The 57,276-nt window shown below is 62.4% G+C and carries 48 protein-coding genes, 1 tRNA gene and 3 pseudogenes (2 of these 52 cut by a window edge); 27 read left to right on the top strand and 25 right to left on the bottom strand.

From position 1 onward, the window contains the following. The 4 genes from V1286_RS15680 to V1286_RS15665 form a co-directional block, all read right to left on the bottom strand. Positions 1-876: the 5' portion of an ABC transporter ATP-binding protein gene (locus V1286_RS15680; protein ID WP_334480802.1), read on the bottom strand. Its footprint begins 225 nt before the window's first position; the window shows 876 of its 1,101 coding nt (coding positions 1-876); it begins with the start codon at positions 874-876; its stop codon lies beyond the left edge, outside the window. Between the two features lie 4 nt (positions 877-880). Continuing rightward, entirely contained in the window at positions 881-1,792 is a 912-nt protein-coding gene (locus V1286_RS15675; RefSeq protein ID WP_334480801.1) for a carbohydrate ABC transporter permease, read from the bottom strand. Continuing rightward, positions 1,792-2,730 carry a carbohydrate ABC transporter permease gene (locus V1286_RS15670; protein WP_334480800.1) on the bottom strand — a complete coding sequence of 313 codons (939 nt, stop codon included), beginning with the start codon at positions 2,728-2,730 and terminating at the stop codon, positions 1,792-1,794. The genes V1286_RS15675 and V1286_RS15670 overlap by 1 nt, the downstream gene beginning before the upstream one ends. A 157-nt stretch (positions 2,731-2,887) precedes the next feature. After that, complete coding sequence (locus V1286_RS15665) at positions 2,888-4,228, bottom strand: ABC transporter substrate-binding protein (RefSeq protein ID WP_334480799.1); 1,341 nt, start codon at positions 4,226-4,228, stop codon at positions 2,888-2,890. 491 nt (positions 4,229-4,719) lie between these two features. Between V1286_RS15665 and V1286_RS15660 the strand changes: the two genes are divergently transcribed. Beyond that, positions 4,720-5,517 carry a Spy/CpxP family protein refolding chaperone gene (locus V1286_RS15660; RefSeq protein ID WP_334480798.1) on the top strand — a complete coding sequence of 266 codons (798 nt, stop codon included), beginning with the start codon at positions 4,720-4,722 and terminating at the stop codon, positions 5,515-5,517. A 289-nt stretch (positions 5,518-5,806) separates the two neighbouring features. Here the strand turns inward: V1286_RS15660 and V1286_RS15655 are convergent, their stop codons facing one another. Both V1286_RS15655 and V1286_RS15650 read right to left on the bottom strand, forming a co-directional pair. Then, positions 5,807-6,208: a VOC family protein gene (locus V1286_RS15655; protein ID WP_334480797.1), complete on the bottom strand. Its 402-nt coding sequence runs from the start codon at positions 6,206-6,208 to the stop codon at positions 5,807-5,809. Positions 6,209-6,358: 150 nt separating this feature from the next. Next, positions 6,359-7,261, bottom strand: coding sequence for an acyl-CoA dehydrogenase family protein (locus V1286_RS15650; protein ID WP_334480796.1), 903 nt, complete (start codon positions 7,259-7,261; stop codon positions 6,359-6,361). Positions 7,262-7,819: 558 nt separating this feature from the next. On the opposite strand from V1286_RS15650, the gene V1286_RS15645 reads away from it, so the two are divergent. Continuing rightward, positions 7,820-8,098 (top strand): PilZ domain-containing protein, encoded by a 279-nt coding sequence (locus tag V1286_RS15645; protein ID WP_334480795.1) that lies wholly within the window; start codon positions 7,820-7,822, stop codon positions 8,096-8,098. Positions 8,099-8,115: 17 nt separating this feature from the next. On the opposite strand, the gene V1286_RS15640 is transcribed toward V1286_RS15645, so the two are convergent. Beyond that, positions 8,116-9,084 carry a Bug family tripartite tricarboxylate transporter substrate binding protein gene (locus V1286_RS15640; RefSeq protein ID WP_334480793.1) on the bottom strand — a complete coding sequence of 323 codons (969 nt, stop codon included), beginning with the start codon at positions 9,082-9,084 and terminating at the stop codon, positions 8,116-8,118. A gap of 85 nt (positions 9,085-9,169) precedes the next feature. Further along, positions 9,170-9,805: a DsbA family protein gene (locus V1286_RS15635; RefSeq protein ID WP_334480792.1), complete on the bottom strand. Its 636-nt coding sequence runs from the start codon at positions 9,803-9,805 to the stop codon at positions 9,170-9,172. Between the two features lie 180 nt (positions 9,806-9,985). On the opposite strand from V1286_RS15635, the gene V1286_RS15630 reads away from it, so the two are divergent. Next, the gene (locus tag V1286_RS15630; protein WP_334480790.1) at positions 9,986-11,248 is read left to right on the top strand and encodes an aminotransferase class III-fold pyridoxal phosphate-dependent enzyme; all 1,263 of its coding nucleotides are present in this window, start codon (positions 9,986-9,988) and stop codon (positions 11,246-11,248) included. A gap of 260 nt (positions 11,249-11,508) precedes the next feature. Here V1286_RS15630 and V1286_RS15625 read toward each other — a convergent pair whose 3' ends face one another. The 4 genes and pseudogenes from V1286_RS15625 to V1286_RS15610 all read right to left on the bottom strand — a co-directional run. Next, entirely contained in the window at positions 11,509-11,766 is a 258-nt protein-coding gene (locus V1286_RS15625) for a hypothetical protein (RefSeq protein ID WP_108522444.1), read from the bottom strand. Between the two features lie 45 nt (positions 11,767-11,811). Continuing rightward, on the bottom strand, positions 11,812-12,234 hold the full coding sequence (locus V1286_RS15620; protein WP_334480788.1) for a response regulator: 423 nt from the start codon (positions 12,232-12,234) through the stop codon (positions 11,812-11,814). A 43-nt stretch (positions 12,235-12,277) separates the two neighbouring features. Further along, positions 12,278-12,417: pseudogene (locus V1286_RS15615) on the bottom strand (LuxR C-terminal-related transcriptional regulator); the annotation flags it as partial. A 3-nt stretch (positions 12,418-12,420) separates the two neighbouring features. Next, positions 12,421-13,016 (bottom strand): annotated as a pseudogene (locus tag V1286_RS15610) (PAS domain-containing protein); the annotation flags it as partial. 447 nt (positions 13,017-13,463) lie between these two features. On the opposite strand from V1286_RS15610, the gene V1286_RS15605 reads away from it, so the two are divergent. From V1286_RS15605 to V1286_RS15570, 8 genes are all read left to right on the top strand, one after another. Then, positions 13,464-13,889, top strand: a complete 426-nt coding sequence (locus tag V1286_RS15605) for a CBS domain-containing protein (protein ID WP_334480787.1) — start codon at positions 13,464-13,466, stop codon at positions 13,887-13,889. A 204-nt stretch (positions 13,890-14,093) separates the two neighbouring features. Next, positions 14,094-15,077: a zinc-dependent alcohol dehydrogenase family protein gene (locus V1286_RS15600; RefSeq protein WP_334480786.1), complete on the top strand. Its 984-nt coding sequence runs from the start codon at positions 14,094-14,096 to the stop codon at positions 15,075-15,077. Further along, complete coding sequence (locus tag V1286_RS15595; protein ID WP_334480784.1) at positions 15,074-16,642, top strand: bifunctional aminoglycoside phosphotransferase/ATP-binding protein; 1,569 nt, start codon at positions 15,074-15,076, stop codon at positions 16,640-16,642. Before V1286_RS15600 ends, V1286_RS15595 begins: the two co-directional genes overlap by 4 nt. 86 nt (positions 16,643-16,728) lie before the next feature. Beyond that, positions 16,729-17,547 carry a CHAD domain-containing protein gene (locus V1286_RS15590; RefSeq protein ID WP_334480783.1) on the top strand — a complete coding sequence of 273 codons (819 nt, stop codon included), beginning with the start codon at positions 16,729-16,731 and terminating at the stop codon, positions 17,545-17,547. Between the two features lie 140 nt (positions 17,548-17,687). Beyond that, complete coding sequence (locus V1286_RS15585) at positions 17,688-18,521, top strand: universal stress protein (RefSeq protein ID WP_334480782.1); 834 nt, start codon at positions 17,688-17,690, stop codon at positions 18,519-18,521. A gap of 149 nt (positions 18,522-18,670) precedes the next feature. Further along, on the top strand, positions 18,671-19,039 hold the full coding sequence (locus tag V1286_RS15580; protein WP_334480780.1) for a hypothetical protein: 369 nt from the start codon (positions 18,671-18,673) through the stop codon (positions 19,037-19,039). Positions 19,040-19,165: 126 nt separating this feature from the next. Then, on the top strand, positions 19,166-21,859 hold the full coding sequence (locus V1286_RS15575; RefSeq protein ID WP_334480778.1) for a bifunctional acetate--CoA ligase family protein/GNAT family N-acetyltransferase: 2,694 nt from the start codon (positions 19,166-19,168) through the stop codon (positions 21,857-21,859). 580 nt (positions 21,860-22,439) lie between these two features. Next, complete coding sequence (locus tag V1286_RS15570; RefSeq protein WP_334480776.1) at positions 22,440-23,000, top strand: ATP-binding protein; 561 nt, start codon at positions 22,440-22,442, stop codon at positions 22,998-23,000. 184 nt (positions 23,001-23,184) lie between these two features. Here V1286_RS15570 and V1286_RS15565 read toward each other — a convergent pair. Then, positions 23,185-23,274: transfer RNA gene (locus tag V1286_RS15565), tRNA-Ser, on the bottom strand. 812 nt (positions 23,275-24,086) lie between these two features. On the opposite strand from V1286_RS15565, the gene V1286_RS15560 reads away from it, so the two are divergent. Then, positions 24,087-25,010, top strand: coding sequence for a septal ring lytic transglycosylase RlpA family protein (locus tag V1286_RS15560; RefSeq protein WP_334480775.1), 924 nt, complete (start codon positions 24,087-24,089; stop codon positions 25,008-25,010). Between the two features lie 91 nt (positions 25,011-25,101). Here the strand turns inward: V1286_RS15560 and V1286_RS15555 are convergent, their stop codons facing one another. Further along, positions 25,102-26,046, bottom strand: coding sequence for an alpha/beta fold hydrolase (locus V1286_RS15555; RefSeq protein WP_334480773.1), 945 nt, complete (start codon positions 26,044-26,046; stop codon positions 25,102-25,104). 177 nt (positions 26,047-26,223) lie between these two features. On the opposite strand from V1286_RS15555, the gene V1286_RS15550 reads away from it, so the two are divergent. The 7 genes and pseudogenes from V1286_RS15550 to V1286_RS15520 all read left to right on the top strand — a co-directional run bounded on the left by V1286_RS15550 (position 26,224) and on the right by V1286_RS15520 (position 33,477). Continuing rightward, positions 26,224-27,486: a D-alanyl-D-alanine carboxypeptidase family protein gene (locus V1286_RS15550; RefSeq protein WP_108519371.1), complete on the top strand. Its 1,263-nt coding sequence runs from the start codon at positions 26,224-26,226 to the stop codon at positions 27,484-27,486. Positions 27,487-27,488: 2 nt separating this feature from the next. Next, positions 27,489-28,176, top strand: a pseudogene (gene tmk, locus V1286_RS15545) (dTMP kinase). Next, complete coding sequence (locus V1286_RS15540) at positions 28,173-29,213, top strand: DNA polymerase III subunit delta' (protein WP_334480771.1); 1,041 nt, start codon at positions 28,173-28,175, stop codon at positions 29,211-29,213. Before tmk ends, V1286_RS15540 begins: the two are co-directional and overlap by 4 nt. 52 nt (positions 29,214-29,265) lie before the next feature. Beyond that, positions 29,266-31,194 (top strand): methionine--tRNA ligase, encoded by a 1,929-nt coding sequence (metG, locus tag V1286_RS15535; protein WP_334480769.1) that lies wholly within the window; start codon positions 29,266-29,268, stop codon positions 31,192-31,194. Positions 31,195-31,208: 14 nt separating this feature from the next. Then, a complete protein-coding gene (locus V1286_RS15530) occupies positions 31,209-32,000 on the top strand; it encodes a TatD family hydrolase (RefSeq protein ID WP_334480767.1) in 792 nt (263 codons plus the stop codon). Next, positions 31,997-32,803 carry an MBL fold metallo-hydrolase gene (locus tag V1286_RS15525; protein WP_334480766.1) on the top strand — a complete coding sequence of 269 codons (807 nt, stop codon included), beginning with the start codon at positions 31,997-31,999 and terminating at the stop codon, positions 32,801-32,803. Before V1286_RS15530 ends, V1286_RS15525 begins: the two co-directional genes overlap by 4 nt. Before the next feature lie 41 nt (positions 32,804-32,844). Then, positions 32,845-33,477: an antibiotic biosynthesis monooxygenase family protein gene (locus tag V1286_RS15520; RefSeq protein WP_334480765.1), complete on the top strand. Its 633-nt coding sequence runs from the start codon at positions 32,845-32,847 to the stop codon at positions 33,475-33,477. Between the two features lie 3 nt (positions 33,478-33,480). On the opposite strand, the gene V1286_RS15515 is transcribed toward V1286_RS15520, so the two are convergent. Genes V1286_RS15515 through V1286_RS15505 form a run of 3 tightly spaced genes read right to left on the bottom strand, consistent with a single transcriptional unit; the run spans position 33,481 to position 38,093 of the window. After that, on the bottom strand, positions 33,481-35,130 hold the full coding sequence (locus tag V1286_RS15515) for an acyl-CoA synthetase (RefSeq protein ID WP_334480763.1): 1,650 nt from the start codon (positions 35,128-35,130) through the stop codon (positions 33,481-33,483). Positions 35,131-35,158: 28 nt separating this feature from the next. Continuing rightward, a complete protein-coding gene (locus V1286_RS15510; protein ID WP_334480761.1) occupies positions 35,159-37,057 on the bottom strand; it encodes a TRAP transporter large permease in 1,899 nt (632 codons plus the stop codon). Positions 37,058-37,073: 16 nt separating this feature from the next. Then, complete coding sequence (locus V1286_RS15505) at positions 37,074-38,093, bottom strand: TRAP transporter substrate-binding protein (protein WP_334480759.1); 1,020 nt, start codon at positions 38,091-38,093, stop codon at positions 37,074-37,076. A 437-nt stretch (positions 38,094-38,530) separates the two neighbouring features. Here V1286_RS15505 and V1286_RS15500 point away from each other — a divergent pair, with 437 nt between their 5' ends. Further along, positions 38,531-38,896 carry a RidA family protein gene (locus tag V1286_RS15500; protein ID WP_334480758.1) on the top strand — a complete coding sequence of 122 codons (366 nt, stop codon included), beginning with the start codon at positions 38,531-38,533 and terminating at the stop codon, positions 38,894-38,896. 33 nt (positions 38,897-38,929) lie between these two features. Here the strand turns inward: V1286_RS15500 and V1286_RS15495 are convergent, their stop codons facing one another. Continuing rightward, on the bottom strand, positions 38,930-39,736 hold the full coding sequence (locus V1286_RS15495) for an enoyl-CoA hydratase/isomerase family protein (RefSeq protein WP_334480757.1): 807 nt from the start codon (positions 39,734-39,736) through the stop codon (positions 38,930-38,932). A gap of 148 nt (positions 39,737-39,884) precedes the next feature. On the opposite strand from V1286_RS15495, the gene V1286_RS15490 reads away from it, so the two are divergent. After that, positions 39,885-41,102 carry an MFS transporter gene (locus V1286_RS15490; protein WP_334480756.1) on the top strand — a complete coding sequence of 406 codons (1,218 nt, stop codon included), beginning with the start codon at positions 39,885-39,887 and terminating at the stop codon, positions 41,100-41,102. Between the two features lie 8 nt (positions 41,103-41,110). On the opposite strand, the gene V1286_RS15485 is transcribed toward V1286_RS15490, so the two are convergent. Next, positions 41,111-41,872 carry a hypothetical protein gene (locus V1286_RS15485; protein ID WP_334480755.1) on the bottom strand — a complete coding sequence of 254 codons (762 nt, stop codon included), beginning with the start codon at positions 41,870-41,872 and terminating at the stop codon, positions 41,111-41,113. 62 nt (positions 41,873-41,934) lie between these two features. Between V1286_RS15485 and nthA the strand changes: the two genes are divergently transcribed. From nthA to V1286_RS15470, 3 genes are read left to right on the top strand one after another with little or no spacing between them, the layout of a single operon-like run. After that, positions 41,935-42,576: a nitrile hydratase subunit alpha gene (gene nthA, locus V1286_RS15480; protein ID WP_334480753.1), complete on the top strand. Its 642-nt coding sequence runs from the start codon at positions 41,935-41,937 to the stop codon at positions 42,574-42,576. Then, positions 42,576-43,235 (top strand): nitrile hydratase subunit beta, encoded by a 660-nt coding sequence (gene nthB / locus V1286_RS15475; protein WP_334480751.1) that lies wholly within the window; start codon positions 42,576-42,578, stop codon positions 43,233-43,235. Before nthA ends, nthB begins: the two co-directional genes overlap by 1 nt. Next, on the top strand, positions 43,235-43,621 hold the full coding sequence (locus tag V1286_RS15470) for a nitrile hydratase accessory protein (protein ID WP_334480749.1): 387 nt from the start codon (positions 43,235-43,237) through the stop codon (positions 43,619-43,621). The genes nthB and V1286_RS15470 overlap by 1 nt, the downstream gene beginning before the upstream one ends. 151 nt (positions 43,622-43,772) lie before the next feature. On the opposite strand, the gene queC is transcribed toward V1286_RS15470, so the two are convergent. Next, positions 43,773-44,483: a 7-cyano-7-deazaguanine synthase QueC gene (queC, locus tag V1286_RS15465; protein ID WP_334480748.1), complete on the bottom strand. Its 711-nt coding sequence runs from the start codon at positions 44,481-44,483 to the stop codon at positions 43,773-43,775. Positions 44,484-44,749: 266 nt separating this feature from the next. On the opposite strand from queC, the gene V1286_RS15460 reads away from it, so the two are divergent. From V1286_RS15460 to mazG, 3 genes are all read left to right on the top strand, one after another. Continuing rightward, positions 44,750-48,145, top strand: a complete 3,396-nt coding sequence (locus V1286_RS15460) for a response regulator (RefSeq protein WP_334480746.1) — start codon at positions 44,750-44,752, stop codon at positions 48,143-48,145. 3 nt (positions 48,146-48,148) lie between these two features. Next, on the top strand, positions 48,149-49,147 hold the full coding sequence (locus V1286_RS15455) for a GGDEF domain-containing response regulator (RefSeq protein WP_334480744.1): 999 nt from the start codon (positions 48,149-48,151) through the stop codon (positions 49,145-49,147). Positions 49,148-49,410: 263 nt separating this feature from the next. Next, positions 49,411-50,304 (top strand): nucleoside triphosphate pyrophosphohydrolase, encoded by an 894-nt coding sequence (mazG, locus tag V1286_RS15450; RefSeq protein WP_334480743.1) that lies wholly within the window; start codon positions 49,411-49,413, stop codon positions 50,302-50,304. 77 nt (positions 50,305-50,381) lie between these two features. Here the strand turns inward: mazG and hflX are convergent, their stop codons facing one another. The 5 genes from hflX to ntrC form a co-directional block, all read right to left on the bottom strand. After that, positions 50,382-51,761, bottom strand: coding sequence for a GTPase HflX (hflX, locus tag V1286_RS15445; RefSeq protein WP_334480741.1), 1,380 nt, complete (start codon positions 51,759-51,761; stop codon positions 50,382-50,384). Between the two features lie 11 nt (positions 51,762-51,772). Then, positions 51,773-52,021: an RNA chaperone Hfq gene (hfq, locus tag V1286_RS15440; RefSeq protein WP_006020546.1), complete on the bottom strand. Its 249-nt coding sequence runs from the start codon at positions 52,019-52,021 to the stop codon at positions 51,773-51,775. A 302-nt stretch (positions 52,022-52,323) separates the two neighbouring features. Beyond that, a complete protein-coding gene (gene ntrX, locus V1286_RS15435) occupies positions 52,324-53,694 on the bottom strand; it encodes a nitrogen assimilation response regulator NtrX (RefSeq protein ID WP_334480739.1) in 1,371 nt (456 codons plus the stop codon). A 17-nt stretch (positions 53,695-53,711) separates the two neighbouring features. Then, positions 53,712-56,063, bottom strand: a complete 2,352-nt coding sequence (locus V1286_RS15430; protein ID WP_334480738.1) for a sensor histidine kinase NtrY-like — start codon at positions 56,061-56,063, stop codon at positions 53,712-53,714. A 167-nt stretch (positions 56,064-56,230) separates the two neighbouring features. Continuing rightward, positions 56,231-57,276 carry the 3' portion of a nitrogen regulation protein NR(I) gene (gene ntrC, locus V1286_RS15425; protein WP_212422545.1) on the bottom strand. It continues 397 nt past the right edge of the window, so 1,046 of the gene's 1,443 nt are visible here — the last part of the coding sequence; its start codon lies beyond the right edge, outside the window — the gene reads right to left on this strand; it ends in the stop codon at positions 56,231-56,233.

Raw genomic sequence — 57,276 nt, 5'->3', positions numbered from 1 at the left:
GGTGACATGCTCTGGCCGCAGCCCGAGCAGCAATTTTTCGGTGCGCGGAATGCTCTGGTAACGGACGGCGCGCGCCAGCGGTAGCGGGAAGGCGATGCGATCGGTCAGCCGGACGTGCAACTTGCCGGCGAGATCCTCCAGCCGGCACGGGATGAAATTCATCGCCGGCGAGCCGATGAAGCTGGCGACGAATTTCGTCGCCGGCTTGTGATAAAGCTCGTTCGGCGTGCCGATCTGCTCGATCCGGCCATGGTTCATCACCACGACGCGGTCGGCGAGCGTCATCGCCTCCACCTGGTCGTGGGTCACGTAGACCGTCGTGGTGCGGACCTTCTGGTGCACCTTCTTGATCTCGATCCGCATCTGCACGCGCAGCTTGGCGTCGAGGTTGGACAGCGGCTCGTCGAACAGAAACACTTTTGGGTTACGCACGATGGCGCGGCCCATGGCGACGCGCTGGCGCTGGCCGCCGGACAATTGCTTCGGCTTGCGGTCGACCAGCTCGACGATGTCGAGCATGCGCGCGGCCTCGTCGACGCGGCTCTTGATCTCGGCTTTGGGATAGCGCTTCAGCCGCAGCCCGAACGACATGTTCTCCGCCACCGTCATGTGCGGGTAGAGCGCGTAATTCTGGAACACCATCGCGATATCGCGATCCTTTGGCGGCACGTCGTTGACGACGTCGCCGCCGATCATGATGTCGCCGTCGGAAATATCTTCCAGGCCGGCGATCATCCGCAGCGTGGTCGACTTGCCGCAGCCCGACGGCCCCACCAGCACGACGAACTCATGGTCGGCAATGTCGAGATCGATGCCGCGCACTGCCTCGACCTCGTCATAACGCTTCACCACCTTGCGCAACGTCACGTCAGCCATGAGATCAACCCTTTGTCGCACCGGCGGTCAGGCCGGCAATGTAATAGTCCATCAGGAAGGCGTAGATGATGAGCGGAGGCGCTGCGCCGAGCAGGGCGCCGGTCATGATCTGTCCCCAGTTGAACACGTCGCCCTTGATCAAGGAGGTGATGATGCCAACCGGCAGCACCAGCTGATCGGTTGAGGTCGTGAACACCAGCGGATAGAGAAATTGCGCCCAGGAGACCGTAAAGGCGAAGATAGTCGCGGCGATAATCCCCGGCATCGCCACCGGAATGAATATCCGGGTCAGGGTTTGAAACCATGATGCGCCGTCGATGATGGCGGCCTCGTCGAGTTCCTTCGGGATCGATGCAAAATAACCGATCATGATCCAGGTGCAGAACGGCACGGTCAGCGTCGGATACACGATCAGCAGCACATACCAGCGGTTGATCAGTTGAATTCCGGTGAAATCGCTAAACACCGCGAACATCTTGAACAGCGGCAGAAACAGCAACGTGTCGGGAATGAGGTAGGTCAGAAACACACCGGTTGCCAGCGTCGCCGAACCCCAGAACCGCATCCGCGCCAGGGCAAAGGCGGCCGGCACGCTGATCAGCATGGTGATCGTCACCACGAAGATCGAGACGAATGCGGAATTGCGGAAGAACGTCAGGAACTGGTTTGAGGTCAGCAATCCGATGTAATTTTCCAGCGTCGGGTGAAAAACCCACCACGGATTCGTCGCCGCCGAAATCTCGGCGCTGGTCTTGAGCGACGTGATCAGCATGTAGAGCGGCGGCACCAGCGAGAAGATCGCGAACAGAGTGAGGAAAAAATAAGACCATCGCAGCGCCCAGGTCCGGTCGCGGCTCATGCTGCCATACTTGACCGTGCGCCTCGGCGCAGCCTTGTCGACGATTACCGTGCTCATCAGGCTTCATTCCCGCGCTTGTTGACATCCCGCAGGATGAATACCGCTGCGATGGCCAGGATCGGCACCATGAACAGCGAGACACTGGCGCCGAGCGGAATGTCGCTGCCTTCGATACCGATCCGGAACGCCCAGGTCGCGAAAATATGGGTGTGATCCAGCGGACCGCCGGCGGTCAGAATTCGGACGATATCGAAGTTGGCGAAGGTGACGATCAGCGAGAACAGCGTCGTGATCGCGATGATGTTGCGCATCATCGGCAACGTGACGTACCAGATCCGCTGCCACCAGTTGGCGCCGTCGATGGCGGCGGCCTCATAGAGCTGATCGGGCACCGATTTCAGCGACGCCAGATACATGATCATGAAGAAGGGCGCGCCGACCCAGATATTGACGAGGATGACCGAGAAGCGTGCCCAGCCTGGCTCGCCTGTCCATGAAATTGGCCCGACGCCGAAAAATGACAGGGTATAATTGAAAGCGCTGTAGGAGGGGTCGAACAGCCACAGCCACGCCAAGGTGCTCATCGCCGGCGGGATCACCCATGGCACCAGCAGCATGCCGCGCCATTTGCGCTGTCCTTTGGCGGGAAGATTGTGGACGAAGTGTGCGACAATGAAGCCGATCAGCGCCTTAAAGACGACCGCAGTGATGGCGAAAATGCACGACTGCTTGACCACGAGCCAAAACGTTTCGCGCTTGAACAGGAACTCGAAATTGCCGAGGCCGACGAAACGCTGCATCGACTTGTTCAGCGTCGCCAGATGCAGCGAATAGAACGCTGGATAGATCACCAGGATGGCGATCAGCAGGATCAGCGGCAGCGTCATGAGGAAGGCCGCGGTCGATTTTCGCTTGAGCGCCTTGTGCAGGCTGGAGCGTTTTCGCGGCGTTTGCGTTGCGCCTGCCTTGTTCGGCTGCAATGCGACATCAGCCATGATGCATCTTCCTCGCGCGATTCACTTCGATGAAACCGATTCTGGAGATGGTCGAAAGCCGGCATGATACCGGCCCTCGCTTGCGCTGGCACGAAAACGGATCCGCCGCAGCGGGGCCCGCAACGCTGCGGGGCCGTCGCGGCGATGTCCCCCCGTCCTAGCTCCGCATGTAGCCCTCACACTCACCTTCCGCCCAGGCCAGCGTCTTTTCCATCGTCTCGCCCTGATAGAATCTCAGGCACATCTTGGTCAGGATCGCCTGAGTATAGATCTGTTGGGCGATCTTCGGGGGCGCCGGCGAGGCGGCGATCGACAGCGTCTGGTGCTTGAACGGATTTGGATAGTGGTACAGCGTGCCCTTCGGTGGGCCTTCTTCCGCCCAGGTCTTCAGGGTCGTGAGCTTCTCGAACGCCGGCAGGTCATAGCCACCGCTGGCTGCAACGAGTTTCTCGACGGCAGCCGGTTGCGACAGATGGACCAGCAGGCTCTTGGCGGTTGGCTTATTCTTGGAGAAATTCCAGACGCTCCAGAAGTACGGAAGGAACGGCGCAAACCTTCCTTTGGGTCCTACCGGGAAGCCGTGGGTCCAGCATTGCTCGGCGACCTGCGGCGCGTCGCGCTTGGCGACCGCCCAGGCGCTGGGCGGATTCATGATGAGTGAGGCCTCGCCGGAAACCAGCGCCTTGTTGTTATGGGAGTCGTCCCAGGACGCCACGCCCGCGGGCAATAAGGGGATGAGCTTCTTATAGAACTCGAGAGCCTGCCTCACCCCATCGCTCTTGACGGTGATGTTGCCTTTTCCATCGACGAGCTGGCCACCGAACGCCTGAAAAAACGCGCCGGCGGTATCGACCGAGTCGGTTGTCTCACCCAGTCCGATCCCGAAGGGATTGCCGCCTTTCTTGCACGCCTCTGCCGCCTTCAGGAATGTGTCCGTCGTCCAGTTGTCGGCTTTGGGCGGGCTGCCGGCCGGATACATTTCCTGCACATCAATGCCGGCATGCTTCTTCATCAGATCGATGCGGGAGCAGGGCCCCTTGATCTGGCTGCCGATCGTGGCGGGCACGCCAAGCCATTTATCGCCGGCCTTGCCAAGATACTGGACCGTGCCGTTGACCTCGCCGTTCTGCTTGATCAATGGCTCCATAACGTCGTTCATGGGCTCGAGCAGATCGGCTTGCGCGTGCGGCCACCATGTCGGCATTGCGAGGATGTCATGGCCGGATTTGGCCTGGCCTTCTGCCGCGATTTTCAGTTGGATCCCGTTGCCCTGACTCGAGATGTAGTCGATCGAAACGTCGACGTTCTCTTTTTCGGCCCACTCCTTGACCAGAGCGGCGCTGGTCTTGTTGGCGTCGGGCACCCAGTGGTCCCAGAAGCCGATCGAAAGCTTGCCTGCAGCGTAGGCGCCACGCACATAGGGCGCGGTGATGAGTGCAGCGGATGATAACGCGGTCGCAGCAACGAATTGTCGGCGAGAAAGCTTCTTGCGTAGCATGACGTCTCCCCTTTGCTGAGCCAGAATTTGCTTCTTGTTTTTTATCTCCGGCTGATAGTGGACCGCTCGTTGGCGACGTGGCAGCGGAGATTTAGTAATCGGATCAGACCAGAATTGTTCGCGTCTGTCGAGAATACACAGCTTCTGCAGTCATTGAACTAACGTTGCGTGGAAATTGAACTAACGTTGCGTGGAAATTCCGGGCGGCGGGAGCGACGATGTCGTATCGTCGGGATCGTCAATAGTTGACGCGGCAATATTGCGGCGCACACTTTGCCGCCGGTCCTGGTGCAGGGTGTACGATTGCGCCGCGGTCCAAACGATGGCGCGTGCAACTGCTTCCTCCCGAAGATGTTTCCTGCCATGGAACTGTACAGCGCAACGCTAGACGGGTTTGGGGCGGAAACGATAGTTTAGGCGGCGAAGGATTCTGGCGCGCCTTGCGAATGGCGCGCGCGGCACGTTTCTCGATCGACTATGGAGACCAGACAATGACCCGTCCTCAGCAGATTGCGCCGATACCGTCGCGATTGCTTTTTGCGCTTGGTGTCATCCTCATGCTGGCCCTTGGCGCATCTGCGACAGCGAACGCGCAGGGGTTGGTGCAGGGCGTGCAGCAGGGCGCGCGCGAGGGCAACAAGGCTGCCGGTCCGGTCGGTGGCGTGTTGGGCGGCGCGATCGGCGGTGTCGTCGGTGTGGTCAGCGGCGTTACCGGCGTCCTGACCGGGGGCACTAACAAAGGCGGACAGGCGCCGGCGGCAAAGGATGCCAAGCAGGGCGAGACTTCCAAGCAGGGCGAGGTTTCCAAACAAGGCGAGCCCTCTAAGCAGGGTGACACGTCGAAGCCGGCGAAGGGGACCAAGGCTGCGAAGGCCGCCAAGCAGCAACAGCAGCAGCAAGCCGCCGTCCTCACCCAGGCCGGCGCGCCGCAACTGACGGCCGAACAGATCGTCGCCAACAGCGACGCCAATATCGAGCGGATCAAGAAGGAGCTGAACCTCACGCCCGAACAGGAGAAGCATTGGACCGGGTTCAACAGTGCGATGCACTATCTCGGTCACAACGGCGCCGATCGCCTCAATCTGCGTGTGGCGCGCGCCAAGCGCGATCCCCCCGATGACATTATCGAGCAGATGCGCAATGAGGCTCAGTTTCTCAACGACCGCGCCGTCGATCAGCGCAACGTGGCCGATGCGGCCGAACCTCTATTTGCCAGCCTGAACGACAAGCAAAAGGCGGTCTTCATTCAGGAAATGGTCAATCTGAGCCACGAGCGCGGGCTCGACTAGCGGGCTCCACTGGGACGAATAGCCGGGTACGCATGCCCTGGGGTAGGTTAAAAGGCGCGGCACCCGGCTACTCTGCCGCAGCGGCGCGGCTTCTCCAATCTCATTCCAATGATGATGAAACCCTGACGGACTCGCGCCTTAGTAATGGCTGACTTGCGGCGTTGTCGGGAACCTCACTCTTTGACGGGAAGTGTGGCATATCAACACCAGATGGGCCTTGGCCGCGGCAGTCAACCCGGCCGGGACGGACCCGGCCGGGTTGACTTAGACACGCGATGAGAACGGGGTCTCAGTTTTTCGGAAAGTTCAATTCGACGCCGACGCCATCGGGATCGTAGAGGAAGAACTGCGTATCGCCGGTGCGCGGCACGATGCTCTCGCGGAATTTGACGCCCTTCGATTGCAGACGCTTGCGCATGCCCTCGACATCGGTCGCCGCAAAGGCGATGTGGTCAAGCCGGCCGGTATCTTCGTACTTTTTCTCGGTGCCGCGCACCACGATGCCCTCGCGCGGCTTGCGCGTGCCCATCAGATGCACCGTGGCTGCCCCGCCGGAATAGAGCCAGTAGCCGGGAAAATCGAGCGGCGGGCGGTCGCCGTTTTCCAGGCCCAGCACGTCGCAGTAGAAATCCTTGGTTCGCTCAAGGTCAGATGGTTCGATGGTGTAGTGCTGCAAGCCGCCAAGTCCCATGGTCGTTCTCCCCATAGCGTTTTCAAGCGAAGTGGGTACCGGTTCGCATAGCAATCAAGCTTGCGCAGATTGCGTATACTTATCTGCGGTAGAAAACGCGTCAAAATAAAAATCTAGAGCTTCGGTTCTGGTTCGATCAGAACCGAAGCTCTAGACAAAGCTGAGGTCGGTATCGACGCCCATCATCCAGGCGCCGACGGTTTCAAAATGCCTGAGCTGGCCTTGCAGCTGCTGGGTCACGGTATGGATGTCGCGGAAGCGGCGCTCCAGCGGATGGTTCTCGAAGATCGCGGTGGCGCCTGCGGCATTGTAGGCGAAGTCGACCGCCTCGCGCGCCTTGTGAATGGCGTTTGTGGAGGCCATGCGGATGTTCATGCGCTGCGCCACGGTGATGGTCGCGCCCGCGGTGATATCTTTCCAGGTATCGGCCATCGACTGCAGCACGTAGCCGCGCGCGGCCCGGAGATTGACCTCCGCCTGGGCGAGGTTGCTCTGGACCACGGCATTGTCCCGCAACGACTGCCTCGCACCACGCGGTACCTTGTTGCGCATCGTCTCGACGAAGTTGTCGAGCGCGGTGCGGGCAATCCCGCAGGCGACGCCGGCAAACCCCAACTGGTAACAGGTGTGGTTACTCATGCGATAGAGCGGGCCGCTCTCGCGGCATTCCCGGTCGAATTCACGGGTAATCGAATGGTCGGCGCGCACGAAGAAATCGTTGAGCGCGAACTGGTCGCTGGCGGTCCCGCGCAGGCCAACGGTATTCCAGATGTCGGTCCATTCGACGTCCTCGGAGCGCACCAGCATGGTGCGCTCGAGCGGCGCACCGTTAGCGTCGTATTTGGGCGAGCCGTCGGCGGCATGGATCGGGCAGTGCGCTCCGAGCCAGGTCGCATGGCGGCCGCCGGATGCAAAGGACCACACGCCGGTCACCCTGTAACCGCCTTCGCATTCGACCGCGCGAACCCTGGGGCCGGGTCCCCACGCCAGCACCGCGCGCGGATCGCCGAAGATCGCCTGCGCCACCGACAGGTCGAGATAGGCTGCCGCCATCGCGCACCCGCCGGCCTGGCTGAGGCACCAGGCGGTGGAAGCATCAGCTTTGGCGATGGTTTCGATGACGTGGAAAAAAGTGACGGGATCGGTTTGGTCGAGCGGGGCAACAGCAGACGGAACAATTGCGCGTCGTGCAGCTTGTCGAGCAGCGCGGGCGGCAGTCGGCGCGCGGTCTCGATGTCATCGGAAGCTGTCGCGACATCAGGGCGGATGGCCTCGGCCCGGGCAATCATCGCCTGGTCGCCGCCGAGATCTGCAGAGTTTGCAATCGATGTATTCAAGACCATGCCTGCCGGGTCATCGCATATGTGTGCCAGTCATTGGTGGAAAGGCTATCGTGCCATCGCCGCGATCGGCAAGTCCATGGTGACGCGGAGCACATCTGCGAATAAGCGATTGGGATTTCGTGCCGCTCTGCACAATGGGGTCTGAAGACAATCGCATTGGCCGCAGGCCGCGCCTGTTTCGGTTTTCCCGGGCGCATGCGCCGACTTGTTTAAGGTTTTGCGCTAGCCTAGCGGTTTGGTCGGGATAGATCGGGACGGAACGGACGGAATGGAAGAGAAGCGAAAGTATTCGCGAACGGAAATCGACGAGCCTGCCTATGTTTCGTCGGGCGGTTCCGTCATGCCCTGCGTGGTGCGGAATATCTCGCGCGAGGGAGCGGCGATCGACGTCGACAACCCTGCCTTCGTCCCGCAGCACTTTCGCCTGGTGATGGCAAAGGACCCATCGATCGTGCACGAGTGCCGGGTCACCTGGATCCGGAAGAATCGTATCGGCCTGACCTTCATGAAGATCGCGGATGCGGTCGCGGAACCGTCGCCATCGTAGCGGGGGCGCTGAGTACGTTACTCGATCCGCAACTTTGCATCGCGCACCACCTTGCCCCACTTGTCCATCTCCAGCCTGATACGCGCGCCGAACTGATCCGGCGTATTGGCGACCGCCTTGAAGCCGAGCGTCGTGAGGCGCTCCTTGACATCAGGCTGTGCGACGATCCCGGCGATCTCGCGATAAAGCAGATCGACGATCTCTTTCGGTGTCCCCGCGGGCGCGACGATGCCTGTGAGCGTGTCGGCGTCCTGATCCTTCACGCCCTGTTCGGCGAAGGTCGGCACGTCGGCCATCCCGGCGGCACGTTCGGTTGACGCCACGCCGAGCGCGCGCAGTTGTCCGCTCTGCACCGCCGACAGGGCAGGCGGCAGCGCGGTGAAGGCGATCGGCGTGTGCCCTCCGACCGTTGCCTGGATCGCCGGCCCGGCACCTGTGAAAGGCACATGCACCAGGTCGAGTTTGAAGGCCAGCCGGAAAAGCTCGCCGCCCAGATGCGGCGTCGAACCGATACCGGGACCGGCAAAGCCGTACTTGCCGGGGTTGTCGCGAATGAGCTGCACCAGCTCCGGGAGTGTCTTGGCGGGCACTTGGGGGTTGACCACCACGACGTTCGGCGAGACCGCGACCAGCGTTACCGGCACGAAATCCTTGACTGGATCATACGGCACCTTGGCGTAGAGGCTGGGATTCACGACGAAGCCGGTGCTGATGACCATGATGGTGTAGCCGTCCGGCGTCACGCGCGCGACCTGGCCGGCTGCAATGTTGCCGCCCGCACCGCCGACGTTCTCGACGAAGAATTGATGGCCGAGATTGTCAGTAAGCTTCTGGGCCACGATGCGGGCAATGGCATCGGTCGGTCCGCCGGCGGGAAAGCCGACCACGACGCGCACCGGTTTGCTCGGATAGCCTTGCGCCGATGACGCCGCGACGCCGGACAGCAGCCACGTCGCTGCCAACACTACGCGCAAAGCCGCGACCATGGCGCTCTCCCCAATATGTTTGTTGGGGCCATCATCGGCGAGCCAGCCTCGCCAGGCAAGGGGCTACTGCGACGGCGGGCGGGCGCTATTTCTTGAGCAGCGGCTTGATGCGCTCTTCCAGCTCCTCGAACGACATCGAGCCCCGCAGCCGCACGCCGTTGAGAAAGAAGGTCGGCGTCGACGTGACCTTGACTTCCCGATGCGCGTATTGCTGATCGGCGTTCAGCTTGTCGAACTGCGCCTGGTCTTCCTCGCAGGTCTTGACGTCCTGCTCGCTCATGCCGTGCTGCCCCCCGACATAGATCAGCGTCTCCTTGGTCTGGGCCATCAGGCGGTCCTGCAGCTTGAATAACATCTCGACTGCTTTGAGGTATTTTTCGGAATCGCCGTTGCCGATGCAGCGCGCCAGTATCGAAGCGGCGGCGGCCTTTATGTCGAGCGGAAATTCCCGGAACACGAAACGTACCTTGCCGGTATCGATATATTTCGACCGCAACATCGGGAACACATTCTGGCCGAAGGCTGCGCAATGCGGACAACTCATCGAGGAATATTCGGTGATGGTGATTGGTGCATTCGCAGATCCGATTGCAATGTCCGGCAGCGATAACGGTTTGGCGACTGCTGCAGCAATCGCGCTTTGTGCGAGGGCGACACCCGGTGCGGCCGTCGATGCAAAAGCGAGGAGGGCGGCAAAGGCAATGCGACAGCGAACGTTCAACGGTTACTCCGAAACGGATTGGTAAAGGGCGAGCGTGCAAGGCTGCGGCCTATCGACCATTCTACCGGTTTCTCGCGCCAAAGGCCATCTGGCTGCGATCGCAGTTGACCCTGAAGTGATCGCGATCCAATCATAGGCGACAGAGAGAAGGCGGCCCTGCAAACCAAACAAGAGAACGTGATGACCCAACACACGGCGCTGTTGAACGAAACGCCGACGGCGGATGCCATGTTGCGCGCAAGGGCGCGGTTGGTGGTTCCAGGCGGCATGTGGGGCCATCTCAACGCTGCGCGGCTCCCGGAAGGCTATCCGCAGTTCTTTGCCTTCGCGGAGGGCTGCCGCGTGCGCGACGTCGATGGCCGCGAATATATCGACTTCATGTGCAGTTGGGGGCCGATTGTGCTCGGCCATCGGCATCCCGAGGTTCAGGCGGCGGCTGAAGCGCAGGCTGCCAAGGGAGACTGCTTCAACGGTCCGGGTGAGGTCATGGTGGAACTCGCCGAAGACCTCGTCGCCATGCTGCCGCACGCAGATTGGGCAATGTTTCAGAAGAACGGCGGCGATGCGACCACAAGCTGCGTGACGATCGCCCGCGCCGGCACTGGACGCCGCAAGGTGCTGGTCGCGCGTGGCAGCTATCACGGCGCGCTGCCATGGTGTTCGCCAAGTGTTGCCGGGGTAACGGCCGAGGATCGCGCGCATCTCCTGCACTTCGAGTACAACGACGTGCAGAGCCTGCGGGCGGCCGTCGAAGAGGCGGGCAAGGATCTCGCTGCGATACTGGTGACGGCTTTCCGCCACGACATGGGACGCGATCTCGAATTGCCGACCAGGGAATTCGCGGCAGCCGCGCGTATGGCATGCGACGCGGCCGACGCCGCTTTGATTATCGATGAAGTGCGGGCCGGCCTGCGCCTCGATGTCAGGGGGAGCTGGGAAGCGCTCGGCGTGCGTCCGGATCTGTGCGCCTGGAGCAAAGCGATCGCCAACGGCTACGCGCTGGCCGCCGTTACCGGCAACGACCGCTTTCGTGAAGCCGCCACCAAGGTCTTCGTCACCGGGTCGTTCTGGTGCGGCACGGTGGCGATGGCGGCTGCGCGGGCGACGTTGCGGATCGCGCGCGAGACTGATTTGGCCAGGCATATCCACGCGATGGGCTTGCGGTTGCGCGAGGGACTGGCGTCGCTGGCGAAAGAACATGGCATCGCGATCCGCCAGAGCGGCCCGCCGCAGATGCCGCTGATGCTGTTCGAGGCTGACCCGGATGTGCGCAAGGGCAAGGCGTTCTGCTCGGTCGCGCTACGCCACGGCGCGTTCTTTCATCCCCAGCACAATATGTTCCTGTCCTTGGCGCATCGCCCAGCCGATATCGACGAGGCGCTGCAAGCGGCCTCGCACGGCTTCAAGGCCGTCTGTGAACTGGACGCGAGATCCAATCGATAAATCGTCGGTGTCGACCGGAGCTGATTTGGGATTTGCGGGCAGCAATAAAAGTGCCCCGCAAGGCGGTCTGTACGACCAACGATGGCGGGGCAGTCTTGGGAGAAAACGGCGAGATCGCCGAATGATGCGGACATCATCGTCGGGCATCATGTGGATCGATATTCCGCTCTTTTGGCTGCGTTCGCATTGAGCTGGATCAAACAGCCGGCCGCCCAGGCGCGCCAGCCCCCGGGGGGTCGGTTCGCGCCTCGCTCAGTTCATTACGCGATGCGGTTCCATGCGTGCTTACCAGGAGCCGGCGTATAGCACACCGGATGTTCGAACTCATGATGGCCCGCCAGGTGCGTGACCTCGACGCAATCGGCATTCAGGCGTTCGTTGTCGACCAACCGCTCCGCCAACACCAGCGCCTGGGAGGGGCCGACCGATTGGACCTCGATCTGGCGTTGCAGGCACTTGAAGCTGTGGCCATCGGAATTGCAGAGATCCTTGTAGAAGGAGACGCGATAATTGTTCATCTTGCACTCCCTTCCTTCCGGCACCTTGTCGACCCGCTTATACTCTCATGCGTCCATGTCTGCCAGCCGCTGGTGGTTGCGCAGCACGATTTGACGGGCGCTCGAAAATACCAGAACGCCCTGGTCGCTGAGCTGTGAAAGCGCGCGCGAAACGGTTTCCAGCGTCAGGCCGAGGTAGTCGCCGATGTCGCGGCGACCTGGAGCCTTCGCAGACGGTGAGCCAAGTTCCAGTCCGTCGAGTTCCGCCATCTTGTAATCAACGACCAGACAATCCGCGCGGTTTCGGGTGGAAGATGCCAATAGCGCGACGGCGCTGCGGAACGTGCGGACGTCGAATCCTTCGGTTTCCAGCAGAAATCGCAACGACGTCCGGACATCGTAATCGTCATCGACGACGTAAATCATCGACTTCCCGGGCGGAAGGCTGACGCCGGATTCACCGCTGGCGCTGGTTCGGGTGTCGGTCATCCCGGCAAAATAGAGGTTTTGCCAGTTCCCGAATTGATTTGGCTCAATCTTCGACGATGCCGGCCCTGATCGCAAACCGCACCAGCTCGGAAAGGTTACCGGCCTGCATCTTGGTCATGACATTCGCCCGATAGACCTCCACCGTGCGTGGGCTTCGTATTCCCGGGCGATGGCCTTGTTCGATTAATTGCTGACGGCCGACAGTGGCTGGTTGAGTTCGTGGGCGAGCGCGGAAGCCATCTCGCCCGTCGCGCTTTGACGCGAGACGTGGACCAGTTCGGATTGTAGTTCCTGCAGCCGCGCCTGGGTCTGTTGCTGCTCGGTCAGATCGCGGACGAAGCCTGTAAAGAAGGGCTTTCTACCCGAATGCATCTCGCCGATGGTCAGATGCATCGGAAACGTGGTGCCATCCTTGCGCATACCGGTGACGATGCGGCCGATATGCCGCTGAGCCGCGCAGGAATGCCATCGGGGCCATTGATGGTTGTGCCAACCGCACGCACCCAGTGCCCCTCATCCGACTGCCGGTGCACCCGGTATTGAACGTCGAAATTGCAGCCGGTATCGATCGACTGTTGCACGGCCTTTGTCGTGCGATCGCGATCCTGCGCATCGAGCAGGGAAAGAAAGAGGTCGTAGTCGACAGGCGCATCCGGAGCGACGCCGAAGAGCTTCCGGATGGCGGTGGACCAGTTCAACTTCCGGGTCGACAACTCGAGATCCCAGGCGCCACGCCCGATCCCTCGGCACCGCTGCGTGCGTTCGGTCGAGTGGATCTTGATCTCGGAAGAGCCGGTCGGGGTCGATCATGCTTCGCTTTGCAGGCTGCTCTTGCGTATCAGATACCCGCATTAAATCGAGCGTGTGAAATAGCGGCGAAGCGAAATTAAAAAAGGCACGCACCTGATTGATATGAAACAATATTTTGCTGAATCGCCAATGCGGGGTCCTGCCGGTGCTCGATTGCAGATGCCTGGAAGAGCGAAGGTGGATTCTTGATCCAGGTCAACTTCGAAGCGGAGCGGAGCTCTAGGGTGCTGCTGTGTGTGGCCAGGCTCAGACGGCATTTCATCGCGGCCAATGTCGGGCAGGCGCCGCGATTGCCGGCGCCTGCGGCCGCTCGCGATTGCGCCAATGGGTACTCAGCGGCGTTACGCGCCACCTTGCAACTGAATCGCGCCGCTGCGCGTTCCTGTCCCGTTAACGATCTACAATGGCGAGGACCCCCCGTGCATAGATTTCTCGAAGCAACCGCCGGGCAATACATGACGCGCGAGGTGAAAACGGTTACGCGCGACACCACCATGCGCGAGCTGCACAAGATGTTCGAGGCCGATGACTTCAACTGCTATCCGGTGCGCGAAGGCGATGACATCGTCGGCGTCGTGAGCAACTTCGATTTCCTGAAATGCTTTGCGTTCAACCCCGGCCGCATGGTTCCGGCCTATGACGATCTGTTGTCGCGGATGGTGGCGGAAGTGATGACGCCGGAATTCATCTATGTAGATCCCGCAACGAAACTCACCCGCGTCCTGCAACTGATGGTGGACCACCGGATGAAGAGTCTTCCGGTGCTGAACGCCGAACAGCTTCTGGTCGGGATCATCGCGCGCGAGGACATCATGCGCGCTTTGACCGAGAGCACGCGCGGATAGATCGCGTCCGCAGCAGGCGGGCGGCACCCATGTGACGTTCTCCTGTTCCATGTATCAAGAAATGGCAAACCGCCGCGGGCTGGCAGGGCGCTACCGACGTCGCCATGTTAGAGAGGGTTCGCTCGGTCTCGATTGACGAGGATCAAACGCGGCTTGGTCGTGCCTGGCTAGGCTGCACATGCTTGCGTGAGGATATCGGACAATATGCTCGCCATGGTCCTGACAGCGCCCGGCGCGCCGCTGCGGTTTGAGTCGCGAGAGGATCCGGTCCCCGGGCCCGGAGATGTGCGCGTCAAGGTCGGTGCCTGCGGCGTGTGCCGGACCGATCTACATGTCGTCGATGGAGAATTGCCTGATATCGCCTGTCCGATCGTTCCCGGTCATGAGGTGGTCGGCCGGGTGGACGCGCTTGGGCCCGGTGTGACCGCTCTTCGCGTTGGCGAGCGGGTCGGCGTTCCCTGGTTAGGCTATACCTGCGGCGAATGTTCCTATTGCACGAGCGGCCGCGAAAACCTCTGCGACCGCCCGCGCTTTACCGGTTACACGCGGGACGGCGGCTTTGCCACGCATCTCGTCGCGGACGCCCGTTATTGCTTTCCGCTTGGCGAGGCCGGCGACGATGTCGCCATCGCGCCGCTGCTTTGCGCGGGCCTGATCGGCTGGCGCTCGCTGGTGATGGCGGGCGATGGAGAGCATCTCGGCATCTTCGGCTTCGGTGCGGCCGGGCATATCATCGCGCAGGTAGCCCGTTGGCAGGGGCGTTCGGTCTATGCGTTCACCCGTGCGGGCGATGTCGAGGCGCAGGGTCTTGCAAAATCGCTTGGCGCCGAGTGGGCCGGCTCATCGGAGGATCAGCCGCCGGTGTCGCTCGATGCCGCGATTATTTTCGCGCCGGTGGGTGATCTCGTGCCCCTGGCGCTGCGCGCCGTGCGCAAAGGCGGGCGCGTGGTGTGCGCCGGCATTCACATGTCAGATATTCCCTCGTTCCCTTACCATATCCTGTGGGAGGAACGGCAGCTATTTTCGGTCGCCAACCTCACGCGCGGCGACGGTATCGCGTTTTTCAAGATCGCAGCGCAAGCGGGCACCAGGACGCACACCAGCGTGTTTCCGTTGCGGGAAGCAAATGAAGTCCTCTCGAAGCTGCGCGCCGGGCAGATCACCGGCGCCGCCGTGCTGCAGCCATGACGGTTCGACCGCTAGCCGACACAGCCGCGGCCGAGGCTGAGCAGCAGCAGGTGCTCGACTTCCTCGATGGTTCCAGCTTCGGCCCGGCCAGCGGCGGCAAGCGGATCGACACCCATGCGTCCATGGTTTTTCTTGGCGCCGATCGGGCATTGAAGATCAAGCGGGCAGTGCGCTTGCCGTTCCTCGACTATTCGACACTGGAGAAGCGCAGGCGTGCCTGCGAGGAAGAGCTGAAGGTCAACGCCGTCAACGCCCCCGAGCTCTACCGGCGCGTTGTCGCCATCACGCGCAATTCCGATGGCACCTTCGAAATCGACGGCACCGGTACTCCCGTTGAATGGGCGGTCGAAATGACGCGGTTCGACGACAATCAGTCGCTCGACCGTGTCGCCGCATCGAAGACGATCGATCCATCGCTTGCGACGGCTGTAGCAGATGCGATTCGACGATCCCACGACAAGGCGCCGCGTGCGGACGGTGAAAGCTGGCTTACGTCCATTCCACCTATCATCGAACGCAACACCGCAAAGTTTCGCAACATGCGCGGACTTGATGCCGTTGCCGTGGATCGACTCGATGCTGCCAGCCGCGATGTTGCGTCGACACTGCAGCCACTGCTCGGACGGCGTGCCAAGCAAGGGTTCGTGCGCCGATGTCACGGCGATCTGCATCTCGCCAATATTGCCTTGGTCGACGGCCGACCGCTGCTGTTCGATGCCATCGAATTCGATCCCGTCATTGCGACGACGGATGTGCTCTACGATCTCGCCTTTACCCTGATGGATCTGGTCCACTTCAATCAGGCCGCGGCGGCAAACGAGGTGTTCAATCGCTACCTTGCAGGGGCAGGGGATGAAGGTCTCGACGGCCTCCGGCTGCTGCCGCTATTTCTGTCGGTGCGGGCGGCGATCCGGGCGCACGTGCTGTTCATGAAGGGCGAACAGGCCGAAGGGAACGACGTGGTCTGGCAGGAGGCCAAGCGGTATTTCGACCTGGCGGGGCGACTGATCACGCCCAGGCCGCCGCTGCTGGTTGCGATCGGTGGATTGTCGGGGACGGGAAAGTCGGTGCTCGCACGCGGGCTCGCGGGTCTGATCGAGCCTCCGCCCGGCGCGGTGATTATCCGCTCGGACGTCGTTCGCAAGCACCTGTTCGGCGCCGGTGAAACCACGGCCCTGCCGGAATCCGCCTACCGGCCCGATGTCACGGAGCGTGTCTACGGCATGCTTGCGAGCGCCGCGCAGCGTGTCCTCGCCCAGGGCTGTTCGGTGGTACTCGATGCCGCCTACCTGCAGGAAGCGGAACGGACGGAAATCGCACATCTCGCAGCCACTTGCGGCATAAGCTTCGCCGGCCTGTTCCTCACGGCGGATCTTGCGACGCGGCTGGCGCGGATCGAACAACGCAGGGGCGATGCGTCCGATGCAACACGGAATGTTGCCCTGCAGCAGGAGACTTTCGCGATCGGCGCGGTAGACTGGCATATAATCGATGCCTCGGGGACGCCGGACCAGTCGCTCCGCAGCGCCCGTACTTCCTTGTTTGCGGTACCGGACGAGCGTTGACGATGAGAGCCCGCCCAATCGAAACGTCCAACCGGCGCGAGGGCGCTGAAGCGGCGGGTCTCGATTGTGCAGCCGCATTCCAGAAGATGACGCTCGATTGCGTCGCGGCTATCAAGGCCCATCACAGCAGCGCGTGCGCCGGTGATGCCGAGGCCGTGCATCAGATCCGCGTCGCGATCACGCGGTTGCGTGCCGCAGTGGCGTTCTTCGCGCCGATTGTGGCCGATGCAGAATGGCGGCGCCTGAAGAAGGAAATCGCCTGGCTGAATGGCCCGCTGGGCGCCGCACGTGACAGTGATGTTGTCATGGAATATGCGCGCCGCAAGCGATACCGCGCATGGTCGCAGCGCATGACCGGCGAGCAACCAGATCAGCGCCAGGTGCGGAACCACCGCCGCCTGGTTCGCTGCCTGCGCTCCGCGCGGACGCAACGCCTGGTCGCGGCAATGGCACGCTGGATCAGACAGGGAGCGTGGCTGGAGCGCTACAGGCGGCGCCAGGATGCGGAGACTCTGCAATCCTATTGCGCGGGCGAACTCAACCGCTGGCGCGAACGGCTGGTCCGCAAGGGCCGGCACCTGAAGACTTTGGGTGCGTCACGCCGTCACCGGCTACGGATCAAGGCCAAACACTTCCGCTACATGCTCGAAGCCTTGACTGAAACCGTCGCGCCGCGGAGCCGGGGCGAATTCCATGGCCTGCACCGGCCGGCAAAGCGGCTGCAGCGTGCATTGGGCGATATGCGCGATCTCGAGCGCTTCGCCGGCCTTGCCAGCGGATCGCCGCAGGTCGAAAATGGCAAACGAGGCAGGAAGTATCCGCCGGGCTATCGCAATCGAAGGGAAAAGATGTTCGACGCCGCCATCGCGGCTTATCGTGACCTCAAGCACGCCGGAGCCTGCTGACGTCGCCGTTTACATGCGTCGCCGCCCGGCATTGGCCGCGCTTGATGTGCATCAAACCTCGCCAGCCGTCAGTCGGTTACCTTCGCCGGGAGCAACTCGAACGGGGCCGCAAGTCCCCGCAAATGTGTGGGAGAATGGCGATGTTCAGGAACATTCTGGTTCATATTCCCTCCGAGCGGCCGGTCAGGCCGGTGATTGAGGTCGCAGTCGCGCTGACCATTGCGCGCCGGTCGCATCTCGATGCCGTAGCCATCGGCTATGAATCGATGAGCGCCGCCGGGATGCTTGTGGAGGGTGCCGGCGCCGGCGTTGCCGCCGTCATGGGCGCTGAACTGCAGCGCGCCCAGGAGCGGGCGAACACCGCGATCGCCGCGTTCGAGATCGAGGCCAAGCTCGCAAAAATCGCCTATGGCGTCAGGAGCTTTGCGGCGATCCCCGTCGAGGCCGGACAGACCATCGGGGCGCTTGCCCGGCTCTACGACATGACGATCGTGCTGCAGCCGGAATCCTCGAAGGCCAGCTACGACAACGAGATTCCGCAGCAGATCCTGTTCAATTCCGGCGGGCCGATGCTGATGGTTCCCCATATCCACAAGGGACCGCTCGACGCCCACCAGGTCGGCATCGCCTGGGACGGCAGCCGCCTGGCGGCCCGCGCGGTGCGCGACGCGATGCCGTTTCTGATGGGCGCAAAGGCCGTGACCGTGATTGCGATCAATGAGGAGGCGGGTGAAGCTTCCTCCGACCAGCTCGTTGCGCATCTGGGGCGGCGCGGCATTACGGCCCGGGTGCAGCGGCTGACGATGGATCGCGGCAATGTTCAGGGCGCGATTCTGTCGGTCGCGGCCGAAAGCAATATCGGCCTGCTGGTGATGGGCGGATACGGCCATTCGCGATTGCAGGAGCGAATTCTGGGCGGTGTCACGCGCAGCATGTTCGACTGCATGACCGTGCCGGTACTGATGTCGCACTGACAGGTTCGGGCGAGCGGGAATGCGACCTTCAGTCCCGGTCAGCTCCGACAGGGACTGACGGTCGCAATCCCGCCAGTTTGATGCATTTCAATGTTGACTTGATGCCAATCAGATAACGCTTCGGTAAAATCCGCACATCGGAGATTGTCATGGCACAGCTGTCTGAGCGGGCCGCTTCCGGTTCCTGTCAGCCGGGCGAAAATGCGGAGGCGGAAGCCACCAAGTTGAACCAGAGTGCGTTGGAGTTCATGCTTGGCGCGCAAAAGATGATGTTAGAGGAGTTGGTATTTTTCGGTGACGAGATGCTGGAGAGGACGCGCATAGAAATGCAGATCTTCAACGAGTTCGTCACGAAAATGGCAGGTGCACATTCCGTCAGGGACGTAAGGACGATGTACCAGCAATGCGGCGAGCATCAACTTGACTTCTTCCGCCGCGACGCCGAGCGGCTGTTCAAGCATAGTGAACGGATGATCGCGACCACGTCGAAACTGATCAATGGCCTTCCATTGAACTGATCGCCCCCGTTTCGGACAAGGGGTTGTCATCGGGCCGAGATCGTGCCGCGTTATCTTGTCGCTGGGAACACATTGCGTGGGATATCGGTTCACAGGTGTCCACGACCTGCCGGATAGCAAGGCCCGATGTCCACCTATCGCCTGAAGAATCTGCTTTCGCCGCATTCCGTCGCGCTGGTCGGGGCCAGTCCGCGCCATGGCTCGGTCGGCCGCGCCATTCTCAACAATATTCGCAAAGCTCAATTCAAGGGCGAATTCGGCCTCGTCAATCCGCGCTATCACGAGATCGACGGAGTCGCGACCGTCGGCAGCATCGCAAGAGTGGCTTTTGCGCCGGAGCTCGTTGTCCTGACCGCGCCGGCTCGCGCCATCGCAGGCCTGATCGATGAGGCGGGCCGCCGCGGTACGGCCGGCGCCGTCATTGTTAGTGCCGGACTCGGTCACGGTCCGGGTTCGCTGGCGGATGCAGCGGAGCGCGCCGCGCAAAAATACGGCATGCGGCTGATCGGACCGAATTGCCTGGGCATCATGATGCCTTGCGTCAGTCTCAATGCGAGCTTTTCCGCGCATATGCCGGCCGCGGGAAATCTGGCGCTGATCTCGCAGTCCGGCGCCATTGCAGCCGGCATGGTCGACTGGGCGGCACAGCGGGCCGTTGGCTTCTCCGGAATCGTGTCGATCGGCGACCAGCTCGATGTCGATATCGCCGATCTGTTAGATTACTTCGCGCTCGATGAAAGAACCCATGCCATCCTGCTTTACATCGAGGCGATCAAGGATGCCCGCAAGTTCATGTCGGCGGCGCGGGCCGCCGCGAGAATAAAGCCCGTCGTGGTGGTCAAGTCTGGCCGGATGGCGCAGGGCGCGCGGGCGGCTGCAACCCATACCGGCGCGCTGGCCGGGGCAGACGCTGTCTACGACGCAGCCTTTCAGCGCGCCGGCATCCTGCGCGTATCGGACTTGCGCGAATTGTTCGACTGCGCCGAGACGCTCGGGCGGCTCAAATCGCCGCCCGGAAAGCGGCTTGCGATCCTGACCAATGGCGGCGGCATCGGCGTATTGGCGATTGACCGGCTGGTCGAACTCGGCGGCGCTCCCGCCGACATCTCGCCTGCGACCCGCGACAAGCTCGATGCGGTATTGCCCCCGACATGGTCGAAATCGAACCCGGTCGATATCGTCGGCGATTCCGATCCCGCGCGCTATGCCGCGGCGCTCGAAGTGTTGCTGGCCGACGCGAGCAACGACGCCGTGCTGGTGATGAATGTCCAGACGGCGATCGCCCGTGCCGATGACATTGCAGCGGCCGTGATCGGTGTGGTCGGGAAATATCGCGCCGAGCGCCGCATGTCCCCGAAGCCCGTGCTGGCGGTCTGGGTCGGAGCGGACCAGTCGATCAGCGACTTGCTGAGCGGAGCGGGAATTCCGAACTATCAAACCGGTGGCGACGCCGTCCTCGGCTTCATGCATCTGGTGCGCCATCGCGAGGTGGTGGAGGCTCTGGCTCAGGTTCCGCCCGCCATGCCGAGCGAATTTGCGCCCGATATCAATGCGGCGCGGCAGATCGTTGCCGCGGCGCTGGCTGACGGCCGCTCCTGGCTCGATCCGATCGAGGTCAAGCGGCTGCTCGACGCCTACGAGATCGCCGTCGTGCCGACGTTTGCCGCCGCCAATGCCGAAGAGGCGGTCGCGCATGCGAACGCAATCTTCGCACAGGGCTCGACCGTCGTGCTCAAGATCATGTCGCGCGACATCGTGCATAAATCCGATGTCGGCGGCGTCGTGCTCAACCTCACCAGCGCCGACGCGGTGCGCAAGGCGACCGCCGAGATTCTCGCGCGCGCAAGATCCTTGCGGCCGGAGGCGCGGATTTCGGGCGTGATGGTGCAGGCGATGGTGGTGCGGGCGAAGGCGCGCGAACTGATTCTCGGCCTCGCCGACGATCCGACCTTCGGCACCGTCGTCGTGTTCGGCCGCGGCGGCACGGCGGTCGAGATCATCAACGACAAGGCGCTGGCGCTGCCGCCGCTCGACCTGCAACTGGCGCGCAGCCTGATCGAGCGTACCCGCGTCTCGCGGCTGCTCTGCGCCTATCGCGACGTGCCGGCGGTGAAGCCGGACGCCGTCGCGACGGTTCTGGTCAAGCTGGCGCAGATGGCCGCCGACATTCCCGAAATCCGCGGGCTCGATATCAACCCGCTGCTGGCCGATGAAGCCGGCGTGCTCGCCGTCGACGCCCGCGTCGTGATCGGCCGCGTGGAACGAAAGTTTCGCGGCTCGGGCCCGGCGAACTTCGCCGTACGGCCCTATCCCTCGCAATGGCAGCGTCACATCGAGGTCAAGGACGGCTGGCGCGTGTTCGTTCGTCCGATCCGGCCCGAGGACGAGCCGCTGATCCACGAGATGTTGAAGCACGTCACGATGCAGGACTTGCGGCTACGGTTCTTCGCGCCGATGAAGGAGTTTTCCCATGAATTCATCGCCCGCCTGACCCAGCTCGATTATGCCCGGGCAATGGCCTTTGTCGCGATCGACGAGGCGACCAACAAGCTGGTCGGCGTGGTCAGGATCCATTCGGACTCGATCTATGAGAGCGGCGAATATGCGATCCTGTTGCGGTCGGACCTCAAGGGCAGGGGACTCGGCTGGACCCTGATGCAGATGATCATCGAATATGCAAAATCCGAAGGGTTGAAAGCCATCTCCGGTGACGTGCTGGCCGAGAACACGGTCATGCTCGCGATGTGCCGCAGCCTTGGCTTCGAGGTGAAGTCGGATCCGGTCGAACATGACATCTGCAACGTCAAACTGACGCTTTGAACCGATCGATCCGCAGTGGGCCTGCCGGCTAAACTGGTTGATTAGAAAGGTGCCGGCTGGCGCGCGATTGCCGATGACGAGCCTGCTCATCCGAACTATTCCCGTCCAGCAGGGCCGGATGCCACCAAAACGAGAGGGTGAGGGGCGGTCGCGTTTGCATTGCACAATGGTGAATGCTTGGCAGACTTTCACAATTCGCGCACTCTCCGTACGAGTCGGTCATGACATCGGGGATGCGCATGGACGTCGCGGAAGTCGTTGGTGTCGTTTTGCTGGCGATTTGGGGCCCGCCTCTGCTGTTCGTGGCGTTTCTGCTGCGGCCAATCAAAATAGCCGGCTCACGACCCAAACGATGAGGAACATCCAACCGGCCATCGCAAGCACGATGGCGGTCAAGTAACTCACCTTCATCCACGTGTAGCGCACCGGCGGTCCTCAAGAACAAAGCCGCCAAGCGGAATATATTCGCTTGACGGCCCTACCGAGTGTGGGCCTCAAAAGCGGACGTTCAAATGCGCTGGGCTTGCCAAGCCGCCCGGTGCACCAGAGGCCCTGAGATCGAATTGGAAGCCGAGGTGGCATGCAACTGTTGCTGATTACTGGGCCCGCCGGGGTAGGTAAATCGACGCTGAGCTGGGAAGTGAGTGCCCAACTCGCCGCGGCTCAAGTCGCTCATGCAGTTATCGAGACCGATGAACTCGATAGGGTGTTCCCGCGCCCCAATACAAACGAGCTTGATAGAATTCAGCCCGGCACGATTGACGTCAGCAGCATCAACCTGGCTGCGATCTGGTCGACATACAAAGCCTTGGGGCATACGCGCCTGATCATGTCAGGAGTCATGATGCACCTGAATTTTGACAAGCGATGGATACTTTCTGCCACACCCGAAGCGCGGATTACGGTAGTCCGTATGTTGGCTGCCGAGCCTACGCTGTTGGCACGACTTGCGCAGCGCGAGATCGGTTCTGGGGCAGACGAACAGGCACAGCGCTCGCTTCGGCAAGCAAGACGCATGGCAAGCGAAGATGCCGAAAGCATTATCGTTCTACCTACGGACGGCAAAAGACCTGCGGAACTGGCAGAGATCATTCTTCGGAAAACTGGCTGGCTCAATATCGGCGGTCAGCAAAAAGACTAAGCCTACCACCGAGACGACCGATAATCTGCTTTGAGATCGTAAGCTGCCTTTGTTGCGTTGAACCAGCTTGGGGACCGGTCAAGAGATATCGGGCTATAGCGTAGAAACGGCGGTTCACCATGCTGCTTGGTGGAGTGCGGTGATCGGCGGCAATATCGGACGATAGAGGGTAATCGGCGGCTTATGGCGGAAGGGGTGGGATTCGAACCCACGGTACCCTTGCGGGCACGCCGGTTTTCAAGACCGGTGCCTTAAACCACTCGGCCACCCTTCCAGCTCAGGAATTTCAGTCGCTTAGCTTAGGGCTGGCTCGAACGCAATGCGAACGTGGCCCCGATGTGCACCGATCCCGCCATTTTGGAAGAAATCCGCAATGAGGGCGTCAATCATCCCAGCACCGTCGCCGCAATTGGAGCGGTCGCTTGTTTAGCCGAACACCACTGCCAGCAGGCTTGAGCACAGGAGCACGAAGCTGGCCGTCGTCAGGGCAAGAAATCCGTTGGAGACAATGTCGTGGCTGCGCATGATACACCTACCACTCAGATGCTCGTCCGAATTTATTAAAGCTTTCTGAATCTCTACCGAGCCATCTGTCCGAAGCCGCGCGGTCCCCCCGAACCGCCAGGCGTTCAAATCTCAAGCTCTGGAACGATAGCCTTCAAATGCGTGTGCAAGGAAAATGCCCGCGCTCACCAAACCCATCACCGCTGTAACCGTCTCGATCATCGCACAAATCCTTCGCGCCCCTGCAATCCACAGAACGACTCCACCGTTGCACAGTCAAAAAGATTCACAGGCTGGAATCGCAGATCGGTCGTGAGTGATGATTTACTGCAACAGATTGTCTGAATGGGGCACAGGACGGATGCGACGAAGGACGCATACACGGTGAATCGAGGCGCTATGCCCGTAGATCAACGGATACGCAAAGCAACCATTCATTCACCACGCGGGAGCAGACCCCATTTCCGCCGTGTTCCGGTTGCGATATCTTCACAACGTGATGCGGAGGTGGGCCGCATCGTGGGGTTAAGGCCGCAACGCTTCAACGTAGGCAGTCGGCCGCTGAAAATGGTAATTGGGGCGATGGGGATTCGACGGCCAAAAACGATCGTCCTGGCGGCGCGTGGTGCCGTTGCCGTGGCAACGTGCCTTCTGCTTGCCAATTGCGCCTCGTCCGACAAATTCGCGAGCCGCATCGATCCCAAATATGGCGTCTCCTCGAGCCCTCGCGTGGTGGCGTTAGGGGAGCCCGTGCCGAAGGGTGGGGGAACCTACCGCATTGGCAAGCCCTACACTGTCGCAGGCCGGATCTACGTGCCGGAAGAGGATCCGAACTATCGCGCCGAGGGAATGGCTTCCTGGTATGGCGATGACTTCCACGGCCGGCTGACCGCCAATGGCGAAGTCTTCGACATGACCTCGCTGACGGCGGCTCATCCGACCCTGCCGATCCCGAGCTACGCCCGCGTCACCAACACCCGGAACGGCAAATCGCTGATCGTGCGGGTCAACGACCGCGGCCCCTACCACGGCAACCGGCTCATCGACGTCTCGAACAAGGCCGCGGAACTGCTTGAATTCAAAGCAAATGGCGTCGCTCGTGTGCGGGTCGAATATGTCGGCCGGGCACCGCTGGAGGGTTCCGACGACCGCCAGCTGCTGGCGACGCTCCGCACCGGCGAGCCGGCGCCGTCTCCGTCCACGGTCCGGGTCGCTTCGGCCCGTCCGTTTGTGCCCGAGATATCGTCGTCTGCGGGCCGAATCCGGGGCGAGGTTCCGATGCCAGAGGGGCGGCCCTATAGCCTCGGCAATACCTCGGCCGATTACGCCTCGGTCAACGCGACTTCGGAAATGTCGGCCTCCAGCCGCCCGCGTGGCCGTGCCGCGGAAAATCCGCGCGCCGTGTCCTACGAGAATGACGCCAGCTATACGGCGCCGCGCCAGGCTTACCTGCCGGTCGATCCGCGGGGGCCGAGCGAAGTGCTGAGCGGGCGCGGGCTGTACTAGTCTAGATAGCGTTTCTCAAGCGAAAGTCTGCCCCGGACTCGATCCGGGGTGGCGCTCGGTTCGCGTCAAAAAAACGCGTCAAACAGAGAACTTATCCCTTCAGGAAGTCGATCAGGGCGGCGTTGACCTCGTCGGGGCGCTCCTGCTGAATCCAGTGACCGGCCCCATCGAGAATGAGCTTCTGCCGCAAGTTCGGCAGCACGTGCTCTATCTCCTTGACCTGCTTGGCGCCGATCAGCCCGGTGATGACGCCATCCTTCGATCCCGCGATGAAAAGGGAGGGCTGGTGGATTTGCGCGCCCTGCCATGGCGCCGTCAGTTCCCAATTGCGGTCGATGTTGCGATACCAGTTGAGCCCGCCGCGAAAGCCCGAGTTCTTGTAGACGGCTGCGAAATAGGCGAGGTCGGCCTCGGTCAGCCAATTCGGCAACGGCCGATTCGGATCGGCGTCGGCGAGGAAGCCCTTGCCCTCCTGAACAAATTGATGGGCCGCCGGATCGGAGAACCCGCGCCCGGCCAGCACGATTCGCATTGTTGCCGCGACATCGCGCTCGAACTCGGCCTCGGCAACGCCGGGAGGCTGAAAATACTGCCAGTAGAAATTGGTAATCCCGTTGTTCCGCAGGGTCTCGAGCGGCAGGCCGCGTCCTCGGGAGGGCGGCGGAACGCTGAGGCCCGCGACCTTGGTGAAGACATCGGGCCGGAACAGCGCCGCGTGCCAGGCGACCGGCGCACCCCAGTCGTGGCCGACGATGACGGCCTGCTTTTCGCCAAGCGCTGCCACCAGCGCGACCATGTCGCCGACATTGTGGAAGATGGTGTAGGCGCCGATTTCGGCGGGCGCGCTGGTCCGGCCGAACCCGCGCATATCGGGGGCGACGACATGGAAACCGGCTTCGGCGATCGCTCCGATCTGGTGCCGCCAGGAATAGGACAATTCGGGCCAGCCATGGCAGAGCAGCACCAGCGGACCCTGGCCCTGCTCGACAACAAAGAAGTCCAGCCCGTTGGCGGAAATGGTGCGTGAGGATGGCATCGTGTTTCCGCCCTGTTTTTCGTATCTTGTCGGGAAATGGCAGCTTCGCCACGATACGTTCCTTCGTTCGGTGCCGCAATCCGATCGACACGGCGGCAAGTCCGAAAGGCAAGTCTAAAACCTGTGTTGTTTGCGATACTTCCAACTGTTAGAACGCAGGGATTCAGGACATCGCCGATGGCAGCAGAGACTTCCGTTTCCCGCAAATCCGACGCCGCGGCCATCATCCCGTGGCGCGGCCTGATGGCCGCCGTCGTAGCGCTTGCGGTCGGTTGGGGCGGGATCGTGTATGCCGCCAACAATAGCGTGCAGGGCGCACCGAAGAAGGAAGACGGCGGCTTTGACGGCGACGCGCCGACCGCGATCCTGATCGAGGCCTCGAGCGGCAGCGTGCTGTTCGAGAAGAACGCCGACGAGTTGCGGGCGCCATCCAGCATGATGAAGCTGATGACCGCCGAGGTGGTTTTCAACGCCATCAAGAAAGGCGACGTCAAACCCACTGATGAATACCGGATCAGCGAGAACGCCTGGCGCAAGGGTGGGGCACCGGCGGGCGGCTCGACGATGTTTGCCATCCTCAACAGCAAGGTGTCGGTGGACGACCTGTTGAAGGGCGCGATCATCCAGAGCGGCAATGATTCCTGCATTGCGCTAGCCGAAGGCATGGCCGGCAACGAGCGGATCTTCGCCGCCGACTTCTTGACCAAGCGCGCCCGCGAGCTTGGCATGACGAAGTCGACATTCGGAAATTCCAGCGGGCTGCCCGATCCGGCCAACAAGATGACCGTTCGGGAACTGGGCAAACTGGCGCGTCACCTGATCCTGACCTATCCCGACATGTACAAATTGTTCGGCGAGCGGGAGTTCACCTGGAACAAGATCCGGCAGCAGAACCGCAATCCGCTTCTGAACTCGCTCAATGGCGCTGATGGGCTGAAGACCGGCTACACCAAGGAAGGCGGCTATGGGATGGTCGGCTCTGCGGTTCAGAACGACACGCGGCTGATCGTCGTGGTCAACGGCATGGAGGATCCCGACGATCGCGCCTCCGAAGCCAAGAAGATGCTGGAATGGGGCTTTCGCAATTTCGAGACGCGCACGCTGTTCGCGGCCAACCAGCAGGTCGGCTATGCCAAGGTGTTTGGCGGCGAAAGCCGCTCGGTGAAGCTAGCAAGCCCCGAGCCGATCAAGGTGATGGTGCCGAAGAACGGCAGTGAGAAACTGATCGCGCGCATTGTCTACAACGGTCCGGTTCGGGCGCCGGTGCAGGCTGGCCAGCCGGTCGGCGTCGTCAAGGTATGGCGAGGCCAGAACATCGCCGTGGAGACGCCGGTCTATGCCGCGGAGGCGATCGGCACCGGCTCGACCATGCGCCGCGCGATCGACGGCGCCAGCGAGCTCGTCATCGGCATGTTCCGCGCGAGCGCAGAGAAGCTCTGAGCATGACCCAGGCAACGCTGCAGCGGCCTTCCGGACGCGGGAAGTTCATTACGTTTGAAGGCGGCGAGGGCTCTGGCAAGTCCACGCAGATCAAGAAGCTCGCCGAGCGTCTTGGGGCGGGGAAGCTGCGCGTCATCGTCACCCGCGAGCCGGGTGGCTCGCCGGGCGCGGAAATCATGCGGCATCTCGTGCTGTCGGGCATGGGCAAGCTGCTTGGACCGGAGGCGGAGACGTTATTGTTTGCTGCCGCCCGTGACGATCACGTTCGCACCGTCATCCAGCCCGCGCTCGGACAGGGAATCATGGGTGCTGTGCGATCGCTTCTCGGATTCGACCCGCGCCTACCAGGGTAGTCTGGGGCAGGTCTCGCCCATCGTGCTCAACGCCATGCAGCGCGTCACCATCGGCGATCTCAAGCCGGACCTGACCATCATTCTGGACATTCCCGTGGAAGTCGGCCTGCAGCGGGCCGCGGCTCGGCGCGGCAGCGGCGTGCCGGATCGTTTCGAGGCGGAAGATCTGCAGTTTCATCAGGAGCTGCGCGACGCCTATCGGCAGATCGCGGCCGAAGACCCGCAGCGCTGCGTGCTGATCGACGCCGATGCCGATGCAGACACTGTCGCAGGGCGCGTCTGGACGGCGCTGCGCGATCGTGTGTTCTCGGTCCCGAGCCCGGCGGGGACGGCATGAGCGCACGCAAGACCGAGCAGGAAACGGCGGCCAGGCATCCCCGCCAAACGGCCGATCTGTTCGGCCACCGCGAGGCGGAGATGGCATTGCTCAATGCCTATCGCAGCGGACGCATTCCGCATGCCTGGCTGATCGGCGGCCCACAGGGAATCGGCAAGGCAACGTTGGCCTATCGCATGGCCCGCTTCGTGCTCGCGAATTCCAAGCCCATGGCGCCTTCGGTACAACGCGCCGAGACGCTGGCGCTGGATCCGGATGATCCTGTCGCGCGCCAGATCACGGCCGGCGCACATGGCGGGCTATTGGTGCTGGAACGCGGCCTCAACGATCGCGGCGTGATGCGGACCGTGATCACCGTCGACGAGACGCGGGAGACGATTTCGTTCTTCGGCTCGACCGCGGCGGTGGATGGCTGGCGGGTCTGCATCGTCGACACCGTCGACGAGCTCAATCCGAACGCCGCCAACGCGCTGCTCAAGATCCTCGAAGAACCGCCGCAACGATCGCTGTTCCTGCTCGTCAGCCATTCGCCGGCGCGGGCGCTGCCGACGATCCTGTCCCGTTGCCGCAAGCTGCCGCTGCGGCCGCTCGCGACCGACGACGTCATTCGCGCGGCGTCGCGGGCCGCTAACATCGCACCCGATGATCCGGCGCTATCGGAGGCTGCCGATGCCGCGGAGGGCAGTGTGTCGCGCGCGCTGACGCTGCTCGGCGGCGATGCGCTGAAGCTGCAACAGCGGACCGCGGCGCTGCTGGCGACGCTGCCGCAGGTCGATCCGCGCGAGCTGCATGCGCTGGGCGATGCGCTGGGCACCAGCGATCGGGTGGCGCTGGCGGCTTTCATCGACGGCATCGATCGCTGGATCGGCGAAAAGCTGCGCACTGACGACGCCAACGCGAATCTGCCCCGCCTTGCACGGCTGGCTGAGGTATGGGAAAAGATCGTCCGCGCCGCGCGCGACACCGAATCCTACAACCTGGAACGAAAACCGCTGGTTTTCTCGGTGTTCGGGATGCTCGCGGAAGCAACCCGATAACGCTCCGCCTGATAACAATCCCGACAATTTTTGACAGATAGAGGAATTCGTGGTGGCGAAGGCTGGAAAGAAAGCTTCGAAAAAGCGCAAGGCGAAGAAGGTCCGCAAGTCGCCGCCCGCGTCCGCCAGCAAGAAGGCGGCGAAGAAGCGCGCCGCCAAGAAGGGTGCGACCAAACGCACGCGCGTCGTGAAGGCCGGCAAGGCGTCGAAGAAGACTGCCAGCAAAGTCGCGAAAAAGTCACCCAAAAAGGCTGCGAAGAAAGCTGCCAAGAAGCCTGCCAAGAAATCAGCGAAGAAATCCGCGAACAAAACGACGAAGACGCGCGCGGTAACATCGCAAGAGGCAGCTCCTGCCGTACAGGCAGCCCCCGTAGCTAAACGTGCAAAGCCAACCACGCCGCGCGTGAAGCCGGCTGCCGCGGCCCAGCTGGCGGTGGCTGCCGAGCGCAATACTTACTTCATCACCACTGCGATCGCCTATCCCAACGGCATTCCGCATATCGGCCACGCCTACGAGGCGATCGCGACCGATGCGCTGGCGCGGTTTCAGCGGCTCAACGGCAAGGACGTATTTTTTCTCACGGGCACCGACGAGCACGGCCTGAAGATGGTGCAAACCGCCGAGAGCGAAGGCATGAGCGTCGCTGATCTTGCTGCGCGAAATGCGGGCCGGTTCAAGGAGATGGACGAGCGTCTGAACGTGTCGTTCGACCGCTTCATCCGCACCACGGAGCCCGACCATCATCGTTCGGTCCAGGTGGTCTGGAACCGGATGCAGCAGAACGGCGACATATACATCGACACCTATGCCGGCTGGTATTCGGTGCGCGACGAAGCCTATTACGCCGAGGAGGAAACCGTCCTCGGTGAGGACAATGTGCGCCGCGGCCCGCAGGGCTCGCCCGTCGAATGGGTCGAGGAGAAGAGCTACTTCTTCAAGCTGTCGGCCTATCAGGACCGGCTGCTGGCACTCTACGAGAACCAGCCCGATTTCATCGGACCGGATTCGCGCCGCAACGAAGTCATCAGCTTCGTGAAGGGCGGCCTGAAGGATCTCTCGATCTCGCGCACGACGTTCGACTGGGGCGTCAAGGTGCCCAACGACCCCGAGCACGTGATGTATGTCTGGGTCGATGCGCTGACCAACTACATCACCGGCGTCGGCTTTCCCGACGAGAGCGATCCGAACTGGCGCTACTGGCCGGCAGACGTGCACGTCATCGGCAAGGACATCATCCGCTTCCACGCGGTGTACTGGCCGGCATTCCTGATGTCGGCTGGCATTCCCGTGCAGAAGCGGGTCTATGCCCACGGCTTCCTGTTCAGCAGGGGCGAGAAGATGTCGAAGTCGGTCGGCAACGTCGTCGATCCCTTCAATCTGGCCGATCAATATGGCGTCGACCAGATGCGCTATTTCTTCCTGCGCGAGGTGCCGTTCGGCCAGGACGGCAACTACAACCACGAAGCCATCGTCGCGCGCATCAATGCCGACCTCGCCAACGATCTCGGCAATCTGGCGCAGCGTTCGCTGTCGATGATCGCCAAGCAGCTCGGCGGCGTGCTGCCGGAGCCCGGCGAGTTCACCGATAATGACAGGGAGATCCTGGCGGAGGCAGACGCCATGCTGGCGGCGTCGCGGACCGCGATGGCGACCCAACAGATCCATCAATGGCTGAACGCGGTGTGGTCCGTGGTCGCGGAAGCCAATCGCTATTTCGCGGGCGAGGCGCCGTGGGCGCTGGCCAAGACCGATCCTGACAGACAGAAAACCGTATTGTACGTGACGGCGGAAGTCGTGCGGCAGGTCGCCATCCTGACCCAGCCGGTGATGCCGGATGCCTCGGGCAAGCTGCTCGACAGTCTCGGCATCCCCCAGGATGCGCGGGACTTCGCAGCGCTCAGCACGCGGATCAAGCCCGGCGCAACCCTGCCGCCGCCGGTCGGCGTGTTTCCGCGCTACGTTGAACCAAAGGTGGATTGAGCCGTTTGCAAACCATGCTCGTCGATAGCCATTGCCATCTCGACTTTCCGGATTTTGCCGAGGATCTCGACGCCATCGTCGCGCGCGCCGAGACCGCCGGAATCGGCCGCATCGTCACCATCTCGACCCGGGTGAAGCGGCTCGGCGGGCTGCTCGCCATCGCCGAGCGGTTTCCCAACGTCTATTGCTCGGTCGGCACCCACCCGCATCAGGCTGATGAGGAAGACGGCATTCCCGCGAGTGAACTGATCGAACTGACCAAGCATCCGAAGGTCGTGGCGCTGGGCGAGGCGGGGCTCGATTATTTCTATGAGCACGGCTCCCGCGAAGCGCAGGAGCGCGGCTTTCGCGCGCATATCGCAGCCGCCCGCGCCACCGGCCTGCCGCTGGTGATCCATACCCGCGAAGCTGACGAGGACTGCGGCCGCATTCTCGAAGACGAGGTGGCAAAGGGAGCGTTCCGTGCGGTGCTGCATTGCTACACCGGCGGGCGGGCGCTGGCGATGAAGGCGATCAGTCTGGGCCTCTCGATCTCGTTCACGGGCATCCTGACGTTCAAGAAGTCCGAAGCGTTGCGCGAACTCGCCGCCGAACTCCCGGCCGACCGCATCATGGTCGAAACCGACTCGCCCTATCTGGCACCCGGCAAGTTTCGCGGCAAGCGCAACGAGCCGTCCTACGTGGTCGAGGTCGCAAAAGTACTGGCAGAGACGCGTGGTGTCTCCCTGGAAGAGATATCGCGGCAGACCACCGAAAATTTCTTCCGGCTATTTTCAAAAGTGCCGGCACTGAAGGCAGCCGCATGACGGTGACGCTGACGATTCTCGGCTGCGGCTCCTCGGCGGGCGTGCCACGTCCGGCGCTCGGCTGGGGCGCCTGCGATCCCAACAATCCAAAAAACCGCCGCCGCCGCTGCTCGCTTCTGGTCGAGCGCACGGGTACGCACGGCACCACGCGGATCGTGATCGACACTTCGCCCGACCTGCGCGAGCAGTTGATCGATGCCGAGGTCGATCACATCGACGCCGTGTACCTGACCCATGAGCACGCCGACCAGACCCACGGCATCGACGATCTGCGCTCGGTCGTGCTGCATCAGCGCCGGCGCATTCCGGTCTACTTCAACCAATCGACCGCGAAAGACATGATGGCGCGGTTCTCCTATTGCTTCATCGCACCCGAGGGCAGCGACTATCCGCCGATCCTGACGCGCCATTCGATCGAAGCGGGCGAGAATCATGAGACCGAAGGGAAGGGCGGGCCGGTGAAGCTTTCCGCCTTCCTGGTTCACCACGGCAGGATTCCCGCGCTGGGCTTCCGCATCGGCGCCGCAGCCTACACGCCTGACCTCCACGACATTCCCGAGGAGAGTTGGCCGGCGCTGGAAAACCTCGACCTCTGGATCGTGGACGGGCTGCGTTATGCCGGCCATCCCAGCCATTTCAGCGTCAATGACGCGCTTTCATGGATCGAGCGCTTCAAGCCCAAGCGCGCCGTGATCACCAACATGCATTCCGATCTCGATTACGAGGTGCTGCGCCAGAGCCTGCCAGCCGGCGTGATCCCGGCCTATGACGGGCTGCGGCTGACGCTGGACGGCGCAGGCTGAGCCTGCGTCGCAATTCGATCGCAGAACGCGGAGTAACGTCAATGATTGGCTTGTTCTTTGAAGTCCAGACAAGGCCCGGGCACCGCGATCAATACCTCGATCTCGCGGCCGCGCTGAAGCCTGAGCTCGAGGCGATGGGTGGCTGCCTCTTCATCGATCGCTTCAGGAGTTTGACGCGTGAGAACCTGCTGCTGTCCTACCAGATCTGGCAGGACGAGGGGGCACTGACGGCCTGGCGGGTCCATGCCTACCATCATGATGTCCAGACCATCGGCCGCGAGAAGGTCTTTTCCGACTATCGCATCCGCGTCGCCCAGGTCATTCACGAGGCAAGGCCCGGACAGCCGGTCTGGCAGCCCGAACGGCGCACGCCCTATAATGATCCGGCACGGCGCCAGCCGACCTATATCCTCGCCTCGGAATCGAAGCGTGCCACGCTGCCGGTGGAGACCGGATGGCGCCGTGACGCTTTCGTGAGCGTCTATCGTGAGGGGCATTTTGCGCACCTCGTCGATCTACCGGACGATCGCGCCGGCATCGAATTCGGCCCCCGCCTGTTTGCCGATCCGACAACCGAATATTTCCGCATTTTCGAGGTCATGCGCGACTACGGAATGTATGAACGCGCCGAGGCGCCGCAATATTACCCCCCGGTCACGCCTCGCTCGCACTGACGGTCAGGCCGAAATCGCCTTCGCCGAATCCACCTGGTTTCGCAGCATGAATTTTTGGATCTTGCCTGTAGACGTCTTCGGGATAACTCCGAACACGACCGCCTTAGGCGTCTTGAAGCCGGACATGTGGCTGCGGCAGAAGGCGATGATCTCGGCCTCCGTCGCCTTGGCGCCTTCCTTTAGCTCGACGAAGGCGCAGGGCACCTCGCCCCATTTGGGATCGGGCTTTGCGACCACCGCCGCAAACAGCACGGCCGGATGCTTGTAGAGGATATCCTCCACCTCCACGGAGGAGATGTTCTCGCCGCCTGAAATGATGATGTCCTTGGAGCGGTCCTTGATGATGACGTAGCCGTGCTCGTCGAGCACGCCGAGGTCGCCGGTGTGAAACCAGCCGCCGGCGAAGGCTTCTTGCGTTGCCTTCTCGTTCTTCAGATAACCCTTCATCACGATATTGCCGCGGAACATCACCTCGCCGATGGTTTCGCCATCGCGCGGCACTTCCTGCATGGTCACAGGATCGAGCACGGTGACGGCTTCCTCCAGCGGGTAGGGCACGCCCTGCCGGCGCTTCATCTGGGCGCGCTGATCGGCCGGCAACTCGTCCCAGCCCGGCTGCTCGGCACAAACGGAGGCGGGGCCATAGACCTCGGTCAGGCCGTAGACATGCGTCAGCTTGATGCCGATGCTTTCGGCGCCTTCGAGCACCGCCACCGGCGGTGCGGCGCCTGCGATCAATCCGATCACGGGGCGCGCGGCCTTGCCCTTCGGCGCGCCGGGCGCGTTGATCAGCGTGTTGTAGACGATCGGCGCACCGCACATGTGGGTGACGCCGTGCTTCGGGATCAGCTCAAAGATTTTTGCCGGATCGACCTTGCGCAGGCAGACGTTGATGCCGGCCGAAGCCGCGACCGTCCACGGAAAGCACCAGCCGTTGCAGTGGAACATCGGCAGCGTCCACAGATACACCGGGTGCTGGCCGAGATTACCGGCAAGGATATTGCTGACGGCGTTGAGATACGCGCCGCGGTGATGGGTCACGACGCCCTTCGGATTGCCCGTGGTGCCCGAAGTATAGCTGAGCGCGATCGCGTCCCATTCGTCGGCCGGCAGCTTTGCGACGAAAGCCGGATCGCCCGCCGCGACCGCCGCCTCGTATTCGAGTTCACCGATCCGCTTGCCGCTCGCAAACGCCGCATCATCGACATCGATCACGAAGGGCTTTGGCCCGGTCATCAGCGTCAGCGCTTCCGCGATCACGTTGGAGAATTCCGGGTCGACCAGAATGATTTTGGCGCCGCCATGGTCGAGCTGGAATGCGATCGAGGGCGCATCGAGCCGGATGTTCAGCGCATTCAAGACGGCGCCCGCCATCGGAACCGCAAAGTGCACCTCGTTCATGGCCGGAATGTTCGGCAGCATCACCGCCACCGTATCGCCGTGGCCGATGCCACGGCCGGCGAGCCAGGACGCAAAGCGCCGGCACCGCGCATAGGTCTCCGCCCAAGTGAAGCTGCGGCCTTCATAGACCGTGCTGAGGTGATCCGGATAGACAGCGGCGCTGCGGGCTAGAAAACTGAGCGGGGTCAGCGGCACATAGTTCGCCGGCGTCTTGTCCAATCCGATTGAGTACTGGTTCTGGGCTGTGCTCATCGGCTTTTCCCACCTATGTCGTTTCTCTTTACAAGAACCCGATGGAAATCCACGGGAAGATCGCCACGATAATCAGGCCGACCATCAGCGCCAACAGGTAACCCCAGATCGGCCGGATACCCTCGGCCGGATCGACGCGTCCGATGGCGCAGGCGGCATAATAGCCCACTCCGAACGGCGGAGCGAATAGCCCGATACCCATCGCGAGAATTACGATCATCGCGTAGTGCACCTCGTGGACGCCCACGGCGCGGGCGATCGGAAACAGCAACGGCCCGAACAGCACGATCGCCGGAATACCCTCGAGCACGCTCCCCAGGATCACGAAGGCCGCGATCGACACCGCGATGAACGTCGCCGAACCACCGGGCAGGCCGGTCATGGCGGCCGCCAGCGTCCGCGAAAAGCCGGACTGTGTGAGGCCCCACGCCATGCCGGTGGCGCAGCCAATAATCAGCAAGATCGCGCCCGACAGGCACGCGGTCTCGACCAGCATTGGCATGATCCGCCGCCAGTCGAAATTGCGGTAGATCAAGAGGCCGTAAATCAGGTAGCCGACGATGAAGGCATAGACGATGCCAATGGTGGAAACCTCGGTCGCGGTCGCGATGCCTTCGACCACCGCGTAGCGGATCACGAATGGCAGCGCGATGGCGGGCAGGGCGATGGCAAACGCGCGGGCGATCTCGCCGCCGGTCGCCCGCGTGACATGGCGCAGATCCTCGTTCCGGTAGCGCCACCACACCAGCGCCGACAGCGTGATCGCCAGCACCAGACCCGGCAACAGGCCACCGGTGAACAGCGCTGCGATCGAGACGCCGGTGACCGAGCCAATGGTGATCAGCACCAGGCTCGGCGGGATGGTTTCGGTCTGCGCGCCGGTGGCGGAGAGGAGGGCGACCAGATCGCCCGGCTTGGCGCCCCGCGCCTTCATTTCCGGAAACAGCACCGGCGCCACGGCGGCCATGTCGGCAGCCTTGGAGCCCGAAATGCCTGACACCAGATACATCGCCCCGACCAGCACGTAATGCAGCCCGCCGCGGACATGGCCCAGCAGGCTCGCCAGGAACGCCACCATGGCGCGCGCCATGCCGGTCATCTCGATCAGGAGGCCCAAGAAGACGAACAGGGGCACCGACAGCAGGATGAGGTGGCTCATGCCTTCGTCCATGCGGCCGACCAACACCATCAGCGGCGTGCCCGTGGTCAGCGCCAGATAGCCGTAGGTCGCAAGCCCGAACCCGAACGCAATTGGTACACCTGCAAACACGCAGAAGCCGGCGACGCCGACAAAGAAGATGATCAGATTGAGATTGCCGAGCGGCTTCAGCGAGCCCCTGAGCAGCCAAAATACCGCGATGACAAGCGCGACCGACAGGATCGCAGCCAGCATGGTCCGTCCATTGCCCGACCGGGCCAGCCGCAGGAAGGCAAACAGCGCCATCAGCGCGATACCGACCGGCAGCGCCGCAGCACGCCAGATATTGCTGATCTGCAGCGCAGGCGTGGTGATGTAGCTTTCCTCGTAGGCGTATTCGTAAGCCGGCCAGGCAATCAGAACCAGAAACGCCAGTGCGGCTACGGTCGCCACCAAATCGAGATAGCCGCGCATGGCGGGCCTCGCGATGGCGACCACCGCGGTCATCCGCATGTGCTCGGCGCGGCGGAACGCGACCGCGGCGCCCAGCATGGCGAGCCACAGGAACAGGATCGACGCCAGTTCGTCCGACCAGATCAGCGGCCGGTGCAGCGCATAACGCGCCACCACACCGGCAAACAGGATCACGATCTCGGCGACGACCAGAAGCGCCGCCGGGATTTCGACCAGCATTCCCAAGGCGTGTTCGATCGACGCCACCAATGAGCGGCGGCGAGGGGACTGAGCCACCTCGCCGCCAACCACTTCAGTCATGTCGGCATGAGCCATGATGGCCTTCAGATGCTTAGGACAGCTTGCCCACGGACTTTTCGAGCAGCTCCCAGGCCTGGTCGCCGTATTTACCTTTCCATTCCGCGTAGAAGCCGGCGGAGCGCAGCTTGTCGCGGAACGGCGTCACGTTGGGCTGGTTGAAGGTCAGGCCCTTGCCGGCCAGTTCCTGTTGCAGCCCGGCGTTCAGCTTGGCGACGTCCTCGCGCTCCTTCATGGCCGCCGCGTTGATGTTCTTGGCGACGATGGTCCTGATGTCCTCCGGCAGCTTTTCCCAGGCACGGCGGTTCGCCAGGAACCAGAAGCCGTCCCACATATGGTTGGTCAGCGAACAGAACTTCTGGACTTCATACAGCTTCGCCGTCGAGATGATCGCCAGCGGATTTTCCTGGCCCTCGACGATCCTGGTCTGCAGCGCCGAATAGACCTCGCTGAAATTGATCGAGGCGGGCGCCGCATCGAACGCCTTGAACATGGAGGTCCAGAGCGGCGAGACCGGCACGCGGATCTTGAAGCCCTTGAGGTCATCCGGGCCGTTGATCGGCTTGGTCGACGACGTGGTCTGGCGGAAGCCGTTGTCCCAGATCTTGTCCATCACCATGAGGTTCGCCTTGGTGATCTCGCCACGGATATGGGCGCCCAGGCCGCCGTCCATGGCCTTCCAGACCGTGTCGTAGTCCGGGAACGCAAAGCCGATGCCGCTGATCGACGCCGCCGGCACCAGCGTCGCCAGAATCAGCCCCGACAGCGTGAAAAACTCGACGCCGCCCGAGCGGATCTGGCTCAGCATATCGGTATCGGAACCGAGCTGGTTGTTCGGGAAAATCTGGAGGTCGAACCGGCCATTGCTCTCGGCCTTGATCGCTGCGGCCATCTCCTTGGCCCGGATGTTCAGCGGATGTCCATCAGGGAGGTTATTGGCGTATTTGTAGGTAAATTCGGCAGTCTGGGCCCGCGCCACCAGCGGCGCGCCGATGCCGCCCAAAACCGCTGACGCAGCGGATGCCTTGAGAAGCGTGCGTCGTGAAAAACTCATCCTGGTTCTCCCTTGAGAATTATTGTTCTTGCAATGACCCGATGTCGCGAGTCATCCACGTACTCGCGCGCTTATTGCAGCGTCCGCACGCGGCGGCAACACAGGCTTTGGCGGAGCAGGATTGCTTGGGCCAAACGAACGTCTGTACAGCCGCCGGGCTGGCCTGGTTTGCTAGAAGATCCGCCTAAATATCTGATCTAATTGTAGATATAGATATTCCATAATATACCTTATGCGAATTGCGGATATTTGGATCTCCCGGGTCGTCGGCTGGTTTGCAAGTCCCGCATTGTGGTCTTCTTTTTCAGGCTCGTCAGGGCAAACAGATCGACGAGATCGCCAACGCTGCTGACACTACGGCTGCTGACACTACGGTGTCAGCATCCATGAAATAGGCTGCGCTATCTGGGTGGTAGCAACGGGCTGGAGAAGTCGTCGTGAACAAGCAAACATTCCGCGTGGAGCCCTTGTCGACCTATATCGAGGCGCGCCGCGTCCCTGTAGCCCCCGTCGTTCGGCACGGAGACCTGATCTATGTGTCCCAGCACCCGCCTTATGACCCGGTAACGGGAGAGATAAAGCGCGTGTCGATAGAGAGGCAGACGGAGATCGTTCTTGATCAGATGAAATTGTGTCTGGAAGCGGCCGGAACGTCACTCGAAAAGGTCATCAAGAGTTTTCAGACGATCAACGCGGTATACGCACGGTATTTTCCAATGGATCCTCCTGCACGTAGTTTTATCTTCGTTTCCGGTTGGCACGGTCCATTTGACGTCGAGGTTGATTGTATTGCCGGGGTCTGACGGGCGCCCGTCCGGGCGTGCCGTGAAGACTTGCTACCTGCCCTTGAACCGCGGTTTGCGACGGCTGAGAAACGCCTCGACGCCTTCCTTGTGATCCTCGCTCATGCTCGCCAGCGCAAACTGGTCGACGTCCATGTGGCTCGCCAGATCGTCGAGCGCATGTGCCAGGCGGTTGACGGTCAGCTTGGTCATGGCGACCGACAGCGGCGGCTGGGCGGCCACCTTGGCGGCGAGTGCCATTGCCGCGTCAAACGCCTTGCCGGGTTCAGCCACCTCCTCCACCAGCCGCCATTCATAGGCGTCAGCGGCCGAGATGCGCTGGTCGGCCAGGATGACGGCCTGCTTGGTGCGGGCCGGTCCCATCAAATGCAGCATGCGCGGCACGCTCTGCCAGCTCATGTTCATGCCAAGCCCGATCTCGGGCACGCGCATATGGGCGTCTCTCGCCATCACGCGGAAATCCAGAGCGACCGCGAGCGCGACGCCGCCGCCGACGCAAAATCCCTCGATGGCGCCGATCGTGATCTGCTCCATCTCCTGCCAGGCCCGCGTCAGCCGCGGTCCAAGTTTCAGGTGCCGGCGCAGCGCGCCGAGATCCATGGACTTGCGAGACCGGCCTTCGGGGTCCTTGAGGTCGAAGCCGGCGCTGAACGATTTGGCGCCGCCGGTCAGCACCACGACCGAGGTCTCGCCGTCATCCTCAAAGCTTCGAGCGGCATCCGTGAGCTGGCGCAGCGCCTCCGGCGACATCGCATTGATGCCGTCGCCGCGGTCGAAACGCACGACCGCGATGCGGCCATCCGGTCCCAGGCCCTTTTCGATCTTCACAAAATCAGCCAACGCATTGCCTCCCTGCCCGTCATTTTTCCGAAGTCTAGCTCAGAAATTAATTTGGCGGACCAGTATCCTTCGCCGGTTCCCATTCGTCCTGTTCGAGAAAACCGCATCCGCTTCGCGTTGAGGGGATCGAACAAGGAGCATTTTACGCATGGGACCGTCATATCGTTGGGTGATCGTCGCTGTGGGCGCGCTGATGACGTGCGTTGGCATTGGCGCAATGTTCTCGCTCGCCGTGTATCTGGAGCCGATGTCCGCGGAAACGGGCTGGTCACGCGCCGGGATCTCGGGCGCGATGACCATCGACTTTCTTACGATGGGAATAGCCGGCTTCGCTTGGGGAGCGGTCAACGACCGGTTTGGTACGCGTCCCGTCGTCTTGAGCGGCGCCCTGCTCCTGGGCCTTGGTTTGCTTCTCGCCAGCCGCTCGACCTCACTGATCGAATTCCAGCTCACCTACGGCATCCTGATCGGCCTTGCCGCGGGCGCTTTCTTCGCGCCGATGATCGCGGCCGCGACAGTTTGGTTCGACAACAACCGCAGCCTCGCAGTGTCGCTGGTGTCCGCAGGCATGGGCGTCGCGCCGATGACCATCTCGCCGTTCGCGCGTTGGCTGATCTCGACCTACGATTGGCGTACCGCGATGATGACGGTGGGCCTGATGGCATGGGCGTTGCTGATCCCGGCGGCGCTGTTGGTGCGGCAGGCGCCGGAAGCAACGCCGTCACGTGCGGCGGCAAAGGGCGCTGCCGGCGATCCCGGAGCCGGCTTGTCCGTTGCGGCAGCGCTTCGTTCGCCGCAGTTCCTGGTGCTGGCGCTGACCTTCTTCGCCTGCTGCGCCGCGCATTCAGGACCGATCTTCCACATGGTCAGCTACGCGATGCTCTGCGGCATACCGGCGATGACCGCGGTCAGCATTTATAGCGTCGAAGGCCTGTCCGGGCTGGGTGGCCGCCTCCTCCTCGGCATCCTCGCCGACCGGTTCGGCGCGAAGCGGGTTCTGATCGGCGGGCTGCTGGTGCAGGCGCTGGCGATCGGGACCTATCTCTACGTGAGCAAACTGGGCGAATTCTATGCGCTCGCGATCGTCTTCGGGACCGCCTATGGCGGCGTGATGCCGCTCTACGCCGTGCTCGCGCGCGAATATTTTGGTCCCCGGATCATGGGAACGGTGTTCGGAGCCGCAACGATGGTGTCGAGCCTCGGCATGGCCCTTGGGCCCTGGATCGGTGGTATGATCTTCGACACGTTTCATGACTATCGCGGGCTGTACATCGGCGCGCTCAGCGTCGGGCTTGGCGCGATGGCGATTGCGCTCGCCTTCCCGCCGCTGCCTCCGAAATCTCGCGAAAGGCTGCAGCCGGCATGAGTGCCGTCTTAAAGGTGACCCGTGCGATGGTGCTCCGGCTTGCCGCCGGGCACCGGAAAACGGATCGTGGTGCCGAGCGTGATCCAGTTGGCGTTCTCACCCGAGATGTTGCGGCCGTAGATCAGGTCGACCGAGAAAATCTCGTTCGGCCGGTAGCGCACGCCGGTTTGAAACCGCGGCTGTACCGCGCTCGGAATATCGGACTGCCCGGCCTGGCCGAACGCTTCGATCGTCCACTGCAAGGTGTCGGTAAACTTCCAGTCGAATCCAATGCCGTAGAGCAGATAGTGGCGATCGACGCTGCGGTCCCACAGCCAGCCGCCGTTGACGTTGATGCGCATAGTCTCGTTCAGCCGGAACGTCGCGGGGATCACAGCAAAGGCTGAGACGTGTTCGCCGGTCAGCGCATCGAAACCTCCGCCGGCGTAGAACGAGATGCCAAGCCTGCCGACGCCAGTTGGCGCAATGTTCATCTTGGCTTTTGGCTGGATCGTGGTACCCCATTCACCATCGCTGCGCGCGCGGCTGGTGAACATGCTCAACTCAACGGGCTTGAACGCATTGACCACGCAGGATGGATTGGCGACCGCCGTAAAATCGGTGTTAGAGGCCGACGACATCCAGCTCTCGACCTTGCACGAACCGGCCTCGCCAATGTCGGCGGCATCGACCGCATAGGCGCCATTCGCCGCCCGCGCCTCTCCGGCCGGAAGCCAGGCCAAAATGGCCACGGCCGCCGCTATTTTGGTGCACCCTGCCCTGATCCCCATGGGCAAATGCTAGCAGAGTCCCTGCCTCGACATAGCCTGGATTTTGCGACTATCCTGATGGCATGAGCGACCATGATCACGATCACCACGGCCACCACCACGATCACGACCACTCCGAGTTGTCGGAGACCGAGCTGCGCGTGCGCGCGCTGGAATCGATCCTGACCGAGAAAGGCTATGTCGATCCGGCGTCCCTCGATCTCCTGATCGATCTCTATGAAAAGAAGATCGGACCGCGCAACGGCGTTCGCGTGGTCGCCAAGGCCTGGACCGATCCGGCCTACCACGCCCGCTTGATGAAGGACGCGACGGCGGCGATTGCCGAACTCGACTATTCCGGCCGCCAGGGCGAGCACATGGTCGTGGTCGAGAACACGCCCGAGCAGCACAACATGGTCGTGTGCACGTTGTGCTCCTGCTACCCGCATCCCGTTCTGGGATTGCCCCCGGTCTGGTACAAATCCGCGCCCTATCGCTCGCGCGCGGTCTCCGACCCGCGCGGCGTGTTGAAGGATTTCGGCGTGACGCTGCCGGACGCCACCAAGATCCGCGTCTGGGATTCCACGGCCGAAATCCGCTACCTCGTGCTGCCGATGCGCCCTGAGGGCACCGAGGGCTGGAGCGCCGAGCAGCTCGCCGAGCTCGTCACCCGCGACAGCATGATCGGCACGGGCCTGCCGAAACAGCCGGACGGGACTGCCTGATGGACGGCGCACATGACATGGGCGGCGCCAAGGGTTTTGGCCCGGTCGTACCCGAGCCGAACGAGCCGGTGTTTCACGGCGACTGGGAGCGCCGCGCCTTTGCGCTGACGGTCGCAATGGCGCGTCCGGGTGGCTGGAACATCGACATGTCGCGGTTTGCGCGCGAGAACCGGCCGCCTGAGGATTATCTCAGCAAGAGCTATTTTCAGATTTGGCTGGCCGGGCTGGAAACGCTGATGATCGAGCGCGGGCTGGTGACGCGTGAGGAGATCGAAGCCGGCAAGGTGCTGTCGCCGCCCAAGCCCGGCGTCACGCCGATCGCGCCAACTGAGGTGACGCCGGCGATCCGCCGCGGCGGCCCGACCGAACGCGAACCGAAAGCGCCCGCGATGTTTGCCGTCGGCGAGACCGTGCGGATGAAGGACATCCACCCGGTGACGCATACGCGGCTGCCGCAATATGTCCGCGGCCATCTCGGCACTATCGAGCTCAATCATGGCTGCCACGTCTTCCCCGACACCAACTCGCTCGGCAAGGGCGAGGACCCGCAATGGCTCTACACCGTGCGTTTCGATGGGCCGGAGCTATGGGGCAAAGACGGAGATCCCACGCTCAGCGTCTCCGTCGACGCCTGGGAATCCTATCTGGAGCGCGTTTGATGAATCTGACCCCGCAACAGGCGATGCGGGCGGCCGTCGCCGTCCCCGGCGTGCCCCGTGACGAGGACGGCCCGGTGTTTCGCGAGCCGTGGGAGGCGCGCGCCTTCGCCATGGCGCTGGCGCTGCATGAAGCCGGCGTCTTCACCTGGAAGGAATGGGCGGAGACGCTGGGCGCACAAATCAAGCGTGCGCAGGCCGAAGGCGATCCAGATACCGGCGAAACCTATTACCGGCACTGGCTCGCCACGCTGGAAACGCTGGTCGCCGCCAAGGGCGTTACCACATCGGATGTTCTGCATCGCTACCGCGACGCCTGGGACCACGCCGCCGACCGCACGCCGCACGGCGCGCCGATTGAGCTGACGCCCGGGGATTTTGGGAAGTAGCTCGGCGTCCCCAGTCGTCATACCCGCGGAGGCGGGTATCCAGTACGATGCGGCTTATCGGCTCACACGCAGGTCTCCGGGATACTGGATCGCCCGCCCCAGTGCGCAATTGCGCACAAGGCGGGCGACGACAACGGCAGTGTGCGGCACGCTACGTCCCCGCATATTCCCGCCAGCCCTTCGCCCGCAGCGCGCAGGCCGGGCATTCGCCGCAGCCATAGCCCCAATCGTGCTGCGCGCCGCGTTCGCCGAGGTAACAGGTGTGTGAGTGCTCGCGGATCAGGTCGACCAGCCCTGCCCCGCCGAGTTCGTTCGCGAGTTTCCAGGTCGAAGCCTTGTCGAGCCACATCAGCGGCGTATGCAGCTCAAAGTTCTTCGCCATGCCAAGATTGAGCGCCGACTGCAGCGCCTTGATGGTCTCGTCGCGGCAATCCGGATAGCCGGAATAGTCAGTCTCGCACATGCCGCCGATGATGTGGCGGATGCCGCGCCGGTACGCCAGCGCCGCCGCGAAGGTCAGAAACACCAGGTTGCGGCCCGGCACGAAGGTGTTCGGCAGGCCATCCGCGCCCATTTCGATCGCGACGTCGCGGGTCAGCGCGGTATCGGAAATCTCGGCCAGTGTCGGGATTTCCAACGTGTGGCTGTCGCCGAGTTTTGCCGCCCAATCCGGCCGCAACGATTTGATGCCTGCCAGCAGGCGGTCGCGGCATTCCAGCTCGATCGCATGGCGCTGACCGTAGCTGAAGCCGAGCATTTCGACGCGGGCGAAGCGCTGCAGCGCCCAGGCAAGGCAGGTGGTGGAATCCTGCCCCCCGGAAAACAGCACCAGCGCGGTTTCAGACTGGGATTGATCGGTCATGGGGTGCACTTACCACCGCGAGATACTCCCGCCAATCGTTGTGACAGTCTGTTCCATCATATCCGCCACAGCCTCAGGCACTCAAAATCGTTACGCTTTATTAACTACATGGCGGTTCAATATTGCTGCCAGAGGCGGCTTCTGCCGAGCGGCTAGTAAATTTAATTGCACCCTATTGGGCCGCGAACGGCCGCCTAGCCCATTCAATGCGCGTCGAGCCGCCGGTTGGCCCCGGCAGCAACAGGGCGCGGAAGGCGGCATCCCCAATGAGTGGACGTATCCGAACGCGCCTGCTGGCTCTCGTCACGGCCGCCATTCTGCCGCTGTTGCTTCTGGCGGCCGTTTTTCTTTGGGAACGGTTCAACGAAGATTTTGCGAACACCCGGACCGCTGCGATTAACGCGGCGCACACGGCAGCGGCGCGCGTCGATGACCACGTCAACGACGTGAATACCTTGCTGCTCGTTATCGGCAAAATGATTTCCATCAATCCGGCGGATGCCGAAAAGAACGACGTGATTCTTTCCAAGGTAAAGGCCGACCTGCCGTCCTATTTGAACAACATTCTGCTGTTCGACCTGGCAGGCAACAACATCGGAACGTCGCAGTGGCCTGTGGAGGATCGAAGCAAGCTTTCCGGAATCGGGCGAAGCTATTTCAAACCGGCGCGCGAAGGAAAGCTCACGATAAGCGAGCCGCTCGTAAGCCGGCTGAACTCCGAGTGGGTTGCCGCTGAGGCGCGTCCGGTTCTTGACGACGCCGGCTCGATACTGGCCGTCATCGTCACGGGCATGAGACTGGCGCGCATCAACGAGATCGTGGATTCCGCAAAGCTGCCGCCTGGAAGTGCCGTGAGGATTCTCAACGAGAACGGCATCGTGATCGGCCGCACGGATCGTCCTGAATGGACGGGCCGCAACGTGAGCAACGACCCGATCGTGGCTCGTCATCTCGGTTCCGGCGAGGCAGGCGAAGAGTTGGCCTGGCTCGATGGCGTCACGCGCGTAACAGCAACCACCAGGGCGCGTACCGTTCCCTGGGTCGTGACGGTCGGCTTGCCCCCTGTGCAAATCTCCAACGTATTCAAGCACTCACAATGGGCGTTTATCTCGACCGCATTGGCGGTGGCGTTGGCGTACCTGCTGGCCTGGCTGCTTTCATCGGGAATAGTCCGTCCGATACGGCAACTGCAGCGCGATGCCGCCATTGTCGGGGAAGGAAACGCCGATCACCGCTCGCACGTTCAGGCAAAGGGCGAGTTGGGCGAGTTGGCAAACACCTTCAACAGCATGGCGGCTTCCCTGCAGCAGCAATCGACGGAACTGAAGCGGGCAAACATGCAGTTCGATGCTGCCATCGCCAATATTTCGCAAGGCATTTGCATGTTCAGTGCGGACAAGCGGCTGGTGATCTCAAACGATCGCTTCCGGCAGATGTATAATCTGACTGAAAAGCAGGTCGAGCCCGGCACGCCGCTGGCCCAACTTCTGCAATGTCACGTCGCAAACGGTGAAAAAAGCGACCTGTCCGTCGAAGAACATACCCAGAGAATGCCGACATTGGCCTCCGAGACATTCACGCTCGCGGACGGTCGTGTGATCCTTATTCGACGAACGACGATGTCGAACGGCGGCTGGGTTGCGACTCACGATGATATCACCGAGCAGAAGCGCGCCGAGGCCATGTTGGCCGAAAAGGCCCGCGAGGCGGAACAGGCTAGTCTCGCCAAGTCCGAGTTTCTGAGTTCGATGAGTCACGAGATCCGGACGCCGCTCAATGGCGTGATTGGCATGACCGGACTGCTGCTGGACACCGAACTCGATCCGCGGCAGCGCGCCTACGCGGAGATGGCGCGCCAATCGGGAGAAGCCCTGCTCGGGGTGATCAACGACGTTCTCGATTTTTCGAAGATCGAGGCCGGGAAGATAGAACTCGAAGTCATCGAATTCGATCTGTACGACGTCGTGGAGGGCGTCACCGGGATGGTGGCAGTCAATGCCGCCTCCAAGGGATTGGAACTGGCGAGTTTGATCGATCACGACCTGCCGACGACGTTGCGTGGCGATCCGTTCCGTTTGCGCCAAATTCTTACAAACCTGGCCGGCAACGCGGTCAAATTCACGGAACGCGGCGAGGTGGTGTTGCGCGCCAGGTTGGATGCGGAGAGCGACGATCGCCTGAAGGTTCGTTTCGAGGTTCGCGACACAGGGATCGGTATCTCTGCGGAACAACAGTCCCATCTCTTCGATGCGTTTACGCAAGCCGACCTTTCGACGACCCGGAAATATGGCGGGACCGGGCTCGGTCTGGCCATTTGCGCGCGGCTGGTAGGTCTGATGGGCGGCGAGATCGGCGTGGAAAGCGGGCTAGGAAAAGGCAGCACGTTCTGGTTCACGGTGCCGCTTGACCGTTCGTCGAAGCCAGTCCAGCGGCGGCGCATGGACCTCCGGGGGTTGCGCGTACTTGCTGTCGACGACAATGCGGTCAATCGAGCGATCCTGCATGAGCACATCGTCGGCTGGAAAATGCGCAATGGCAGCGCCGAATCCGGTATTCGCGCGCTGGAAATGCTGCGCGCCGCGGTCGCTCGCGCCGAGCCGTATGACGTGGCGATTGTCGATATGCAGATGCCGGGCATGGATGGACCCGCCCTCGGCCGTGCCATCAAGGCTGATCCTGCCATTGCCGGTACGCGGTTGATCCTGCTGACGTCGATCAGCCACGCCGGTTCCCAGCCGAACCGTGAAGGCCTGTTCGACGCATGCCTCACCAAGCCGGCGCGGCAATCCGCGCTCTATGATTGCCTGGCCGACGTGATGGCAGAGCCGGATAGTGTCAGGAAGGAATTTCTGCGGGTCGAAATCCCGGATCCTCGTGGGCAAAACGCGCCGCAACGAGATGCGCGTATTCTGGTCGCCGAGGACAATATCGTGAACCAGAAGGTGGCCATTGGTATTCTCGCATCCCTCGGCTTTCGCGCCGATGTCGTGGCCAACGGCCTCGAAGCTGTTGAAGCTGTCGGCCGGATCCCCTACGCCGCGATTCTGATGGACTGCCAGATGCCGGAGATGGATGGCTACGAGGCCGCCCGGGCGATCCGACTGCGCGAAGGAACCGGTCGGCGTACGCCAATCATCGCGCTCACGGCTGATGTCATGAAGGACGCGCGCGCCAAGAGTCTGTCCGCCGGAATGGACGACCACATCACCAAACCGCTCAAGCCTTCCGAGCTTGCCGCTGCTCTCGACCGATCGTTGCCGACGTTTGCAGCGGTCGAATCCCCGCCTCTCGCGGCGGAGCCGCAATCCGACGACGTGGTTGATCGCGCCGTGCTCGACGGACTGCGCTCGCTTGAGAGAGCCGGCTCGCCCGGCCTGGTCGAAGCACTGGTAGATTGCTTCCTTGAGGAAACCCCGCACCAGTTGGCCGAGATGCGGAATTCGGCCCAACTGGGCGATGCGGTGCATCTGACCAGGCTCGCCCACAAGCTGAAGGGAAGCCTTGCCAATCTGGGCGCTCATGGAATGGTCCGGACCTGCGCCGAACTGGAAACGCTTGGCCGAAGCGGTGATACCGGTGTCGCACCGCAGCTGGTCGCGGATCTTGAGCGGCAGTTCAATACGGTCAGCAGTGCGCTGCGGTCCGAAATTGTAAAGGCATGAGCCATGCGCATCCTCGTCGCCGAAGATGACACTGCATCACGGCTGATCATCGAGGCCGCCGTAACATCGTTGGGCCATGAGTGCATCAAGGCGATCAGTGGTGAGGAGGCATGGCGACTTTTTGAGACGGTCGACGTGGACGTTGTCATCAGCGATCGCAGCATGCCGGGAATGGACGGCATTGAACTGTGTCGCCGGGTCCGGGCGAGCAACAAGGACACCTACACCTATTTCATCTTCCTGACGATCTTCGACGAAAGGGCTGATGTCATAAGTGGCATGGAGGCCGGCGCGGACGACTACCTCTTCAAACCCCTCGATGCCGGGGAGTTGAAGCTTCGCCTGCATGTCGCCTCGCGGGTTACGGCGCTTCACCGGCAGTTATTCCGGCAGGCGGCGGAGCTCGAGCAGCTCAATCGTCGGCTTTTCGACCAGTCGCGCACGGACTCGCTGACCGGGCTGGGCAGCCGCCTCAAGCTGAACGAAGACCTCGATGCGATTTACGCGCAGCTGGAGCGCTATGGGCGCAGCTACTGCGCGATCATGTGCGACGTCGATTACTTCAAAGCTTACAACGACAATGAAGGCCATCTTGCCGGCGACAGGGTACTCCAGCTTGTGGCACGGACGCTGTTGAGCACGTGCCGGAATGGCGACCAAATCTATCGTTATGGTGGCGAAGAATTCCTGATCCTGTTGCCCGAACAAGATCTCGAGGCGGGGCTTGTCGCGGCCAATCGCTTCCGTCAAGCCATCCAGGAAATAGCGATCCCGCACGATGGCAACCCTGCAAACGGGATCGTGACCATCAGCGCCGGGGTAGCGTCTTTCTCGGAGCCCGAGAACAAGTCGATCGAGGGTTGGCTGACTGAGGCTGACGCTGCGCTCTATCGTGCAAAACAAGCCGGGCGCAACCGCGTCGAGACGCATCAGCAACCATCGGCGGTGCCGGAGCCGTCGAGCAAGCCTTCGCTCGTGGACATCAGAACGACTGTAACCTGACCGTTCACCAGATCGTCAAACTATAGCGTTTTCGAGCGAAGTGGGTGCCGGTTCGCGTGAAGAAAACGCGTCAAAACAAGAATCTAGAGGTTCGGTTCTGATTTAATCAGAACCGATAATGCTCTAGGGCATGGGTTGTGCGGCTACCGGCCGGGGCTTGCGGCCAATCGGTGGAAAATCGCGCCTATTTCGGCTCGTTCCGCTGGGATCGCCGCGCCGCTTGCGGCATAAAGCGGCTCGTTCTCCCAAGCGACGGAAATCCCATGACCCCTTCCCGCGATATTTCCCGCCTCATTGAGATCATGGCGGCGCTGCGCACGCCGGTAACGGGCTGTCCATGGGACCTCGAGCAGAATTTTGCGACGATCGCGCCCTACACCATCGAGGAAGCCTATGAGGTGGCCGACGCGATCACCCGCGGCGACTTCGATGATCTCCGCGAGGAACTGGGCGATCTCCTGCTGCAGGTCGTCTATCACGCCCGCATGGCGGAAGAGCAAAACGCCTTTGCCTTCGGCGAAGTGGTCGAGGCGATCACAACGAAGTTGATCCGTCGCCATCCGCATGTGTTCGCCGACAAGGACGGCAATATCGCCACCGCCGGCGTCAAAAGCGCCTGGGAACGCATCAAGGCCGAGGAAAAGGCCGAGCGCGCGGCACGGCGGCCGCCGGAGGAGACGGCGCATAAATCGCTGCTATCGGGCGTCAAGGCCGGCCAGCCCGCCTTGACGCGGGCGATGGAATTGCAGCGCAAGGCGTCGACCGTCGGCTTCGATTGGAACGATCCTCGCGCGGTGCTCAGCAAGATCCGCGAAGAGGCCGACGAGATCGAGGCCGCGCTCGACAACGGCGATGCGGACGAACTCGCCGCCGAGACCGGCGATCTCCTGTTCGCGCTGGTCAATCTGGCGCGCCATGTTGGCGCCGATCCGGAAAGCGCACTGCGCGGCACCAACGCCAAATTCGAACGCCGCTTTGCCTATATCGAGCGTGCGCTCTCCGCGAGAGGACGCTCACTCGAGGACGCGACGCTGGAAGAAATGGACGCGCTGTGGAACGAGGCGAAGGGCGCGGAGCAATCCCTGTCGTCGTCCCGGCCAAGCGAAGCGCGAGCCGGGACCCACACCGCGGAATCTCACGATAAGGCACGCGGCTAGTATCGCGCATACTACAGCCTGTGGCTATGGGTCCCCGCTCCCGTGCGCAATTGCGCACTAGGCGGGGACGACAACTGCTATGGGGCCGAATGCGGCACGGCATCGAACCGCGATACCACGATGTCGCGTTTGGTCTCGTCGACGCGCACGGTCATGTCGAAGCGCCCGTCGTGGAGCTCCTTGTTGAGCACTTCGGCATTGCGGTGCAGCCAGCTGATGCCGGCGCCGTCGGAAGCATCGATCGAGAGATCGAGCGTCGTGCGTGTCGCCGCCAGCCGATCCTCGATCGCGGTCAACAGCTCGTTCACGCCCTCGCCTGATACGGCGGACACCAGGAAACACGGCCGCTCCGGCGGACGTCGTGATGCGATGTTGCGCAGGTTCTCGCGCTCCTCGGGATCAAAGCGATCGATCTTGTTCCAGACTTCGAGGATGCGGGCGCCAGAGTCGGGGTCGATGCCGAGCTGGCGCAGCACGGCGTCGACGTCACGCTCCTGCGCCTCCGCGTCTTCGTGCGAGATGTCGCGGACGTGCAGAATGATATCGGCCTCCAGCACCTCTTCCAGCGTGGCGCGAAACGCCGCGACGAGTTGTGTCGGCAGGTTGGAAATGAATCCGACGGTATCTGACAACATCGCCTTGCCGCCATGCGGCAGGCTCAGCGCGCGCAAGGTGGGGTCAAGCGTCGCAAACAGCATGTCGGCCGCCTGCACGTCGGCGCGCGTGAGCCGGTTGAACAGCGTCGACTTGCCGGCGTTGGTATAGCCGACCAGCGCCACGACGCGATACGGCACGCGCTGCCGGCCGGCGCGATGCAGCCGCCGCGTCGCCTGCACTTTCTTCAGTTCATTTTCCAACCGTGCGATGCGATCGCCGATCAGGCGGCGGTCGGCTTCGATCTGGGTTTCGCCGGGGCCGCCCATGAATCCGAAACCGCCACGCTGGCGTTCCAGATGGGTCCAGGAGCGCACCAGCCGGCTGCGTTGGTAATTCAGATGCGCAAGCTCGACCTGCAGCGCGCCTTCCTTGGTCTTGGCGCGGCGGCCGAAGATTTCCAGGATCAGGCCGGTACGGTCGAGAACCTTGCTGTTCCACGCCTTCTCGAGATTGCGCTGCTGGATCGGCGACAGCGCACAATCCATCACCACGAGTTCGATGTCGTGGCCCGCGATGAGGCCGGTGATCTCCTCGACCTTGCCCTTGCCGAGATAGGTCGCAGGCCGGATCTGGCTGATTGGCGCGATCAGGGTATCGGCGATCGTGAGGTCGATGGCGCGCGCAAGACCCGTCGCTTCCTCGAGCCGGGCCTCGGAATCGCGCACGACATCGTTCGTCTGCGCATCGGCGTCGCCGCGGCGCATTCGCAGATAAGGGCCGATGACGATCACCCGCCCGCTTTGCTTACCCTCCGCCGACCGCGGACGGTCGGCGATCCCTTCACGGTTGAGGGGTTCCAATCAGTTCACTCTCAAGCCGGAGCATCCTCACCACCTTCGAACAACTGAATCGGTGCCCCCGGCATGATGGTCGAGATCGCATGCTTGTAGACAAGCTGCGAATGACCGTCGCGCCGAAGCAGCAAGCAGAAGTTGTCAAACCAGGTAACAATCCCCTGCAGCTTCACTCCGTTGACCAGAAAGATCGTTAGTGGCGTCTTTGTTTTACGAACGTGGTTTAGGAAGGTGTCTTGTAGATTTTGTGCGCGGTCTGCCGCCATTTTTTTTGTCCCGCCGTCTCGTGCTTCTTTTTTGTTAAGCCGGTTGTTGCTCTCTCACGGAGCCTGCCCCGACTCGCCGGCTTCCCCTGAGATCCCCCTCCGGTCGGCTCGGCAGGACGATTAGAGGGTACGCGCGGTTTTAAGGCAAGCCGGTTCGCGTTCCACCTAGCAGGAACCCAGTGGCCATTCTCCGTAAAAGTGCGGAAAGAGATAAATATTCCAAAGCAAGTGCATGGATCGGCTCAAAGCAAGCGAAACGAGCCTCAGGTTCCGGCAGGTAACGAACAAGCGATTCACAAGTCTCAGCCAACCCCAAGCGCCTTGAGCTTGCGGTGGAGCGCCGAACGCTCCATGCCGACGAATTCGGCGGTGCGCGAAATGTTGCCCGAGAACCGGCTGATCTGCGCGATTAGATAGTCGCGCTCGAACACTTCCCGCGCCTCGCGCAGCGGCAGCCCCATGATGTGCTCGCCATTGTTGCTGGTCGGCATCGCCGGCACCATCGAACCCACATCCTGAGGCAGCATGTCGGCCGTGATGATCGCTTCAGGGCCGCCGCCGGCCAGAATCATGACGCGCTCGACATTGTTGCGGAGCTGGCGGACGTTGCCGGGCCAGACATGCGACTGCAATACCGCCATGGCGTCCTGGCCGATCTGCCGCTTCGGCAAACCGGTCGCCGCCGATATCTGGTCCATGAAATAGTCGATCAGTTCCGGGATGTCCTCGCGCCGCTCCGACAGCGGGGGGACGCGGATCGGCACCACCGACAGCCGGTGGTAGAGATCCTCGCGGAAGCGCCCTTCCGCGATCTCTTCCTCCAGGTTGCGCGCCGTCGAGGAGATGATGCGGACGTCGACATGAATCTTGGCGGTGCCGCCCGAGCGCTGAAAGGTCTGATCGACCAGCACGCGCAGGATCTTGTTCTGGGTCTCGCGCGGCATGTCGGCGATTTCGTCGATGAACAGCGTGCCGCCGTGGGCTTCCTCCAGCGCGCCCGGCTTGCGCGCCTGCTCGCCGTTCGACTGCTCGATGCCGAACAATTCGACTTCCATCCGCTCCGGCGTGATCGCCGCGGCATTGATCACCACGAACGGTCCTTCAGAGCGGCTCGAGGCGTTGTGCAGCGTGCGCGCGGCCAGCTCCTTGCCCGAACCGGAGGGGCCGACGATCAGGATGCGGCTGTTGGCCTTGGCCGCCCGGTCGATGGTCTGGCGCAGCTGGTTCATGCAGGCAGAGCGTCCGGTGAGAACGCTGGCGGTGGGAGCCAGTTGCTTGAGTTCCTTCACCTCGCGCTTGAGGCGCGAGGTTTCCAGCGCCCGCGTCGCCACCAGGATCAGCCGGTCGGACTTGAACGGCTTTTCGATGAAGTCGTAGGCGCCGCGCTTGATCGCAGCCACCGCGGTCTCGATGTTGCCGTGGCCGGAGATCATCACCACGGGAACGTCGGCATGATCCTTCTTGACCTGCTCGAGCAATTGCAGGCCGTCGAGCTTGGAGCCCTGCAGCCAGATGTCGAGGAACACCAGATGCGGGCGGCGGTTGGCGATCTCGCCCAGCGCCGAATCGCTGTCGCGCGCGGTACGGGTATTGAAGCCTTCATCCTCCAGGATGCCTGCAACGAGGTCACGAATATCGGCTTCGTCGTCGACAATCAGAATGTCACTGGCCATGGGTTACACCTGTCTTGTCAGTTGCCTGTCGCGGCTTCGGTTTTTGTTTCATCATTGGTCGCGGTTGCCGTCCCGTTGGTTCCGCCTGACGGCGCTTTTGTTTCTTCAGCCTGTGGCTTTGCCTCCGGCGACGGCTGCTTCGCTTCCGCCTTCGGCGCATGGCCCGTGACGGCGAACCGCAGCCGCATCCAGGCGCCGCGCTGCCCGGACCGGAAATCGGAGGCATCCTTGAGTTCGATGCGGCCGCCATGGTCTTCCAGCACGCGGCCGACGATGGCGAGCCCGAGCCCGGTGCCCTTTTGGCGCGTCGTCACATAGGGCTCCAGCAACCGCGCACGGCTCACTTTCGGCAGGCCGATACCATTGTCGATCACGTCGATCACGATGTCGTCGTTTTCGCGCGCGGCAATGACGTCGATACGTCCCTTGCCGAGTTCTTCCGGCGGCACCTGCTCGATCGCCTCCGTCGCGTTCTTGATGATGTTGGTGAGCGCCTGCGAGATCAGCCGGCGGTCGAACTGCGCGCGCATTGGATCCTGCTTGATATCGGCTTCGATATCGAGATCGGGATGACCGACCTTCATCAGGAATACTGCCTGGCGCACGGTATCGGCGACGTCCTCGCCTTCCATGACCGGCTTTGGCATCCGCGCGAAGCGAGAGAATTCATCAACCATCCGCCTGATGTCGTCGACCTGCCGCACGATGGTGTCGGTACATTGCTCGAAGATGCCCTTGTCTTCGGTGATGACCTTGCCGAATTTACGGCGAATTCGCTCGGCCGAAAGCTGGATCGGCGTCAGCGGATTCTTGATTTCGTGGGCGATGCGGCGCGCAACGTCGCCCCACGCCGATGTCCGCTGCGCGGAGACGAGCTCCGTGATGTCGTCGAGCGTGATGATGTAGCTGTCGCGTGACTGGCTGGTCTGCTCGGCGCTGACGCGGACCGACAAATTGCGCTCGTGGCCGTCGCGCGTGATCGTGATCTGGCCCTGCACCAGGCGCTGCGTGCCCTCGCGCGCGGTCTTCATCATGTCGTCGAGCTCGGGCAGCACGTCCGACAGCGGATGGTCCAGCGTCTCGGACTCAGCATGGCCGATGAGTTTCTCGGCCGAACGGTTCAGGATGCCGACGCTGCCGGAGGCGTCGACGCCGATGATGCCGGCGCTGGCCGACGACAGCACCGCCTCGATGAATCGCCGGCGGCTGTCGATCAGGTCCGATGCGCTGACCAGTTCGTCGCGCTGGGTGCGCAATTCAGCCGTCATCTTGTTGAAGGTCTCGCCGAGTTGCGCGAGGTCGCCTTCGGACTTGTGCACCGGCACCTGGACGTGCAGATCGCCGGTCGAAACGATATTGGCCGCGCTCATCAGATTGCGGATCGGCGACACCAGCCAGTTGGCGAAATTCAGCCCGAGCAAGATGGACGCCATCAAAATAGTGAGTGCGATCACGGCAAACATCAGCGCGAAGGTGACCTGGATGCCGAGCCGTTGGGCTTCGATCTGGGCATATTCGGCGACGCTGGCCTGCGTTTGCTTGAGCTGACTGACCACCCGTGGGTCGAGCAGACGGGCAACATAAAGAAAAGTGTCAGTGAAGCCGCGGAGGCGAATTACTGCTGCCACGTAGTTTTCTTCCGGGAATACCGCAATCTCCGGCTTGCTTTCGCCGACATCGTTGAGGAATTCCTGCGGCGGCGTCGCGAATTGCTGATTGATGCCGGTTTGCGCCGTCACCAGAACGTTGCGATCCTTGTCGATCAGCATCGCGCCCGGCAAATTGCGTACGGCAGCGTTGTTCGTCAGCAGCTCGAAAAATGACTGCCGGTCCTGATCGAAAAGCGGCCGCGCATTGGAAAGATCGTTGGCCATCCCCAGAATGTCGCTATTGATCAAAAAGGCGTGCTCATTGACATAGGCATGGGCGATGCTCAGGGAGTTCTCGATCGCCGCTCGCGTTGGCCCGGAAAACAGCCTGTCGAGACCACGATCGAGGGTGACATTGGCGACAATGGCAACCACGACCGCCGGCAGCACGGCGATGATGGAGAACAGGCTGACGATCTGGACGTGCAGCCGTGCCGCCGCCCGGCCCCGCCGCCGCGCCTGAATCACCAGCCAGACTTCGCGGACGATGATGCCGACCAGCAGCAGGATGGTCGCCGCATTGATCAGCAGGAACGAATAGACGACATGGCGGGTCGGCTCGATCGGCGTCAGGCCGCTCAAGACCATGAAGGTCAGAAATGCCGACAGCAGCGCGATCGCGACCGCAAACGGCGCCACCCACTTCCGCAGGATTCCCCCTCCGGATTCGGTATGCGACGGGTCGAATGGTGGTGCCGAGGTCGTTTCTGCGGTGGTCATTCCGGCAATCGGTGATCGGAAAGGGCTAGTGCCCGCCATTCGCGGACTGATGCATTCATATCACAATGTTGCCGAATTGCGACAATTCCGCGACCGTCGGACCGCTAAAGCGATCGATCCCCAGCCGCGCCACCCCGTCTTATTGCGAAGGGAAGCGAGTGCAAGCCCTAGCCGCCGCTCCGGTAGACCTGAATGTCGAGATCCCTGATCTTCTTCCGTAGCGTATTTCGGTTGAGGCCGAGCAGGTCGGCTGCGCGGATCTGGTTGCCGCGGGTGGCCGCCAGCGCCGCGGTGAGCAGCGGCACCTCGATCTCCTTGAGGATGCGGTGGTAGAGGCCCGGCGGCGGCACGCCGTTCGGGAAGCCGGAGAAGTGCGAGGACAGGTAGGCCTCGACCGCGCCGCCGAGGTTCTCCACGCCCATCGGGGCATTGCCGCCCGAGGTGACCGCCGGCGGCGCCAGCTCGCCGTCGATGACCGAGGCCGTGATGACGTCCTGCGGATAAAGCGCCGCCAGCCGGCGGGCGAGGTTTTCAAGCTCGCGCACGTTGCCGGGCCAGCGGTGCTGCTTGAGGCGTTCCAGCGCCAGCGTATCGAGCTTCTTCGGCGGCAAACCGTCCTTTTCGGCGAGCGAAAAGAAATGCCTGATGAGATCGGGCAGATCCTCGATCCGCTCCCGCAACGGCGGCAGGCGCAGCGGCACGACGTTGAGGCGGAAGAACAAATCCTCCCGGAACAGGCCCTGCTGGATCAGGATGCGCAAATCCTTGTTGCTCGCCGCCACGATCCGGACGTCGGTCTTGATCGGGGTGCGCCCGCCGACCGTGGTGTATTCGCCCTGCTGCAGCACCCGCAGCAACCGCGTCTGCGCCTCCATCGGCATGTCACCGATTTCGTCGAGAAACAGCGTGCCGCCTTCGGCCTGCTCGAACCGGCCCGACGCGCGGGTATTGGCCCCGGTAAACGCGCCGCGCTCATGGCCGAACAATTCGGATTCGATCAGGTCGCGCGGGATCGCCGCCATGTTGACGGCGACGAACGGGCCGTTGCGACGCTTGCCGTAGTCATGCAGCGCGCGGGCGACCAGTTCCTTGCCGGTGCCGGACTCGCCGGAGATCATCACCGTGAGGTCGGTCTGCATCAACCGCGCCAGCACCCGGTAGATTTCCTGCATCGCCGGCGAGCGGCCAACCAAGGGGATCGAATCGAATTCGG

Origin of the sequence: Bradyrhizobium algeriense, from assembly GCF_036924595.1 — a bacterium.
GTDB classification, from domain to species: domain Bacteria; phylum Pseudomonadota; class Alphaproteobacteria; order Rhizobiales; family Xanthobacteraceae; genus Bradyrhizobium; species Bradyrhizobium algeriense.
Note: the sequence above shows the minus strand (reverse complement) of the source record. Positions and strands in the feature narration are given on the sequence as shown.

Excerpts from the sequence above, each read along its gene's own strand:
- V1286_RS15550 (WP_108519371.1), top strand. The coding sequence starts at position 26,224 with ATGGCAGCAGAGACTTCCGTTTCCCGCAAATCCGACGCCGCGGCCATC.
- V1286_RS15665 (WP_334480799.1), bottom strand. The coding sequence starts at position 4,228 with ATGCTACGCAAGAAGCTTTCTCGCCGACAATTCGTTGCTGCGACCGCG.
- V1286_RS15515 (WP_334480763.1), bottom strand. The coding sequence starts at position 35,130 with ATGAGCACAGCCCAGAACCAGTACTCAATCGGATTGGACAAGACGCCG.
- V1286_RS15580 (WP_334480780.1), top strand. The coding sequence starts at position 18,671 with ATGGCACAGCTGTCTGAGCGGGCCGCTTCCGGTTCCTGTCAGCCGGGC.
- V1286_RS15620 (WP_334480788.1), bottom strand. The coding sequence starts at position 12,234 with ATGACCGACACCCGAACCAGCGCCAGCGGTGAATCCGGCGTCAGCCTT.
- V1286_RS15595 (WP_334480784.1), top strand. The coding sequence starts at position 15,074 with ATGACGGTTCGACCGCTAGCCGACACAGCCGCGGCCGAGGCTGAGCAG.
- V1286_RS15555 (WP_334480773.1), bottom strand. The coding sequence starts at position 26,046 with ATGCCATCCTCACGCACCATTTCCGCCAACGGGCTGGACTTCTTTGTT.
- V1286_RS15585 (WP_334480782.1), top strand. The coding sequence starts at position 17,688 with ATGTTCAGGAACATTCTGGTTCATATTCCCTCCGAGCGGCCGGTCAGG.
- V1286_RS15505 (WP_334480759.1), bottom strand. The coding sequence starts at position 38,093 with ATGAGTTTTTCACGACGCACGCTTCTCAAGGCATCCGCTGCGTCAGCG.
- nthB (WP_334480751.1), top strand. The coding sequence starts at position 42,576 with ATGGACGGCGCACATGACATGGGCGGCGCCAAGGGTTTTGGCCCGGTC.
- V1286_RS15675 (WP_334480801.1), bottom strand. The coding sequence starts at position 1,792 with ATGAGCACGGTAATCGTCGACAAGGCTGCGCCGAGGCGCACGGTCAAG.
- hfq (WP_006020546.1), bottom strand. The coding sequence starts at position 52,021 with ATGGCGGCAGACCGCGCACAAAATCTACAAGACACCTTCCTAAACCAC.
- V1286_RS15510 (WP_334480761.1), bottom strand. The coding sequence starts at position 37,057 with ATGGCTCATGCCGACATGACTGAAGTGGTTGGCGGCGAGGTGGCTCAG.
- V1286_RS15645 (WP_334480795.1), top strand. The coding sequence starts at position 7,820 with ATGGAAGAGAAGCGAAAGTATTCGCGAACGGAAATCGACGAGCCTGCC.
- queC (WP_334480748.1), bottom strand. The coding sequence starts at position 44,483 with ATGACCGATCAATCCCAGTCTGAAACCGCGCTGGTGCTGTTTTCCGGG.
- V1286_RS15640 (WP_334480793.1), bottom strand. The coding sequence starts at position 9,084 with ATGGTCGCGGCTTTGCGCGTAGTGTTGGCAGCGACGTGGCTGCTGTCC.
- ntrX (WP_334480739.1), bottom strand. The coding sequence starts at position 53,694 with ATGGCCAGTGACATTCTGATTGTCGACGACGAAGCCGATATTCGTGAC.
- V1286_RS15590 (WP_334480783.1), top strand. The coding sequence starts at position 16,729 with ATGACGCTCGATTGCGTCGCGGCTATCAAGGCCCATCACAGCAGCGCG.
- V1286_RS15540 (WP_334480771.1), top strand. The coding sequence starts at position 28,173 with ATGAGCGCACGCAAGACCGAGCAGGAAACGGCGGCCAGGCATCCCCGC.
- V1286_RS15430 (WP_334480738.1), bottom strand. The coding sequence starts at position 56,063 with ATGACCACCGCAGAAACGACCTCGGCACCACCATTCGACCCGTCGCAT.
- nthA (WP_334480753.1), top strand. The coding sequence starts at position 41,935 with ATGAGCGACCATGATCACGATCACCACGGCCACCACCACGATCACGAC.
- V1286_RS15560 (WP_334480775.1), top strand. The coding sequence starts at position 24,087 with ATGGGGATTCGACGGCCAAAAACGATCGTCCTGGCGGCGCGTGGTGCC.
- V1286_RS15525 (WP_334480766.1), top strand. The coding sequence starts at position 31,997 with ATGACGGTGACGCTGACGATTCTCGGCTGCGGCTCCTCGGCGGGCGTG.
- V1286_RS15490 (WP_334480756.1), top strand. The coding sequence starts at position 39,885 with ATGGGACCGTCATATCGTTGGGTGATCGTCGCTGTGGGCGCGCTGATG.
- V1286_RS15630 (WP_334480790.1), top strand. The coding sequence starts at position 9,986 with ATGACCCAACACACGGCGCTGTTGAACGAAACGCCGACGGCGGATGCC.
- V1286_RS15650 (WP_334480796.1), bottom strand. The coding sequence starts at position 7,261 with ATGGCGGCAGCCTATCTCGACCTGTCGGTGGCGCAGGCGATCTTCGGC.
- V1286_RS15570 (WP_334480776.1), top strand. The coding sequence starts at position 22,440 with ATGCAACTGTTGCTGATTACTGGGCCCGCCGGGGTAGGTAAATCGACG.
- V1286_RS15655 (WP_334480797.1), bottom strand. The coding sequence starts at position 6,208 with ATGGGACTTGGCGGCTTGCAGCACTACACCATCGAACCATCTGACCTT.
- V1286_RS15460 (WP_334480746.1), top strand. The coding sequence starts at position 44,750 with ATGAGTGGACGTATCCGAACGCGCCTGCTGGCTCTCGTCACGGCCGCC.
- V1286_RS15530 (WP_334480767.1), top strand. The coding sequence starts at position 31,209 with ATGCTCGTCGATAGCCATTGCCATCTCGACTTTCCGGATTTTGCCGAG.
- V1286_RS15455 (WP_334480744.1), top strand. The coding sequence starts at position 48,149 with ATGCGCATCCTCGTCGCCGAAGATGACACTGCATCACGGCTGATCATC.
- V1286_RS15575 (WP_334480778.1), top strand. The coding sequence starts at position 19,166 with ATGTCCACCTATCGCCTGAAGAATCTGCTTTCGCCGCATTCCGTCGCG.
- mazG (WP_334480743.1), top strand. The coding sequence starts at position 49,411 with ATGACCCCTTCCCGCGATATTTCCCGCCTCATTGAGATCATGGCGGCG.
- V1286_RS15470 (WP_334480749.1), top strand. The coding sequence starts at position 43,235 with ATGAATCTGACCCCGCAACAGGCGATGCGGGCGGCCGTCGCCGTCCCC.
- V1286_RS15660 (WP_334480798.1), top strand. The coding sequence starts at position 4,720 with ATGACCCGTCCTCAGCAGATTGCGCCGATACCGTCGCGATTGCTTTTT.
- V1286_RS15600 (WP_334480786.1), top strand. The coding sequence starts at position 14,094 with ATGCTCGCCATGGTCCTGACAGCGCCCGGCGCGCCGCTGCGGTTTGAG.
- V1286_RS15670 (WP_334480800.1), bottom strand. The coding sequence starts at position 2,730 with ATGGCTGATGTCGCATTGCAGCCGAACAAGGCAGGCGCAACGCAAACG.
- V1286_RS15625 (WP_108522444.1), bottom strand. The coding sequence starts at position 11,766 with ATGAACAATTATCGCGTCTCCTTCTACAAGGATCTCTGCAATTCCGAT.
- V1286_RS15485 (WP_334480755.1), bottom strand. The coding sequence starts at position 41,872 with ATGGGGATCAGGGCAGGGTGCACCAAAATAGCGGCGGCCGTGGCCATT.
- V1286_RS15520 (WP_334480765.1), top strand. The coding sequence starts at position 32,845 with ATGATTGGCTTGTTCTTTGAAGTCCAGACAAGGCCCGGGCACCGCGAT.